The sequence below is a fragment of the Aeribacillus sp. FSL K6-1121 genome, assembly GCF_038003725.1.
Classification (GTDB): domain Bacteria; phylum Bacillota; class Bacilli; order Bacillales; family Aeribacillaceae; genus Aeribacillus; species Aeribacillus composti.
Genome location: NZ_JBBOPS010000001.1, coordinates 2820001 through 2877671, shown reverse-complemented (window position 1 = coordinate 2877671; position 57671 = coordinate 2820001). Strand labels below are relative to the sequence as shown.

General features: G+C 39.3%; 53 protein-coding genes, 10 tRNA genes, 2 rRNA genes, 4 pseudogenes and 2 other annotated features (2 of these 71 only partly in view). Of the genes and pseudogenes, 50 read left to right on the top strand and 19 right to left on the bottom strand.

Features of this window, described 5'->3' with window-relative positions:
- The 4 genes from NSQ61_RS14005 to NSQ61_RS13990 all read left to right on the top strand — a co-directional run.
- A protein-coding gene (locus NSQ61_RS14005) for a FadR/GntR family transcriptional regulator (RefSeq protein WP_063388391.1) crosses the window boundary here: on the top strand, window positions 1–533 show its 3' portion. It extends 184 nt beyond the left edge of the window; the window shows 533 of its 717 coding nt (coding positions 185–717); its start codon lies beyond the left edge, outside the window; the stop codon is at window positions 531–533.
- Window positions 534–552: 19 nt separating this feature from the next.
- Window positions 553–1761, top strand: coding sequence for a CaiB/BaiF CoA transferase family protein (locus tag NSQ61_RS14000; protein ID WP_340807363.1), 1209 nt, complete (start codon window positions 553–555; stop codon window positions 1759–1761).
- Complete coding sequence (locus NSQ61_RS13995) at window positions 1762–2712, top strand: hydroxymethylglutaryl-CoA lyase (protein ID WP_066247129.1); 951 nt, start codon at window positions 1762–1764, stop codon at window positions 2710–2712.
- Between the two features lie 160 nt (window positions 2713–2872).
- A complete protein-coding gene (locus NSQ61_RS13990) occupies window positions 2873–3247 on the top strand; it encodes a hypothetical protein (protein WP_144596870.1) in 375 nt (124 codons plus the stop codon).
- 179 nt (window positions 3248–3426) lie between these two features.
- Here the strand turns inward: NSQ61_RS13990 and NSQ61_RS13985 are convergent, their stop codons facing one another.
- From NSQ61_RS13985 to NSQ61_RS13955, 7 genes and pseudogenes are all read right to left on the bottom strand, one after another.
- Complete coding sequence (locus NSQ61_RS13985; RefSeq protein ID WP_066247125.1) at window positions 3427–4362, bottom strand: response regulator; 936 nt, start codon at window positions 4360–4362, stop codon at window positions 3427–3429.
- A 31-nt stretch (window positions 4363–4393) separates the two neighbouring features.
- Window positions 4394–5659, bottom strand: a complete 1266-nt coding sequence (locus NSQ61_RS13980; RefSeq protein ID WP_340807359.1) for an ATP-binding protein — start codon at window positions 5657–5659, stop codon at window positions 4394–4396.
- 61 nt (window positions 5660–5720) lie between these two features.
- Entirely contained in the window at window positions 5721–6371 is a 651-nt protein-coding gene (locus NSQ61_RS13975) for an amino acid ABC transporter permease (RefSeq protein WP_066247189.1), read from the bottom strand.
- A 122-nt stretch (window positions 6372–6493) separates the two neighbouring features.
- Window positions 6494–7147, bottom strand: coding sequence for an amino acid ABC transporter permease (locus NSQ61_RS13970; protein WP_066247119.1), 654 nt, complete (start codon window positions 7145–7147; stop codon window positions 6494–6496).
- Window positions 7148–7210: 63 nt separating this feature from the next.
- A complete protein-coding gene (locus NSQ61_RS13965) occupies window positions 7211–8077 on the bottom strand; it encodes a glutamate ABC transporter substrate-binding protein (RefSeq protein WP_066247116.1) in 867 nt (288 codons plus the stop codon).
- A 21-nt stretch (window positions 8078–8098) separates the two neighbouring features.
- Entirely contained in the window at window positions 8099–8827 is a 729-nt protein-coding gene (locus NSQ61_RS13960; protein ID WP_066247113.1) for an amino acid ABC transporter ATP-binding protein, read from the bottom strand.
- A 350-nt stretch (window positions 8828–9177) separates the two neighbouring features.
- A pseudogene (locus NSQ61_RS13955) lies at window positions 9178–9424 on the bottom strand (IS256 family transposase); the annotation flags it as partial.
- A 120-nt stretch (window positions 9425–9544) separates the two neighbouring features.
- Here NSQ61_RS13955 and NSQ61_RS20345 point away from each other — a divergent pair.
- Window positions 9545–9956, top strand: a pseudogene (locus NSQ61_RS20345) (transposase); the annotation flags it as partial.
- Window positions 9957–10642: 686 nt separating this feature from the next.
- On the opposite strand, the gene NSQ61_RS13945 reads toward NSQ61_RS20345, so the two are convergent.
- Complete coding sequence (locus NSQ61_RS13945; RefSeq protein WP_063388738.1) at window positions 10643–10822, bottom strand: SE1832 family protein; 180 nt, start codon at window positions 10820–10822, stop codon at window positions 10643–10645.
- A gap of 221 nt (window positions 10823–11043) precedes the next feature.
- Here NSQ61_RS13945 and NSQ61_RS13940 point away from each other — a divergent pair, with 221 nt between their 5' ends.
- The 3 genes from NSQ61_RS13940 (at window position 11044) to NSQ61_RS13930 (ending at window position 13299) form a co-directional block, all read left to right on the top strand.
- The gene (locus tag NSQ61_RS13940; protein WP_063388739.1) at window positions 11044–11247 is read left to right on the top strand and encodes a hypothetical protein; all 204 of its coding nucleotides are present in this window, start codon (window positions 11044–11046) and stop codon (window positions 11245–11247) included.
- A gap of 93 nt (window positions 11248–11340) precedes the next feature.
- Window positions 11341–12201, top strand: a complete 861-nt coding sequence (locus tag NSQ61_RS13935) for a fructosamine kinase family protein (RefSeq protein ID WP_144596863.1) — start codon at window positions 11341–11343, stop codon at window positions 12199–12201.
- Window positions 12202–12774: 573 nt separating this feature from the next.
- Window positions 12775–13299, top strand: a complete 525-nt coding sequence (locus NSQ61_RS13930) for a type 1 glutamine amidotransferase domain-containing protein (protein ID WP_066247109.1) — start codon at window positions 12775–12777, stop codon at window positions 13297–13299.
- A 119-nt stretch (window positions 13300–13418) separates the two neighbouring features.
- Here NSQ61_RS13930 and NSQ61_RS13925 read toward each other — a convergent pair whose 3' ends face one another.
- The 3 genes from NSQ61_RS13925 to NSQ61_RS13915 all read right to left on the bottom strand — a co-directional run bounded on the left by NSQ61_RS13925 (window position 13419) and on the right by NSQ61_RS13915 (window position 16854).
- A complete protein-coding gene (locus NSQ61_RS13925; RefSeq protein ID WP_327847759.1) occupies window positions 13419–14906 on the bottom strand; it encodes a peptide MFS transporter in 1488 nt (495 codons plus the stop codon).
- A 280-nt stretch (window positions 14907–15186) separates the two neighbouring features.
- The gene (locus NSQ61_RS13920; RefSeq protein ID WP_340807354.1) at window positions 15187–16185 is read right to left on the bottom strand and encodes an LLM class flavin-dependent oxidoreductase; all 999 of its coding nucleotides are present in this window, start codon (window positions 16183–16185) and stop codon (window positions 15187–15189) included.
- A gap of 24 nt (window positions 16186–16209) precedes the next feature.
- On the bottom strand, window positions 16210–16854 hold the full coding sequence (locus NSQ61_RS13915; protein ID WP_339198439.1) for an SDR family oxidoreductase: 645 nt from the start codon (window positions 16852–16854) through the stop codon (window positions 16210–16212).
- A 162-nt stretch (window positions 16855–17016) separates the two neighbouring features.
- Here NSQ61_RS13915 and NSQ61_RS13910 point away from each other — a divergent pair, with 162 nt between their 5' ends.
- Complete coding sequence (locus NSQ61_RS13910; protein WP_340807351.1) at window positions 17017–18216, top strand: CynX/NimT family MFS transporter; 1200 nt, start codon at window positions 17017–17019, stop codon at window positions 18214–18216.
- A gap of 297 nt (window positions 18217–18513) precedes the next feature.
- Here the strand turns inward: NSQ61_RS13910 and NSQ61_RS13905 are convergent, their stop codons facing one another.
- Together NSQ61_RS13905 and NSQ61_RS13900 are read right to left on the bottom strand one after the other, a co-directional pair.
- Window positions 18514–18744, bottom strand: a complete 231-nt coding sequence (locus NSQ61_RS13905) for a hypothetical protein (protein ID WP_066247105.1) — start codon at window positions 18742–18744, stop codon at window positions 18514–18516.
- A 22-nt stretch (window positions 18745–18766) separates the two neighbouring features.
- Complete coding sequence (locus NSQ61_RS13900; RefSeq protein WP_327847757.1) at window positions 18767–19405, bottom strand: hypothetical protein; 639 nt, start codon at window positions 19403–19405, stop codon at window positions 18767–18769.
- Window positions 19406–19843: 438 nt separating this feature from the next.
- On the opposite strand from NSQ61_RS13900, the pseudogene NSQ61_RS20340 reads away from it, so the two are divergent.
- A pseudogene (locus NSQ61_RS20340) lies at window positions 19844–20373 on the top strand (IS4 family transposase); the annotation flags it as partial.
- A gap of 182 nt (window positions 20374–20555) precedes the next feature.
- Here NSQ61_RS20340 and NSQ61_RS13890 read toward each other — a convergent pair.
- Together NSQ61_RS13890 and NSQ61_RS13885 are read right to left on the bottom strand one after the other, a co-directional pair.
- Window positions 20556–21227 carry an ABC transporter ATP-binding protein gene (locus tag NSQ61_RS13890; RefSeq protein ID WP_144596857.1) on the bottom strand — a complete coding sequence of 224 codons (672 nt, stop codon included), beginning with the start codon at window positions 21225–21227 and terminating at the stop codon, window positions 20556–20558.
- A 17-nt stretch (window positions 21228–21244) separates the two neighbouring features.
- Window positions 21245–22681 (bottom strand): ABC transporter permease, encoded by a 1437-nt coding sequence (locus NSQ61_RS13885; RefSeq protein ID WP_130158680.1) that lies wholly within the window; start codon window positions 22679–22681, stop codon window positions 21245–21247.
- A gap of 175 nt (window positions 22682–22856) precedes the next feature.
- Between NSQ61_RS13885 and NSQ61_RS13880 the strand changes: the two genes are divergently transcribed.
- From NSQ61_RS13880 to NSQ61_RS13855, 6 genes are all read left to right on the top strand, one after another.
- On the top strand, window positions 22857–23555 hold the full coding sequence (locus tag NSQ61_RS13880) for a response regulator transcription factor (RefSeq protein WP_063388212.1): 699 nt from the start codon (window positions 22857–22859) through the stop codon (window positions 23553–23555).
- The gene (locus NSQ61_RS13875; RefSeq protein ID WP_063388213.1) at window positions 23545–24954 is read left to right on the top strand and encodes a sensor histidine kinase; all 1410 of its coding nucleotides are present in this window, start codon (window positions 23545–23547) and stop codon (window positions 24952–24954) included. The genes NSQ61_RS13880 and NSQ61_RS13875 overlap by 11 nt, the downstream gene beginning before the upstream one ends.
- A gap of 29 nt (window positions 24955–24983) precedes the next feature.
- Window positions 24984–25847 carry a VOC family protein gene (locus NSQ61_RS13870; RefSeq protein WP_063388214.1) on the top strand — a complete coding sequence of 288 codons (864 nt, stop codon included), beginning with the start codon at window positions 24984–24986 and terminating at the stop codon, window positions 25845–25847.
- Between the two features lie 123 nt (window positions 25848–25970).
- The gene (locus tag NSQ61_RS13865; RefSeq protein WP_339198453.1) at window positions 25971–27167 is read left to right on the top strand and encodes a Ger(x)C family spore germination protein; all 1197 of its coding nucleotides are present in this window, start codon (window positions 25971–25973) and stop codon (window positions 27165–27167) included.
- 26 nt (window positions 27168–27193) lie between these two features.
- The gene (locus NSQ61_RS13860) at window positions 27194–28330 is read left to right on the top strand and encodes a GerAB/ArcD/ProY family transporter (protein WP_327873190.1); all 1137 of its coding nucleotides are present in this window, start codon (window positions 27194–27196) and stop codon (window positions 28328–28330) included.
- A complete protein-coding gene (locus NSQ61_RS13855; protein WP_144596851.1) occupies window positions 28323–29738 on the top strand; it encodes an FMN-binding glutamate synthase family protein in 1416 nt (471 codons plus the stop codon). The genes NSQ61_RS13860 and NSQ61_RS13855 overlap by 8 nt, the downstream gene beginning before the upstream one ends.
- Before the next feature lie 6 nt (window positions 29739–29744).
- On the opposite strand, the gene NSQ61_RS13850 is transcribed toward NSQ61_RS13855, so the two are convergent.
- Window positions 29745–30224, bottom strand: coding sequence for a ferritin-like domain-containing protein (locus tag NSQ61_RS13850; RefSeq protein WP_340807345.1), 480 nt, complete (start codon window positions 30222–30224; stop codon window positions 29745–29747).
- A 188-nt stretch (window positions 30225–30412) separates the two neighbouring features.
- Window positions 30413–30662 (top strand) — a binding site (T-box leader).
- Between the two features lie 54 nt (window positions 30663–30716).
- Window positions 30717–30969, top strand: a binding site (T-box leader).
- A 185-nt stretch (window positions 30970–31154) separates the two neighbouring features.
- Here NSQ61_RS13850 and NSQ61_RS13845 point away from each other — a divergent pair.
- Together NSQ61_RS13845 and NSQ61_RS13840 are read left to right on the top strand one after the other, a co-directional pair.
- Window positions 31155–32225: a branched-chain amino acid aminotransferase gene (locus tag NSQ61_RS13845; protein WP_063388219.1), complete on the top strand. Its 1071-nt coding sequence runs from the start codon at window positions 31155–31157 to the stop codon at window positions 32223–32225.
- A 141-nt stretch (window positions 32226–32366) separates the two neighbouring features.
- Window positions 32367–33161 (top strand): HAD family hydrolase, encoded by a 795-nt coding sequence (locus NSQ61_RS13840; protein WP_066247187.1) that lies wholly within the window; start codon window positions 32367–32369, stop codon window positions 33159–33161.
- 223 nt (window positions 33162–33384) lie between these two features.
- On the opposite strand, the gene NSQ61_RS13835 is transcribed toward NSQ61_RS13840, so the two are convergent.
- Window positions 33385–33705 (bottom strand): thioredoxin family protein, encoded by a 321-nt coding sequence (locus tag NSQ61_RS13835; RefSeq protein WP_063388220.1) that lies wholly within the window; start codon window positions 33703–33705, stop codon window positions 33385–33387.
- Between the two features lie 160 nt (window positions 33706–33865).
- Here NSQ61_RS13835 and NSQ61_RS13830 point away from each other — a divergent pair, with 160 nt between their 5' ends.
- The 5 genes from NSQ61_RS13830 to NSQ61_RS13810 all read left to right on the top strand — a co-directional run bounded on the left by NSQ61_RS13830 (window position 33866) and on the right by NSQ61_RS13810 (window position 40111).
- Window positions 33866–34963: a D-alanine--D-alanine ligase gene (locus tag NSQ61_RS13830; protein WP_066247084.1), complete on the top strand. Its 1098-nt coding sequence runs from the start codon at window positions 33866–33868 to the stop codon at window positions 34961–34963.
- 55 nt (window positions 34964–35018) lie between these two features.
- The gene (locus NSQ61_RS13825) at window positions 35019–36383 is read left to right on the top strand and encodes a UDP-N-acetylmuramoyl-tripeptide--D-alanyl-D-alanine ligase (protein ID WP_144596847.1); all 1365 of its coding nucleotides are present in this window, start codon (window positions 35019–35021) and stop codon (window positions 36381–36383) included.
- A gap of 315 nt (window positions 36384–36698) precedes the next feature.
- Entirely contained in the window at window positions 36699–38078 is a 1380-nt protein-coding gene (locus NSQ61_RS13820; protein ID WP_063388241.1) for a DEAD/DEAH box helicase, read from the top strand.
- 136 nt (window positions 38079–38214) lie between these two features.
- Window positions 38215–38694, top strand: a complete 480-nt coding sequence (locus NSQ61_RS13815) for a PH domain-containing protein (RefSeq protein WP_063388223.1) — start codon at window positions 38215–38217, stop codon at window positions 38692–38694.
- The gene (locus tag NSQ61_RS13810) at window positions 38684–40111 is read left to right on the top strand and encodes a PH domain-containing protein (protein ID WP_066247079.1); all 1428 of its coding nucleotides are present in this window, start codon (window positions 38684–38686) and stop codon (window positions 40109–40111) included. Before NSQ61_RS13815 ends, NSQ61_RS13810 begins: the two co-directional genes overlap by 11 nt.
- A gap of 172 nt (window positions 40112–40283) precedes the next feature.
- On the opposite strand, the pseudogene NSQ61_RS13805 reads toward NSQ61_RS13810, so the two are convergent.
- A pseudogene (locus tag NSQ61_RS13805) lies at window positions 40284–40868 on the bottom strand (rhomboid family intramembrane serine protease); the annotation flags it as partial.
- A gap of 97 nt (window positions 40869–40965) precedes the next feature.
- Between NSQ61_RS13805 and acpS the strand changes: the two are divergent.
- From acpS to NSQ61_RS13735, 14 genes are all read left to right on the top strand, one after another.
- Window positions 40966–41328 (top strand): holo-ACP synthase, encoded by a 363-nt coding sequence (acpS, locus tag NSQ61_RS13800; RefSeq protein WP_063388226.1) that lies wholly within the window; start codon window positions 40966–40968, stop codon window positions 41326–41328.
- Window positions 41329–41451: 123 nt separating this feature from the next.
- Window positions 41452–42468, top strand: coding sequence for a LolA family protein (locus NSQ61_RS13795; RefSeq protein WP_094244993.1), 1017 nt, complete (start codon window positions 41452–41454; stop codon window positions 42466–42468).
- Window positions 42469–42581: 113 nt separating this feature from the next.
- Window positions 42582–43736 (top strand): alanine racemase, encoded by a 1155-nt coding sequence (alr, locus tag NSQ61_RS13790; protein WP_063388228.1) that lies wholly within the window; start codon window positions 42582–42584, stop codon window positions 43734–43736.
- Window positions 43737–43883: 147 nt separating this feature from the next.
- Window positions 43884–44165 (top strand): CopG family ribbon-helix-helix protein, encoded by a 282-nt coding sequence (locus tag NSQ61_RS13785; RefSeq protein ID WP_063388229.1) that lies wholly within the window; start codon window positions 43884–43886, stop codon window positions 44163–44165.
- A gap of 4 nt (window positions 44166–44169) precedes the next feature.
- Window positions 44170–44520 (top strand): type II toxin-antitoxin system endoribonuclease NdoA, encoded by a 351-nt coding sequence (gene ndoA, locus NSQ61_RS13780; protein WP_063388230.1) that lies wholly within the window; start codon window positions 44170–44172, stop codon window positions 44518–44520.
- A 377-nt stretch (window positions 44521–44897) separates the two neighbouring features.
- Window positions 44898–45731 (top strand): STAS domain-containing protein, encoded by an 834-nt coding sequence (locus NSQ61_RS13775; RefSeq protein ID WP_130158217.1) that lies wholly within the window; start codon window positions 44898–44900, stop codon window positions 45729–45731.
- A complete protein-coding gene (locus NSQ61_RS13770) occupies window positions 45731–46093 on the top strand; it encodes an STAS domain-containing protein (RefSeq protein WP_063388242.1) in 363 nt (120 codons plus the stop codon). The genes NSQ61_RS13775 and NSQ61_RS13770 overlap by 1 nt, the downstream gene beginning before the upstream one ends.
- Before the next feature lies 1 nt (window position 46094).
- A complete protein-coding gene (locus NSQ61_RS13765) occupies window positions 46095–46496 on the top strand; it encodes an anti-sigma regulatory factor (RefSeq protein ID WP_063388232.1) in 402 nt (133 codons plus the stop codon).
- Window positions 46497–46505: 9 nt separating this feature from the next.
- The gene (locus NSQ61_RS13760) at window positions 46506–47513 is read left to right on the top strand and encodes a PP2C family protein-serine/threonine phosphatase (protein ID WP_340807341.1); all 1008 of its coding nucleotides are present in this window, start codon (window positions 46506–46508) and stop codon (window positions 47511–47513) included.
- Window positions 47514–47573: 60 nt separating this feature from the next.
- Entirely contained in the window at window positions 47574–47897 is a 324-nt protein-coding gene (locus NSQ61_RS13755) for an anti-sigma factor antagonist (protein ID WP_063388234.1), read from the top strand.
- Window positions 47897–48379, top strand: coding sequence for an anti-sigma B factor RsbW (gene rsbW, locus NSQ61_RS13750; RefSeq protein ID WP_063388235.1), 483 nt, complete (start codon window positions 47897–47899; stop codon window positions 48377–48379). The genes NSQ61_RS13755 and rsbW overlap by 1 nt, the downstream gene beginning before the upstream one ends.
- On the top strand, window positions 48345–49130 hold the full coding sequence (gene sigB, locus NSQ61_RS13745) for an RNA polymerase sigma factor SigB (RefSeq protein ID WP_063388236.1): 786 nt from the start codon (window positions 48345–48347) through the stop codon (window positions 49128–49130). The genes rsbW and sigB overlap by 35 nt, the downstream gene beginning before the upstream one ends.
- Entirely contained in the window at window positions 49127–49726 is a 600-nt protein-coding gene (locus NSQ61_RS13740) for a PP2C family serine/threonine-protein phosphatase (protein ID WP_063388237.1), read from the top strand. The genes sigB and NSQ61_RS13740 overlap by 4 nt, the downstream gene beginning before the upstream one ends.
- 98 nt (window positions 49727–49824) lie before the next feature.
- Window positions 49825–51981: a Tex family protein gene (locus NSQ61_RS13735; RefSeq protein WP_063388238.1), complete on the top strand. Its 2157-nt coding sequence runs from the start codon at window positions 49825–49827 to the stop codon at window positions 51979–51981.
- Between the two features lie 142 nt (window positions 51982–52123).
- Here the strand turns inward: NSQ61_RS13735 and cmpA are convergent, their stop codons facing one another.
- A complete protein-coding gene (cmpA, locus tag NSQ61_RS13730) occupies window positions 52124–52237 on the bottom strand; it encodes a cortex morphogenetic protein CmpA (RefSeq protein WP_094245000.1) in 114 nt (37 codons plus the stop codon).
- A gap of 169 nt (window positions 52238–52406) precedes the next feature.
- Between cmpA and NSQ61_RS13725 the strand changes: the two genes are divergently transcribed.
- The 13 genes from NSQ61_RS13725 to NSQ61_RS13665 form a co-directional block, all read left to right on the top strand.
- Window positions 52407–52865 (top strand): SprT family protein, encoded by a 459-nt coding sequence (locus NSQ61_RS13725; RefSeq protein WP_340807338.1) that lies wholly within the window; start codon window positions 52407–52409, stop codon window positions 52863–52865.
- A gap of 135 nt (window positions 52866–53000) precedes the next feature.
- Window positions 53001–53075 (top strand) — tRNA-Asn (locus NSQ61_RS13720).
- Window positions 53076–53079: 4 nt separating this feature from the next.
- A tRNA-Ser gene (locus NSQ61_RS13715) sits at window positions 53080–53170 on the top strand.
- 8 nt (window positions 53171–53178) lie between these two features.
- Window positions 53179–53250: transfer RNA gene (locus NSQ61_RS13710), tRNA-Glu, on the top strand.
- Window positions 53251–53369: 119 nt separating this feature from the next.
- Window positions 53370–53444 (top strand) — tRNA-Gln (locus NSQ61_RS13705).
- Between the two features lie 167 nt (window positions 53445–53611).
- Window positions 53612–53687: transfer RNA gene (locus NSQ61_RS13700), tRNA-Lys, on the top strand.
- A gap of 6 nt (window positions 53688–53693) precedes the next feature.
- Window positions 53694–53775: transfer RNA gene (locus tag NSQ61_RS13695), tRNA-Leu, on the top strand.
- A 5-nt stretch (window positions 53776–53780) separates the two neighbouring features.
- Window positions 53781–53866: transfer RNA gene (locus tag NSQ61_RS13690), tRNA-Leu, on the top strand.
- Window positions 53867–53920: 54 nt separating this feature from the next.
- Window positions 53921–53997 (top strand) — tRNA-Arg (locus tag NSQ61_RS13685).
- Window positions 53998–54001: 4 nt separating this feature from the next.
- Window positions 54002–54075: transfer RNA gene (locus NSQ61_RS13680), tRNA-Pro, on the top strand.
- A 210-nt stretch (window positions 54076–54285) separates the two neighbouring features.
- Window positions 54286–54359: transfer RNA gene (locus NSQ61_RS13675), tRNA-Gly, on the top strand.
- 74 nt (window positions 54360–54433) lie between these two features.
- Window positions 54434–55987, top strand: a 16S ribosomal RNA gene (locus tag NSQ61_RS13670).
- A 138-nt stretch (window positions 55988–56125) separates the two neighbouring features.
- Window positions 56126–57671, top strand: a 23S ribosomal RNA gene (locus NSQ61_RS13665); it runs 1386 nt beyond the window's last position.
- Together the 16S and 23S rRNA genes with 10 tRNA genes alongside form the textbook arrangement of a ribosomal RNA operon.

Below are 57671 nucleotides of genomic sequence, written 5' to 3'. Positions count from 1 at the left end.
AATCGGAAGGAATCATTATTTCAAAACCAGGCGGCGGACGGTTCGTTCAAAAAGTCGATCAAAGCTTGATTCTGAAATATCAGATCAACCCTATTGATGTACTCGAAAAAACAACAGTGATTCAATTTTTGGAGGCCCGGGAAGCATTGGAGCCAAAAATTGCTGAAATAGCATGCGAAAGGGCAACGAAAGAAGATATAGAAAAGATGGAAAAAGCATTGAAATTAATGGAAGAAAAGTTGAAAAATCCGGAAGAGGAAATAGATGCAGACAGCAACTTTCATTTATCTCTCGCCCAAGCGACACATAATTTTGTGTTCATCTCATTTATGGATACGAATTTGAATTTATACCGCCAAGTGCGAAAGCAAACGTTGCAGTCGCAAGCGCGTTATTCTGAATCTTTTTTTGAACATGAAGCGATTTTGGAAGCCGTGAAACAGAAAGATAAAGCAAAAGCATCGGAAGCGATGAAAGTCCATTTAAGCAATTTGCGAAGCAATGTATTAGGCATGCTGCCAGAGAAAAATTAATGTTTTGGAGGGGGATACGATGGAAAAAGGAAAATATGGTCCGTTAACAGGAGTAAATATTTTGGATATATCGACTATGATCGCTGCTCCTTTTGGGGCAACGCTGTTAGCTGACCTTGGTGCCGAAGTGACGAAAATTGAATTGCCCAATAAAGGTGATACTTTGCGGACTGTAGGCCCTTGGAAGGGGAATGAGCCGCTCAGATGGCCAGGGCTTGCCCGCAACAAAAAATCAGTTACTTTAGATATACGGAAAGAAGAAGGAAAAGAAATTTTAAAAAAACTTATAAAAAATACGGATATTTTAATTGAAAACTTTCGCCCCGGTACTCTTGAAAAGTGGGGGCTAGGGTATGAAGAATTGAAAAAAGCAAATCCTAAATTGATTATGGTTCGAATCTCCGGCTACGGTCAAACAGGACCGTATCGCGAAAAAGCCGGGTTCGGAACTCCGTGCACCGCTTTCAGCGGCCATACTTATATCCAAGGGTATCCGGACAGACCGCCTGTCAGCCCATCTTATTCATTGCTTGATTATATCACTGGTGTATATACTGCATTTTCAGCGGTCAGTGCATTATATTACCGTGATAAAAATGATGATCCAGAAGGGCAAGTAGTCGAAATGGGATTATATGAATCGATTTTCCGAATGCTCGAATTTTTAGTAGCTGAATATGACCAAAACGGTATAGTAAGAGAAAGAACACCCGGGTTGGCCGGACATTCAAGTCCAGCAGGAACATATGAAACGAAGGATGGAAAATATGTTGTTCTTGTTTGCAGTACTGATTCAACATTTAATCGGCTTGCAGAAGCAATGGAACGAACAGATATGCTTGAGGATGAACGTTATTATACAAATTCACAACGTTTAAAACATGACGATGAAGTACAAAAGATTGTCTCTGACTGGATACGCCAGTTTACGCTGAAGGAGCTGCAGGAAAAATTGGATTTGTACGGTGTGCCTGTCAGTCCGATTTTAAGTATTAAAGATATTTTTGAAAATGAACATTATCAAGCTAGGAAAAACATAGTAGAAGTTGAGCATCCTCGGCTTGGAAAAGTAAAAGTGCCGGGCGTCGTTCCTAATTTTTCAAAAACTCCTGGAACCATTCGTTACCGCGCTCCTGAGCTTGGAGAGCATAATGAAGAAATATTATGCGGAAAATTAGGGTTATCAAAACAGGAGCTTGCCGAGTTAAAAGAGAAAGGAGTCATTTAAATGAGTGATGCCATGTTTCCTGCAAGGGTCATCATTTGTGAAGTTGCGCCGCGCGACGGGTTTCAATCAGAGGATCAATGGATTCCGACTGAACAAAAAATAAAAATTATCCGTGCGCTTGCGAACACAGGAGTTCAATCGATAGAAGTGACATCGTTCGTTCATCCAAAAGCAATTCCGCAGTTGAAAGACGCCGAGGAAGTTGTGAAAGGGATAGAAGATTTAACGCATATTAAATTTCGTGCTTTAGTGCCAAATGTAAAAGGGGCCCAAAGAGCAATTGCGGCTGGAATAAAGAAATTGAAGCTTATGCTCTCGGCAACAGATTCGCATAGTTTATCAAATGCAAACTGCCTTGTGGAAGAAGCGCAAAGAGGATTTGAACCTATTGTCGATTTGGCGCAAAAACATAATGTTGAAGTAGGAGGATCAATTTCCGTTGCATTTGGATGTCCGTACGAAGGAAAAGTGCCTTTAGAAAAAATAGTAACAATTGTAGATCGATATAAGAAAATGGGGATAACTGAAGTTTCGCTTGCTGACACGACTGGAATGGCCAATCCAAAACAAGTCTATCAATATCTTGGCGTATTAAAAAAGGAATTTCCTCACATGACTTTCTCCATGCACTTCCATAATACGCGCGGAATGGCGTTGGCGAATGTGGTTGCCGCTTTGCAGCAAGGTGTCATCCATTTTGACAGTTCTGTCGCAGGTCTCGGCGGATGCCCATATGCACCAGGAGCAACGGGTAACATTGCAACAGAGGATTTAGTTCATTCACTAGAAGAGATGGGGATTGAGACTGGAATTCATTTAGATCGCATAATTGACGTTGCAAAAGATGTAAGAAACATGCTCGGTCATGATGGAGGAAGCTACATGCTTCAGGCAGGACCTTGTTCGAAATTGAGTCCAAAACCAACTGCTCAGGAAAAATTAGAAAAGTAAAATGATTGGTATGGAAAACATATTTTTAGATCGATCTAATAAGATCGATCAATTTTTTGCCGTCAAAAAAAAAGAGCCAGTTGAAATGCGTAAACCCAATCTGTTAGGCATTGAATAAAGAGTCATAGCAGGGCAGAAAAGTGACAGGAGCTAAAGACGGTTGTTGAAAACGAAAGAGCAAGAAACTCGAATGGTGAATTCGAAAACTCTGGCGATGACTCATTCGCTGTATCAAGGAGAACGTGGAATTCTGGGCAAGATCCCTGCCGCAACGTTCCTTGACAACATGATCATTTGTTCGGGAAGACGACCGACAGGAAGACTTGCCGGATTTACCTGCCACGTCAAGCCATCAGATCCATGTTTCTATCAAAGAGGGAAATTTACAAAAAAATTTGGACTTAACCGATTGTTATATTATATGTTATCGAAGGCTTTCCACATAAAAATCCCTTCCATGAGCTTTCTTTTTTCGGTCAACTATAAAGGGTATCATATCATTCGTGCGGTGGTTAAGTTTTTTATTGTGCAGTAGACATAGTATGATGATCATTGCTTTCTTGCAACTTTATATTCGGCGGATCATTTCCCTTATAAAAGAAAGGATTAAGATATAACATGTGTCAACAGATTGCCGGGAATAGATTCCAATTCATCGGTGGAGGTGGACAAGAGATGCTGATGAAAAATAATTTTTACTATATATGTAAGAAACTAGTGGAAATTCATTTCTTCTTTTGTCTCCAAATAAAGTGCAGTTATAAATTTTTTTATGCTCAATCGGCATTTTGTTGTCTTTTCTCCATTTTTTAGTTCCTCCATTCGTTGGCGGATTTCTTCAAAATCAAATAAACGGGGGGCGTAATGTTCGAAATTAGGGTTTGTATAATCAGTTAATCCAATTGAAGCTAAATTGGTGAATGTTTGTAAAACTATTCGGCGAATACGCTGTTCCATGGCACGCAATTCCTTTTGTAGAGATTCTTCATCAAAATGATTGCCAGATTGCAGCAAAATTTGTTTGTATAAGTCTTTTAATTGAGGAAGGTCGTGTATATTTTTTCCATTCTGTTCTCGAGCCTCTAGCCATTTTATCACTGCTAATATGTCAGAAGTTCCCGTCTCGCCAGCAATGCCTAAAGTGAGAAGGAGATGGCAAGCTTTTTCCTCAATCGAATGCTTTGCAGAATATGTAGAAGCTTTTAAAAATGTTTGCTGATCTTTATCTTTATCATCCATTACTTCTAATAAATTGCGAATAGATATAAGTGAAGAAGATAAGGCAAGATGGTTGGCAACTCGTTTTAAAACGGAAACAACTTCGTATTTGTTAATAGGTTTTTGAATGTATGTGTCGACACCCTGCAAGTATGCTTCACCGACCATTTCTTTATTTTCAACTTGAGAAATCATAATAAAGGGACCGGTGAATCCTTCGCTTCTCAATTTTTTCATTGTTTGAATGCCGTCTAGTCGAGGCATCAATAGATCAATTAGAATAACATCCACATTTTTGAGTTGATCGATTGAAACATTAATCCCATCATCTGCTTGCCCGATAACTTTTCCAAGCCCGCTGTCTGTTATTATTTTTTCCAACATTCTTCTAACAACAGGATCGTCTTCAATTAGGAAGAAGCGAAGGTACATCATGTTCCCCCCTTTCTTTATTATGGAATACCTATGTAAGCGTTTTAAACAGCTGATCTTTTGGTATCGTTACTATAAATTGAGTAGGTGGTCCTTTTTCATTTGATAATTGTATTGAACCATTTAAATTTTGTACAATTTTTTGGGCGTGTGTCAAACCGATTCCTGTTGATGGATTCCCGTTTTTGTCAAATTTTGTTGTAAATCCGGGTTCAAAAATCCAGTCTTGATCTTCCTCGGATATACCAATACCGGAGTCGGTTACGAAAAATTTTATGCTGTGATTATCTTCCACTACACGCAGTTCAACCCAACCTGAATGATGTATTGCTTCGACTGCGTTTGAAACAAGGTTGTTTAATACAGATAGAAGAGCATATACATGGTTAGTACATGAGTCAATATCACATTTTTTTTGGAATTGAATTGACTTTTCTAAAGCTTCTGCATATTTTTGATTTGTTTTAATAACTAAATCGCAAATATCTGTAATGGAAATATGAAGGTTTAGTTGCTCTTGACTCATTAGTTTAGATAATCCTGCCAAAATCTTTTGTGAATCTTTTTTCACTTCATGAACATGTTCAGCAATATAAAGGGCTGTACTTGCCTCTTTATTTTCTAATTCCATTAAACGCATATATAGTTGATAGCTTTTTCTAGTAATATCTTCTAGATGGCTCATTGATTTCCGCAAAAAAAATGTTTCTTCATAAAGGCTTGTATTGATCATAACGAGACGTTCGAGTTCATGTTGTCGCGCTTCGCTTATGGCTTTTAATTGAGAAAAATTTAAAATATTGTAAAGCCCTACTGCGCAAAAACTTCTTAAAATCCCAAATAAAAGTAGCATCCAAATAGTTTCTAACGTGAGGGTAAATTGTTCTTGTATTAGTATGCGAAAAGATAATTCCACCATATTAGATGAAAAATCAATGCATGCTCCAATGATTCCTACACGAATGGGAGTTTTTAAATATTTTTGAATTTTTGTAACATAAACGAGTAAAGTAAAATTAAAATAGTAAAAGGCAGCGGGTAAATGGATAAAGAAACTGTCGATCCAAAAGACTCGCCCTAATATAAGATCGATCATCATCCGAAACAGCAAAACAAAAATGCCAGTACTAAATCCAGTTACAAGGATAGGAGCAGATCGAAATGATAGTAATCCAAAGAAGAAAATTGCACTTCCTAATGAAAATCGAAAAAAATTATCAAAAGGATTGATTTTCATTTCTCCCAGAAGTGCAGTAGTGAAAACAAGGACAACAAGTGTCCAAAGGCGGTTATTCATCGCATTCTCCCTCATAGACAATTGTAATACCATTATGGCCAGAAACCTACGAAACGTTTATTTAGATATATTTGTTTTCCAACCGTCTTGAAACTAATGATAATAAATAATTTACAGTAAAATACATGAGAGCAACTAAAATAAAGATCGGAATGACATAGTTGATATTTTTACCATTAATGATTTGTGCATGATTCATTAATTCTGGTAAAGAGATCACGACAGCAAAAGAAGTATCCTTTAGTAGTGAAATGAATTGACTGACAATTGGCGGAACCATCCGGCGTAAAGCTTGCGGCAGTATAATATACCATAAAGTTTGCAAATAATTTAATCCAGAAGAACGAGCAGCTTCTATTTGACCTTTTTCAATGGAATTTAATCCACCTCGAACAATTTCTGACAACATAGTAGATTCAAAAACTACTAATGCTAAAATGGCAGCGGCCATTTTATCTAATTTTAATCCTATTTCTGGAAGAGCAAAAAACGTAAAGAAAATAATTAATAATAACGGTAAGTTTCGAATCGTTTCCACCCAAACGGCCAGTAGGTGACTAATGACCGGAACTTTTGTGTAACGCAATACACCGATCATGATGCCGAATATAAAACTAAGGGTAATGGATATAAAAGCAACAAGTAGGGTGACAGAAAATCCTTTCAAAAGAAATATGATATGACTGGGAGAATAAGCACCAATAAAATCCATTTTGTTTTCCCCTCCCTCTATAATTTCTCCCAATTCTTTAACACCTATAGATTCTTAACCTCATGTTAATGGATACAAATTGAATTTATTCAATATATTTACATGGTAGAGGGTTATCCTCTTTATCTATTTTTTGCTAGTCTGCGTTCAAGGAAACTGACACTTAAGCTTAAAGGAATAGTTAACAGCAAGTAAAACATAGCAACAAAAATATATACATCAAATGTTACGAATGTTTCAGAAGATATTAAATCACCGAAATACATGAGATCTAAGCCAGCAATTACACCGAGTACAGACGAGTTTTTCACAAGATTAAGAAATTGATTTCCTAATGGAGGGATAACAATTTTAATTGCTTGTGGCAAAATAATATACCACATCGTTTGTACGTATGTTAAACCGGAAGAACGGGCAGCTTCCATTTGACCTTTCGGTACTGCTTGAATACCTGCACGTATCGACTCGGCGATAAATGCGGCTGTATAAGTTGTAAGACCTAGTGTTCCTGCCAAAAAAGAATTAATGCGTAACCCCAAAGCGGAAGGAGCGAAAAAAAATACAAATACTATTAACATCAACGGGATGTTTCGGATAAATTCCACATACATCGTGCCAAGCCAATTGAGTGGTCGAAAGGGAGCTATACGGAAAATAGCGATAATTGTTCCTACAACTAAGCTTGCAATCATAGCGAATACACTAGCTTTTATTGTATTAAAAAAGCCTTCTATATACATATCCCAATGATCAATGAGTATGGAAAAATTCAACAAATATAATCACTCCTTTCAGGAAGAAACAGATGAGGGTGAAAAACCGCTCATCTGTTTATCAAATTATTTTTCATTTTTTGGTACGTCTCCGATCCATTTCTCATAAATTTTGTCATATTCGCCGTTTTCTTTAATTTCTTTTAAATATTCATTAATTGTATTTACAAATTCTGTATCACCTTTGCGGACAGCAATTCCATAAGGTTCTTCTGTAAATGTTTCATCAACGACTCGGAAATTAGGATCTTGCTTTGCCATTCCTAGTAATAAAGCATTATCTGTTGTCAAAGCATCTCCTTGACCAGCTTTTAAAGCAGTAAAGGCTTCAGCATAATTTTCAAATTCTAATACAGTTGCTTCTGGTGCTTTTTCACGAATATTTTGAGCGGAAGTAGATCCTTTTGCCGTTAAAACGGTTACACCTTTTTTGACGTCAGAAATACCGTTGATTTTGCTGTCTTTCTTCACAAGTAAAGATTGTCCGGCCATAAAATAAACATCTGAAAAATCTACTTCTTTTTTGCGCTCTTCCGATATAGTCATTGTGGCAATGATACAGTCGATATCGCCATTGTTTAAAAGAGGAATTCGGGTTTTAGAAGTTACTTCTTTCAGTTCGATTTTATTTTCATCTCCTAATATTTTTTTAGCTAAACCTTTAGCAATATCGATATCAAACCCTTCCACCTTTCCGGTTTTAGGATCTTTAAGTCCGAAAAGATTTAAATCATATTTTACGCCGACAATCAATTTGTCCCTTTCTTTTATTTTTTCTAACGTATTTTGATTGTCGGAAGAATTTTCTGTTTTTTCTTGTTCTGCAGTAGTATTAGTAGTAGTTTTTCCGCCGCAGGCTGACAAAATAGATATACATAAAATAGAAATTAAAGAAATGGAAAGTATTTTCTTACAGAATGATCGAAAGCTCATATATAACATCCCCCTTCATATTTAATGATTTAATATTCTGTTTAGGAAATTTTTTGCTCTTTCTTCTTTTGGATTGGAGAAAAATTCTTCAGGTGTTGAAACCTCCAATATTTTCCCTTGATCAATAAACACAATTCGGTCTGCAACTTCTCGGGCAAAACCCATTTCGTGTGTTACAACCACCATGGTCATCCCTTCTTTCGCCAGCTTTTTCATGACGTCTAACACTTCTCCGATTGTTTCTGGATCCAGTGCAGAAGTTGGTTCATCAAACAACATGATTTTTGGTTTCATTGCAAGACCACGGGCAATTGCAACACGCTGTTGTTGTCCTCCGGATAGAGAGGATGGATAGGAATTTGCCTTATCAGGTATTCCTACTTTTTCTAAATAGTACATTGCAGTTCTTTCAGCCTCTTCTTTTGCAATTCCTAACACTTTTATAGGAGCCAGCGTAATGTTTTGTAGGACGGTTTTGTGAGGATAAAGATGAAAATGTTGAAATACCATCCCGATGTTGCGGCGTAATTTATTTATATCTGTTTTTTTGTCATGAACTTTTACATTATCTACTATTAATTCTCCACTAGAAATTGTTTCAAGCCTGTTAATACAACGAACGAGTGTACTTTTCCCGGATCCTGAAGGACCGATAATGACGACAACTTCCCCTTGTTTAATATGCAGATTGATATTTTGCAGAACATGGAATTTTCCGTAATGTTTATTTACTTCATGGAAAATGATCATTAATCAACCCCCTCCTTTCTATATGTAAATAATTTTTAAAATATTTAACAAATTCTAAATTAATATTAAATTAAATCTACGAAAATCTACAAAAAATTACAAAAATCAAATAAAAAACCTTGTCATATTTTTTTACAAAAGTAGAGAATGGTATAAATGAGTATACTGTTAAAAAATTTTATGTAATGCGGGGCAGATACAATATTTCTGAATGAATTTGGAATTGATAGGGAACCGATTTCCTTTGCGGGAGACTGTCTAGGGGGTCAAATTCTAAAAATATTAACGTTTTTAAACCATAAAAAAGAGGCATCAATAAGCAGTAAACGCAATGAATCTGCCATATATGATTAATTGTTACGTTCTTCGAATTTTCGCTGGAGGGCTTCCTGCGCTTCTGCAAATCTTCGCAACTTTTCGTTCTGCCTATTTCTCGCTAAAAGTTTGAAAGGTCAAATATACTGCTTTTTCAGCGGATTCTTAACTGCTTAAACTGTTCATCGGCTTTAGACGTTTCCGAATCTCCTTGATCGCTCGTTGGATGGTATTTATCGTGTACATCACACTTCGATTACTGCTTAGGTTCATGAAGGCGAGACTCAAGATCGGGCTTCTCTTTTAAAATTTACTCAATTATTCCGATGCAAACTGCCGAAACGACTTCCATGCGTTTTCTTTACCCGGAGATCGATTAGACTGATGCCCTTTTGGTGCTAAGAACGAAACTCGGAATTTCAAACGCGAATTTCCCTTTTATAAACATTATACGGGCTCGCTTTAGGAAGCGATCATCAAGACACGGGAAATTAGCATGTGGATGGAAAGTCCCTATTCTCCTGACGATCAGTTGTATGACCAGAAAGAGAAGACATCAAAAATGGCGCAACTGTCCACTATCCAAGCGTTATGCTGTTTTATATTTGGACTACGATGGTTGAAAAAAGTCATTTATGTAGTGTTAGGAGTAAACGAAAAAGGATATCGCAAAATTTTGGATTTTTTCGTAGGTGGACAAAATTCTGTAAAACCTTTACAAAAGAGGTGTCAAGAAGTACTTTAAGCGTATTCGATGATTGCCAGGACTGGAGGAGCGCTTTATCCGAAAGGCGACGTACAGCGTTGTGTCGTTACGTTGTCTGTCATACTCTTAGCCGTGTAAATTAGAAATAAAAAAGGATCTGGAAATGAAAGTATATGGATTTCGTTACATATTGGGATGTGTCCACCTGTTCGATTTGATCTCATCCAGCAATCAGTTCTAATTTTTTTTGATTTATCATCATCATTGTGATTTAGAAAAAATGAAAGCATTTACGAAATCCTAAAAAATGATCGCAACAAACATAAATGCTTTATCAATAATATGAAACCGATCGGCTTTTAGGGCCACTTCTTCCCGTATAGATTTGGACGGCGCTTTTTAAGCAAATCGATTTGTGCTTTCTTCTTCTAAACTTTTAAATTGCATGTGTTTTCATACTTCCCGCCGATCGTAAAAACGCATCAAAAAGCCTCTACATTTTGACATTTCTTAAATTTTGCGTATGCCGCTTAATTCCAAAATGTTCATGAAGTTGCCGATAAGGGAGCCTCCTTTCATTTCAAACGAACGATTCACGCTTCAGATCTTCTGAATATGAGTTACATGTTTGATTTTTCACCATAAAAAATCCCCTCTCCGGCAGACTCCTAAGAACACTTTTTTTACTTTCCACCTGGAGGGGATAAAACCACACAGAACCTTCTTTTTTCCCATCCAATGGATCAATGAAAATGATTATGAAAGGAAACGGACAGCGGAATTTGATCTTGGTGTTAACGCTGCTTGTTCAGCGCCGTTCTAAGATTGGCCAACTCGTTTTCAATTTCCGTAAGCTGCTGTTCCGCTTTTTCTATATTTCCTCCGACTGATTCAAGCTTTTCGATGTCCCCTTGAATGCGGATATAGTCAGATTTTAATTCGGCGATTCTTTGTTCAATTTCTTGTTTTGTCATCAATATTCACTCCAATGTATCTGATTTCCTTTTTACCATTTTATCATGAATGTCGGAATGACACCTTACACGATATGAGTGATTCCAACTAAAAATGTATGAGAAGTAACTATTATTTATGAAAGAGTCGAAAATATAATTATTTTTTCCGAAATAAAATAAGGAGAATTTTTGCGCCGTCTCTTTTAAGGGGTTTTTGGAAAAGGAGTAGGAAAAGGAGAATGAAAAATGTTTTGGTGCTGATGGAAAAAAATTTTGACCGAATCTACAAAAACTTTAACGATTTGTGCACAATGTTTGAAGAAAATCATCATTTAGACTACCAATCTTTTGAAACATATCAACAATTACGGAGAAAATTAATAGAAGATGTAAAAGCTCTTGAATATTTTATTGTTGGAACAATGAAATCTAAAGAAAAATAACTTTTCAATTAACAAAGGCTGCTTTGTTGATTTCGTTGCAAAAGATATATGATTTATGAAAAGATAAGTAAAAAAAGAAAAAGAGGAGGCAGGATGAAAAAAATTATAGCGGAAGCATTAAGGACTGCTGGAGATTTTGGAGTAATCGAAAACATTCGGAAAGTAAGCGGAGGTGATATTAACGAAAGCTATTTTGTACAGACAGAAAACCAAACGTATTTTTTAAAGTACAATTTAGAAGCTCCCGAAGATTTTTTCCGTCTGGAAGCGGAAGGGCTTCAACTGATTAGGGATACTAACACCGTGCGCGTACCGAAGGTGTTTGCTTACTCCGAGAATTCCAACGAGGGATTCTTGATCATGGAATGGGTGAACGGTAAAAAAGATGATAATACAGAAAAGCTGTTAGGCCAAAAGCTGGCAGCTTTACACAAAAGCCATTTTGTATATCACGGATATTCGAAAAATACATATATTGGAACGCTTCCTCAAAGAAACCGTCTTATGTCATCTTGGCTTGAATACTATCGGGACTACCGTTTAAGCGGACAAATGGAAATAGGAATCAAGAAAAATTATATACGTGGTGAACGTGGAAAAAGATTGGAAACTCTCCTTAATCGCTTGCATGAATGGATTCCAGCAAACGTGGAGGCTTCTCTTTTACACGGCGATTTATGGGGAGGGAATTGGATAGTTGGACCGAATGGGGAACCATTTTTAATTGATCCGTCCGTAATGTATGGAGATCGCCATTTTGAAATTGCCTTTACCGAATTATTTGGCGGCTTTTCCCAAGATTTTTACCGCTCATATGAAGAATATTACCCTCTTTCCGAAAGATATGAGGAAATCAAGCCTTTGTACCAGCTTTATTATTTGCTTGTCCATCTGAATTTGTTTGGGGAATCATATGGTGGAGCAGTAGACCGCATATTAAAAATGTATGTTTAAAAAAGATGAGGACTGAGAACCGTTAGTTTTTTCGGTTTAGACAACTGTTTCCCTTCGTTTTAAGAGCTTGCAACTCCCTAATTGTGCAAACGATCAAATGTTTTCTTCCAGAAAGAAAAGGATAGTTGTCGTCCCTCCCCGAAATTCTTATTTAAAAGCCCGCTCTTCTCAAATAAATTTATAAACGAACGTTTTCATTTTCTAATTCAACTGTAATGTCAAAGCTTCGCTGCCCGGCGCATTCGGTTTATTAGCTGAAAGAGGTTGGAATACTGAACTCAGCATCAAAATACAAGGACTTGAAGCTGACAGCATTTCTATATTGAAGACAAATGAAACAGGCTTAATAGCTTGCTTGGTCCATTTTGTCTCGGTTGATTCGATTTATCTGAAAAATTCCGCCTCTAAACGCCGATGAAGGCAGCCGCATTGCGAGACTGCTGATTTTGGCAATCATATTTATTGTTAAACAAACGTTTGATTAGTAATATAGGTAATTGATAATAATATATGAAGCAAATAAATGTTTCCACAAAATTTTTTATGATAATCTAAAATAAAGGAGTTGATCACATGGCAAAAGTAGCTACTCTTATTACAGACTTGTTCGAAGACAGTGAGTTCACAAGTCCTGCAGAAGCATTTCAATCAGCAGGTCATGAAGTGGTCACAATTGAAAAAGAAGCTGGCAAAAAAGTTAAAGGAAAAAAAGGTGAAGCGGAAGTTAAAATTGACTATTCGATTGATGATGTAAAACCGGACGATTTTGATGCACTTCTTTTGCCGGGAGGTTTCTCGCCGGACATTTTGCGTGCGGATGACCGTTTTGTTTCTTTTGTAAAAGCTATGATGGATGCGAAAAAACCGGTATTTGCTATTTGTCATGGACCTCAGCTGCTAATTTCGGCAAAAGCATTGGAAGGTCGGGATGCAACTGGCTATAAATCAATTCGCGTAGATATGGAGTATGCAGGCGCCAACTATCATGACGAAGAAGTTGTCGTGTGCCAAAACCAATTGGTTACAAGCCGCACACCTGCTGACTTAGAAGCATTTAATAGAGAATCATTGAAGCTTTTGGATAAAGTATCAAAGTAAGCGGAGAGAAATTCAAAATTTTTTGCTGAGTGATTTTGGCAAAAACAAACTTCATATATGGCAAAAAACCTGCCTGTTTATGTTTGAACAGGCAGGTTTTTATATGCAGCAAGACTTTATTATAGAACATCTTTCATCAAACGTTTAATCATAGGTGCCATGAAGAATAAAATAAGGCCAAGAATAATTGAAATCATGCCGATAATGCCAAAATAAACAATTTCTGTTTCAACTGTGTAGTATTTTACAAGCTGGGCATTAATGGCTTGAGCGGCTGCACTAGTTAAAAACCATAGGCTCATTGTTTGCGCTGAAAAAGCCGCTGGAGCAAGCTTTGTAGTTGCTGAAAGTCCTACTGGGGACAAGCACAGCTCTCCGATTACAACAAGGAAGAAGCTAAGTACGAGCCATAAAGGGCTAACTAATGACTCAGTACCGTTTACATAAGCAGGAATGATCATAACTAGAAATGATAGACCGCCAAAAATAAGTCCGAATGCAAACTTGCTCGGTGTTGATGGCTGACGCTTTCCAAGCTTCACCCAAAACCATGCAAAAACCGGCGCCAAAAAGATGATAAATAAAGGGTTCAATGATTGAAACCATGATGAGTGCAGTTCAAGTCCTGCATAGGATAATTGGGTGCGCTTATCTGCATAAGTGGCTAAAATAATAGCCCCTTGTTCTTGAATAGCCCAAAAAACTACTGCGGCAATAAAGAGCGGAATGTAAGCAATTACACGCGAACGCTCCACTTCTGTTGTTTTAGGACTCCGGTACATAAATATAAAATAACATGCAGGTATTACAATTCCGAGGATGCTGACAATCATAGTAAAGCTATTTATAGTCAAAAGTCCTGCAGGGATGGTGACAGCTAAAAAGGCGATAATTACTAAAGCGCCGATGCCGAAAATAGTGAATACTTTTTTTCGTTCTTCCGGTTGTAACGGGTTAGGCACCTGTGTTCCGGCGAGACCAAGGTTTTTCTTTTTTGTCAGGACAAATGTCAAAAGCCCGAAAAACATACCAATAGCAGCAAGAGCAAAGCCAAGATGAAAATTATATCCTTGTCCTAAAGTTCCAACAATAATGGGAGCTAAAAATCCACCTAAATTAATACCCATGTAAAAAATACTAAACCCTGAATCGCGGCGGGCATCGTTATCTGCATAAAGATCGCCGACAACACTTGATACATTCGGCTTTAAAAGTCCAGTACCAAGAACAATCAGCGTCATGGAAATGAATAAAGCTTCAATATTTCCAGGGAAGGATAAGACGATATGGCCGAGCATGATTAAAATTCCGCCGTAAAAAACAGTTTTGCTTGTCCCTAACAGGCGGTCTGCAATCCATCCTCCAATCGTTCCCGACATATACACAAGAGAACCGTAGATCGCCATAATCGATGCAGCGGTAGCTTCATCTATTCCCAAACCACCTTTAGAAACTTCATAATACATATAATAAAGAAGTATTGCTCTCATTCCGTAATAGGAAAAACGTTCCCAAAACTCCGTAAAAAACAGCGTAAATAATCCTTTTGGATGTCCAAAAAAACCTTTTTGCGGAAGGCTTTGGACAATCTGCTCCTTTGTTATCATAAAAATAAACCTCTATTATTTTTATATAATTTTTAAGATGTTTTGAATTGTCCGAAAATAAAAAAATAACCGTCCTACCGCTCTTTAAATAATATTTTAATATAATTAAAACGTCAACTGTTAAATGCATAAAATTATATATATATAATATTTGAAACAGTGTAAGTTAGGGAATTTTTAAAAAAAGAGGAGGATACAATATGAAATGGGGGATTGGAAAAAGAAAAAATCGGTTCCCATATAGGTTAAACCGATTTTATCCATGGTCATATTGATTATATTAACGATAAGATTTCTTTCTATTTATTTCCTCTGCTATCAATTGATACGATTTTGTGCGTTCTTCATAGCTTCCAGTTATTGTTATGATCATCATTTCATCTGCTTCATACCAATTTTTTAATTCATATAAACGGTGAACGACAAATGTTGGATCGCCAATGATCATATTCTTTTGAAACTGTTGAAATTCATCTGAATTCAGCAATTGCTGCTTTGCTTCTTCTTTTAATGGAAAATCAAGTGTTTTTCCTTTATGATGCTGAAGATTCCATAAAAAGCTGCTGAAGGCAATTTGCTCCGCTTTTTCGTTAGTTTCAGCGCATATTGCCGAGACTGTGACAATTGTCTTTGGCTGCTGTTTTCTTTTTTTCTGGAACTGATTTTTATATGTTTGAATAATTTGCCGCCCGTCTTCATTGCTCATAAATTGGCCAAATGCATAGGAAATGCCGTTTTCAGCTGCTAAAAAGGCGCTCTTTATGCTTGTGCCAAGGATCCAAGGTTCAGGAGGAATATTTGGCAAAGGAGAGGCTGAGATGCTCGAAAATAATTCATTTTTTGGATAGTCATTATATAAAAAATGAAGCAGCTCTTGAACGGTTTTCGGTATGTTTTTTACATTTTCGAGATAATTGCCGGATAACGCAATGCTTGATTGAGCGTCTCCTCCGGGGGCCCGCCCGATCCCAAGATCAATGCGGTTAGGAAATAATGTTGCCAGCATATTAAACATTTCCGCAACTTTATACGGCTTATAGTGGGGGAGAAGCGTTGCGCCTGACCCGATGCGAATCGATTTTGTTTTTGCCCCTATAACTGGGAGCATAATTTCTGGAGCGGAGCAGGCAAGTCCGGAAAGATTGTGATGCTCCGCAATCCAGTAGCGGGTATAGCCTAGTTTTTCCGCCATTACGGCCAGTTGAATGGATTGCTCCAACGCCTCTTTTGCTGTTGAGTTGTTCAAAATCGGTGCTTGGTCTAAAATGCTAACCTGCATTATTCGCCAACCTTTCTTCGTATATTAAAAATTTTTTAATGCTTCGCGAATCGGGGTGTTTCCTGAGACTAGGTCAAATGAGCGGCGAAAAGTGTTTTTCTCCATTATTGATGCAAAAATAACCGAAGCCACATCTTCTCTTGGAATGGCGGCTCTTTCAAGATTTTCGGCAATTTTTATTTTTCCGGTTCCTTTCTCATCCAACAGCGCCCCCGGCCGGACAATTGTATAGTTTAAACGGCTTTGGACAAGGAAACGGTCGGCATAATGCTTGGCAACATAATAATGTTTAATCTTTTCGTTCCAATTTTGTCTATTATGGGCTTGCAGAGCGCTGACCATTATAAACCGTTGAACGCCTGTCTTTTCTGCTGCTTCAATTGTTTTTACGGCACCGTCTAGATCTACTAAAAGAGTTTTATCTGCACCTGTATGTCCGCCTGAACCTGCGGTAAAGACGATCCCTTCCGCACCTTTGATCGCCTCGGCAATCTGATCGACTGTGCCTTCCAAATCAGCTAAAACCGTCTTGACTCCGATCGAGTCAAAATATTCTTTTTGGTTTTCGTTGCGGATCATTGCTTTCACTGTGTGCTCGTTGCTTTCTTTTAATAACTGAACAAGAATTTTTCCGATTTTTCCATTGGCGCCAACTACAACAATTTCCATAACGGACTCTCCTTTCAAACATCGTTTATTAACATTATTCCAGAAGCTGGCTGTTTTCTCAAATGATCGATACATGGTATGTGGTTGATTTTCCCATCGATGGGGATTAGTATATTAATAATTGACTTTTAAGATGTTCAAGGGGGTAAAGGAGGGGTGAGTATGGAACGCTATACGGTAAAGGCAGAAAAAGAAATTTCTATTAAAAAAATGCTCTTGATAGTTGGAATCATTTTTGCTGCTTTTAATTTGCGTCCTGCTATTACTTCGGTCGGACCGCTCATCGGTTATATTCGTGAAGATCTCGGAATCTCCAACGGGGTTGCGGGTTTACTAACGACTATCCCGTTAATCGTTTTTGCGGTTCTTTCGCCATTAGCTCCGAAATTTGCAAGCCGATACGGAAATGAAACGGCGATTTTTGCCGGGTTAGTCGTGCTTCTTGCAGGAATGATTATTCGAACATTCGGAGCGATGATCGGTCTGCTTTTAGGAACTGTATTGATTGGAGTAGGCATTGCCATTGGAAATGTGCTTCTTCCGGGTATTGTAAAAGAACGGTTCCCGGATAAAATCGGACTGATGACAAGCGTTTATTCAACAGCTATGGGTATGCTTGCAGGGATCGCTTCCGGTTTAGCAATTCCGTTGTCGGAAGGATTAAAATTTGGATGGAGAAATGCCTTATTGTTTTGGGCAATTTTAGCAATTGTGGCGATATGTTTATGGTTTCCATTAATTGGTGGAAAACAGAGATCCGCGAAACCGCCAATTGAACATATTTCAAATGGTTTTTTGCTCCGGTCGCCGCTGGCATGGCAAGTCACATTTTTTATGGGTCTTCAATCGTTCTTATTTTATAGTATGGTTGCATGGCTTCCTGAAATTTTGCAGGCGGACGGATTAAGTGCTTCAACAGCTGGTTGGATGCTGTTTCTTGTGCAAATTGCTGGCTTGCCGGCAACATTTGTCGCTCCGGCACTGTCGGACAAATATGCAGATCAAAGGCGAATTGTAGCGGTTTTAGGAGCTATTTATTTAGCAGGTCTCGTTGGATTATTGTATGGCGGGCCTCTTTTACTGATTGTCTTTTGGATTATTTTAATCGGTATTGGACAAGGGGCAAGCATTGGGCTCGTATTAGCGCTATTTGGTTTAAGAACAAGAAGCTCCGAGCAAGCTTCCGCTTTATCGGGAATGGCGCAATCAATTGGTTATTTGCTTGCTGCTTTTGGGCCCATTTTAATTGGCGTTTTGTATGACAAAACTCATTCGTGGGTGGCGCCCATTTTATTGTTTATTGCTGTCTGTGTTTTGATGATCATTGCTGGTTTGAATGCCGGACGAAATAAGTATGTGTAAAAAAAACTAAATAAAAAGCCGGGCAGTTCAAAGTCGTTTTTTCGACTTATTGACTGCCCCTTTTAATGTTTTAGAAACGTCGATATATCGGTGTTTATGACTGTTTGTTTTCAATGGGGATTTGACTTTTTGGACAACCCCAAGCTTTTTATTGTATTTGGAAGGTTCCATTTGATAAATGAATGTTCACATCGGCGATGGATGCAATGTTTAAGAAGGGGCTGTCAAGAAAGTCAGTGAAAAACGATTTTCTTGACAGCCCCATTCCAGCTTGTTGATAGTGATTAATAATATTGATTATTCTTCCTCATAATTAACACCTATTGTAACCTCTGTATTTTCAATTGAAAAGTTTACATTCCATCTAGGATGTATTTTAACTTTATTTTCTTCATCAAGTTCTAGGACCCCGTGTATTTCATCATTATTTTTAGAAATGAAAATAACTTGCTTTGTTTCTTCATTTACATAAACATTAATTGATTCATGATAATTAAGTGTAAAACCGTTAAAAGTCATTTTCTTCATAAACTAAATCTACTCCTATTCTTTATTTGGATAACACTTTCCCATTTTTATCTAAAGAAGCTATTCTTTTTTCATCTTTCTTTAATTTCCATACACGTCCACCACGTCCTGCTGTATCTTTTTCTACTGACCACTTCCCATTTTTAAAAGTACCAGAATTTTTAGTTAGAGGTGTATTCCCGTGTTTATCTTTAAAAGAACCTAATTTCACTTTTCCGTTTGAATCTAACAATGATTGTGGTATTCCATAATTAGAAGCAATTACTCTTTTAGGATCATTAAAATAGTTAGAAATAGTTTTATAGAGCCAACTTCCAGCCTTAATAGTAACCCCACCAACTACTATTGCACCAGTCGCTAGTAATGCAACTTGACCAACATCAGGAACAAAATAAATAGCGGGAGCTAATGCAAAGAAAGGTTGAATAGAAGAACCAACATTACCATCACTTAAAACAACAATCTCAGCTGATTTTAAATACTCCTCAAATTCCTCTGGACTATAAAATTTGCCATCTATCAAAACACCATCTTCCAAAACTTCAAAATTAGAAATATCTTGGTTATAAATGATCTCCTCATCTTTAAATTGAGAAGCTTTTACAGTAGATATACCTGCAGTTCCTACAGATGAAAAAATTAAAGCAAAACTAAAATACATTTCATGCGGTTCATATCAAACGTTGCCTTTCAATTTTTGGTTCTTAAAAAGCATTCTTAAAATGTTTAAACAGGTAGAGAAATCACATATCCGATAAAAAACAGCATTGTTAAAAATATTTTTGATTTTCCAACCTTTTTAGCTGTTCTATAAAATCCCTCCTTTAAACTTCCAATTTTATGTAGGTTTTTAGCTATTGGGATACATTTCCATTAATGTTATTATAGTATTATGTTGTTTTCAACCCCTCTATATAACATGAGTCAGTCAAGACTTTGTGGGAACTTTTTTGATTCGCTGAAAAAAGAAGTAAGTCATAGGTTAGCGAACCATTTTTTTGAATTTCATCCGTAAGCGCTTTTGGACTCTCATCTCTTGCCATGACGGGCGAATATGTATACCTTTTTTTACCATACCCTGAATTCAGACAGGGCATGCCTTTTTGTCATTGGCATGGTCAAACAGCTAAAACAACGGTATCTCTTCAACGGAGAACGTTTAACCTTGGAACAACTGTATCGAAAAGCGAAACGAGACATTGGCAAAAAAGAAACACTCGGCTCGATTCACGTAACCTTTCATACGGGTTTACCAGTGAAAATCGTGTTTGTGCGGAATCGAAACAACCAAAGTGAATGGCTGGCCATTTTGAGTACAGATACCACGCTGTCTAATGAAGAAATCGTTCGAATCTATGGGATGCGTTGGGACATCGAAACTTTGTTAAATTCAGTAAATCGTTTTTACATTTAGCCAAAGAGTTTCAAGGTCGTTCCTATGACATGATGATTAGCCATACTACCATTGTCTTCACTCGGTATATCTTGATTGCTTGGCAACTTCGGAAAGAAGAGGATCCAAAGACCATGGGCAACTTATTCTTGTTTCTATGTGACGAAGTAAAGGAGATGGACTTTAAAACGGCTTTACTACAATTGATTTCTCTTTTCCAAACTTTGGCTGAAGCTATTGAATGCCGGACGAAATAAGTATGTGTAAAAAAGAAACTAAATAAAAAGCCGGGGCAGTTCAAAGTCGTTTTTTCGGCTTATTGACCGCCCCTTTTAATGTTTTAGAAACGTTGATATATCGGTGTTTGTGATTGTTTGTTTTCAATGGGGAATTGACTTTTTGGACAACCCCAAGCTTTTTATTGTATTTGGAAGGTTCCATTTGATAAATGAATGTTCACATCGGCGATGGATGCAATTGTTAAATCGTGCGTCACCATGATGACGCATTTTCCCTCTTGATGTGCTAAATCTTGAAAAATGCGGACGATTTCTTTAGATGTTTGCTCATCCAAGTTTCCTGTTGGTTCATCCGCGACAATTAATTGCGATTCGCAGCAAAGAGCGCGGGCAATGGAAACTCTTTGCTGTTGTCCTCCGCTTAGTGTCAGTACTTTTTGCTTTGCTTGGTCCTGCGAAATCCCCATTTGTTCTAATGTTTTTAGTGCAAATTGTTTATATGGCTTTTTAGAGGATTTCGTTATTTCCATTGCCGCAACGACGTTTTGCAATGCTGTCATATAAGGAAGCAGGTTGTATGATTGAAAGACGATTGAGACGTATTGATTGCGAAATTTGGAATAGCCGATTTTTTTTAAATCCTTGCCCTCGTATAAAATAGCCCCTTCTTTTGGAGAATCAAGAGCACCGGCAAGAGCTAAAAATGTGGATTTTCCCGCACCGCTTGGACCAGTAATTGTGTAAAATGTACCTTTTTCAAAATCAATATTGATCTTTTTTAAGATTTCTACTTTTTTTTGATCTCTGCTATACCAATAGCTAACATCTTGAAATTTCAACAATGCACTCATTTGATCCCCTTCTTTTCTTAGTCTTGTTTAGTTAAAATCACCTTCGGATGCAGCCGCAAAACGGACAGCGATGGAATAAATGATGATAAAACGGCAATTAACATTCCGATAGACGACAGCATGCCTAAATCTTTCGGTGTTATTGCGATTTCTAAGTCATCAATTGTTTCCACGTTAGCTGCTTGCCCTCTCATTCCTACACTGCCTCCCATACCTGGTCGAAAGGATGGAGGTGTATTCATCTGCTCTTGCTGGGCCAGCTCTTGCGCTAATAATTGATCGCTGATCTTGCCGGCCACCACATTTCCGCATGCGCTTGAAATTCCGATGGCGAGAACGGCTACAATCAATATTTCTGCGACAAATTGACCGATGAGCTTCCATCTTTTCTCCCCAAGAGAAAGAAGAACACCCATCTCGTATTTCCGTTCGCGGATTGACAGCATGACAATCAGTCCAAGAATGACAGCCCCTGAAATCGTCACTAAGTAAACGACATTTTTTGAAAATGACGCGACATTGTTGATTGGTCCGACCATTTGATTGTATAGCTGATCATTTGCATCAAGCTTGAATGTATCGAAGTCTATGCTCGAATTTTTCTTCGCTTTTTGAATAAACGAGTCTATTTCCGCGGGATCTTTCATGTAAAAAACAGCGCGGTCAATGGTATTTTCATAGTCTTCACCTTTCAGTGTGTTCGCGACAGTATATGGAACGTACAATTTGTTGTAAGGGTTCATAAAAGAAAAATTCATTCCTTGATCTTGTTCGTTTGTGGTTGTCTCATAAATGCCAATGATTTTTAATTCAATCGTTTTTTCCTCTTCATTGGCACCTTTTACCGTAATCGTATCACCGACAGTTAAGTCGTTTTCATCCGCCAATGTTTTTTCGATGACCACAACATTTTTTCCTAATGATTGATCGGTAATATGTTCACCTTCTACCAATGTAGAATCTCCGTTCATAAATTCTTCGACAGCATCAGTAAAAACGACGCCTTGCAGACTGACATCAGATTGAAACATTGGATTTCCATTTTCCCCAAAGGGACCTCTGTTTTCTGTTTCCTCATCCGAATCACTTGTGTCTTCATTTTCAATTGGATCAAAGTCTTCAGCAATTCCGTTTGTCGACGAATATAAGTTATAACCTTTTACTTCTGAGTATGTAGATAATTCTTCTGCCGATTTTACCGGAATGGGTTCAAGCTGAAACCTCGTCCGTTCACCTTCCGATTGCTGCTGATTCCGCATTTTTTCCATATCCATCTGCAAGGTCACTTCTCCTCCCAGCTTTTCCTTCGCTAAATCACTGGCTTTCTTTGCTGCACTTTCGATCGCCAGACCGGAAAGGACAAGTAAGCAAATGATGGTGAAAATAAACAGTTGTAAAAGGCTCTTTCCTTTTCTAGCCCATACGCTTAACAACGACCTTTTAAAAAAATTCATCTAATCTTACCTCCTTCGTGATTGTCAACGATAAGCATATTGGAAACATATGAACAATTTATGAAAAATCTATGTTCGAAAGTTTAATTTTTTAAAAGAGAAGTTGAAGTAGTTGCTTCCCTTTCTTTACTCGTTTATCTTGAAAATAAGAGTTGTTTTAGCGGGAGGAAGAGAAATGAAAATTTTAGTGATCGAAGATAATGAAAGCGTCTGTTCGATGCTAAATATGTTTTTTATAAAGGAAGGGATTGAAGGGGAATTTGTCCATGATGGACTTGAAGGCTACCAATCCGCTAAGAGTGGCAATTGGGACTTGCTCATCATCGATTGGATGCTTCCCGGAATGGATGGAGTCACGCTTTGCAGAAAATTAAGAGAAGAAGAACACTCCGTTCCGATCATCATGCTGACCGCTAAAGACAGTGAATCCGATCAAGTGATCGGACTTGAAATGGGAGCCGATGATTATGTCACGAAACCGTTTAGCCCGATTGCACTAATGGCGAGAATAAAGGCAGTGGCGAGAAGATATAACAAGCAAGAACCTCGTCAAAAAAACATTGTGACAACCAAACACTTTAAAGTGGACAAAGATGCAAGAGAAGCGTATTTTAAAGGACAATCGATTAATAACCTAACTCCAAAAGAGTTTGACCTCCTTTATCATTTTCTCACACATCCGCGCCAAGTATTTACGAGAGAGCAGTTGCTGGAAAGTATATGGGGGTATCAATTTTACGGAGATGAAAGAACGGTTGATGTCCACATGAAAAGGCTGAGAAAGAAGCTCGGGCCTGAAGCGCAAAACTTCCTTCACACGGTTTGGGGGGTGGGATATAAATTCGACGAATCGGTGAAGCACGATGAAACTTAAATATATGTATCAGCTGCTTATTAGCCATATAGGAGTTTTAGTCATTGCATTCTTGATTTTGAGCTTTTCCTTTGCAAAATATGTTGAAAACTATGTTTATCAAAATAAAGTAGAAGAATTGATTGCCTACGGCCAAAACATTTTACATGATTATAGCCGCGATAATTGGGGCGGAAACCGGATTTTGGATCAATACCGGCAGGTGCTGAGGACACGAAATATTATGTTCAGTGTGTTTAATCAACAAGGCGAAATTTTTTATCCGGAAGCTGGCTTTTTCCCGCGGTTCACAATGTCAGAAAAAGAATGGGAGAGTTTGGAGGATGGCAAAATTGTCGTGGTCAAGCAAGATTTAAAACGGTTTGATCAGGCGGTATCCTTCGTTTCTTTGCCATTCATCGTGAACGGGGAGCTGATGGGAGGAGTTCTCCTAGTTTCGCCGATAAGCGGTTCAAGAGAGACCATCAGCGACATTAATCAGTTTTTATTTTATACAATTTTAATTTCGTTGACTGTTTCATTTTTGCTAAGCGGTCTTTTATCGAAGCTGCATGTTCGGAGAATTCAGAGGATTCGTGAAGCAACGTCAATGGTGTCATCTGGAAACTATGACGTCCAGGTGAATGCCTCCAAAATCGATGAAATTGGTGAGCTGGCAAGCGACTTTAATGAAATGGTAAAAAAGCTTAAAGCTTCTCAGGAGGAAATAAGCAGGCTTGAAAAAAGAAGGAGACAGTTTATTGCAGATGTTTCTCATGAGTTGAAAACTCCGCTTACAACGATCAGCGGTGTCATTGAAGGATTAAAAAGCGATATGATTCCTGAAGAAGAAAAAGAAAGAGGCATTCAATTAGTAAGCCAAGAGGCAAAAAGGCTGATTCGGCTAGTTAATGAAAATTTGGACTATGAAAAAATTCGGTCGAATCAAGTAAAGCTAAATATAGAACCTATACAGTTAATTGATGTGTTTGAAATTGTGAAGGAACAGCTTCTTTCACAAGCTGAGGAGAAAAATAACATTATGATCATTGAAGCGGATGAAAATGAAATCATTTATGCTGATTATGATCGCCTCATTCAAATTTTGATCAATATTGTTAAAAATAGCATTCAGTTTACACAAAACGGAAAAATATTTTTGCGGGGGAAACCTGGATATAAGGAAACAATCATTGAAATCGAAGATACCGGGATCGGAATGGACGAAAAAGAAATTGAAAACATTTGGCAGAGATTTTACAAAGCAGATCTGTCAAGAACAAACAATAAATACGGGGAATTCGGGTTAGGACTCTCAATTGTGAAGCAGTTAGTGCTCCTGCATCAAGGAGAAATCAACGTGACAAGTAAAAAAGGCAAAGGAACGAAATTTGAGATTAAACTGCCTGTCAAAAGCTAAAGAATCTTGTAGAAGGGATTGGATAATACATGGAGCTTGCATTTCATCGTTCGCCCAATAAATATATCGGGGGAGTATCGATCAAAGTGGAGGATCTTAAGAGATCTATTGCGTTTTACCACAATTTATTGGGGTTTAAAATATTAGAGCAAAAGGAAAATAAAGTCGTTTTTTCTGCTGATGGAAAGAAGCCGCTATTGATTGTCGAACAACCGGATAATGTAATAAGAAAACAAGTCCGGACGACAGGGTTATATCATTTTGCGATTTTATTGCCGGAAAGGAAAGATTTAGCTAATGCCCTTTATCATCTCATTCAAATGAACTATCCGCTGCAGGGTGCTTCCGATCATTTGGTCAGTGAAGCGGTCTATTTGGCAGACCCGGATGGAAACGGCATTGAAATTTATGCTGATCGAAAGTCGGCGAATTGGGAATGGAATCAAAATCAAGTTGTGATGGACACGATTCCGTTAGATATAAACGATTTATTTTCTGAAAGAGATCCAGAGGGCTGGCAAGGGATGCCTGAAGCAACCATTATTGGTCATGTTCATTTGCATGTTGCCTATTTAGATGAAGCAGAACAATTTTATTGTAAAGGCCTCGGTTTTCAAATGACATCAAAATATGGATCTCATGCATTATTTATTTCTAGCGGCAAATACCATCACCATATTGCGTTAAATACTTGGAACGGTATAGGGGCTCCAAAGCCTCCTGAGAATAGTGTCGGGCTTAAATGGTTCACAATCATTTTGCCGAATAAGGAAGAAAAAGATCAGGTGATCAAGAGATTAAAAGAAATAAATGCACGTATAACTGAAAAAGATGGAAAAATATACACAATTGATCCTTCCGGAAATCAAATTGAAATAACGACAGCTCATTAAAAATCGATCATGAACATGGACGCATTGGCGTCTTTTTTTTGTGCAAATTTTTCTTGCATTAAGAATAAAAAAACGAAAAATGCAAATATTAACAAGAAATAAAAATGCTGGAGTTAAGCAAAAATGAAATTCAAAAAGATGCTTTTATTTGCTGTTGTTTTGTTGTTGTTATCCGGCTGCTGGAACCGAAGAGAATTAAACACGATTGCCATTCAAGTGGGTTTAGGGATCGATAAAGAAGGAGACCAGTATGTGGTGACCTCGCAAATAGTAAACCCTAGTCAAATTGCCATGCTGATGAGTAAAGGGGATAAAACTCCTGTTATGACTTATCAAGAGAAAGGTCACACCATCATTGAAGCTATACGGCGAATGACCACTGCTGTTCCAAGGAGAATTTACTCTTCTCATTTGCGGATTTTAGTAATCGGTGAGGAATTAGCAAAAGAGGGAATTGGGGAGGTGCTTGATCTTTTGTCACGCGATCATGAAATGAGAACAGATTTTTATATAACTGTTGCAAAGGATGCCAAGGCAGGGGATATTTTAAAAGTTTTAACAGCGTTAGAAGATATCCCGGCGAACCAGCTTTTTAATTCTCTTGAATTATCAGATAAGCAATGGGCGCCGACAATATCTGTAACTCTTGATCAATTGTTATCGGATTTAAGCAGCGAAGGGATCGAAGTGAAACTGACAGGAATATCAGTAGAAGGCAATCAGCAAGTCGGTGAAACGAAAGCCAATTATGAACAAATTGACCCTGAAGCAAAATTAAAATTTAAAGGAATCGCTTTGTTTCACCAAGACCGATTAATAGGCTGGCTGGATGAACAACAGAGCAGAGGACTTCATTATATTATCGGCAAAGTACATCGGACGATCGAAGAAATTTCATGCAAGAATGACGGAAAGATAAGCATTGACATTTTTTCTGCAAAAAGCCAGCTAAAAACAAAAATGCATAAAGGCAATCCCGTTGGTGAAGTTCATATAGAGGCTCAAGGAAATGTAGCGGATGTACAATGCAAGCATCTCACAATAACAAATACAAAAACGATAAGAAAGATAGAAAAAAAGACGGAAGAAGAAATAAAACAAGAAGTTGAAAAAGTTCTTTCGAATGTTCAGCAAGATTACCGAGTCGATGCTTTCGGTTTTGGAAAAGCGTTGTATCGGGACGATTATAAAAATTGGAAAAAAATAAAAAAACATTGGAAGGAAACGTTCACTGAACTTCCAATAAAAACTACTGTTGATGTCAAAATACGAAGAACAGGCACGATCAACAATCCTCCGCTTCACAAGCTGGAGGATTGAGAGCAGGGAAATGGAAGGAATTTCATATGGAAAAAGCAAAAATCGATGGGTTACAGATGTTTTCATTTATGTTTTTGTTTCAATTTGGAAGTCTGATTGTCACAGGGCTAGGATTGGAAGTAAAGCAAAATAATTGGATCGCCGTGTTAGTTGTTTCCGGAATTAACATTCTCCTTATTTTAATGATTTACGGTCCAATTTATAATCGTTTTCCAAACCTAACCTTGACAGGAATATTTTTGGAAAACACAGGGAAAATTGTTGGTACAGTGCTTTCAATCATATATAATTTTTATTTTATCTTAATCGCCGGCTTTATATTGCGGGATACTGGGGATAACATCATTAAATATCTTTTGCCTGAAACGCCTCTTGAAGTTGTTTTATTGATTGGAGTTTTACTTATTTCTTATTCATGCTTTTTAGGAATTGAAGTGTTCGCAAGAGTTGCCCAGCTGCTTTTCTTTATCATGATCACTCTAGGGATAATGGGAAATTTTTTAGTGTTTGCCTCCGGAATTGTTGATCCGATACATCTTTTGCCAATTTTAGAAGATGGCTTATTTCCTTTAATCAAAGCGGTGTTTCCGTCTATCATTTCTTATAGCGAAATGGTTGTCTTTTTCATGATACTTCCATACTTAAACAAACCTCAGAACGGTGTGCGAATTGAAACGTTATCGGTTTTATTCAGCGGTTTGGCCGTCTCATGGACTTTTGCATTAACTATTGCAGTGCTTGGGGTGTACGGAACGGAATTAGCCGATCTTCCTTTGCTTGATACAGCCCAAAAAATCAATGTCGGCGACTTTTTTCAGAGAATGGATCCGATTGTCATTTTAACTTTATTTATCGGCCTTTTCATAAAATTAAATATTTTTTTTTATGCAGGAGTTGTAGGAATGGCGGAGCTGTTTAAAAAACAAAAGCACCAGCCTTTTATACTACCTGCAGCGATTATGATTTTTGTCATTGCAATTGTAAGTGCGGAAAATGAGATCGAGAAAAAAGAACTTTTAAAGGAAAAGCTTCCATTGTTCATTGAGCTGCCGATTTTAATTATTATTCCTTGTATATTGCTGGTGATCATAGCCATTCGCGGCAAACGGCAAAAAAGAAAGCATCTACAACCTTATTCAAAAGGATCGATGAAGGATGAATGAATTTTTGGTAATAGGTGCATTATTATTAAGTCCCCTTCTGACATATGTGATCGTGTTATTAACTATTCGCCCTCTTATTAAAAAGGCTGTTTCATCATTTACAAAAATTCTCATGGGTGATCCTTATGCGGAAAATGTCTGGGAAATGGTCAGTGCCTTTATGCGGATAAGCCCAAGGATTGTCGTTGAGAACAGCTTGAGGGCTGCAGAAGGGAAAATTATTGACCGCCCGTTTGGTAGCCCGCGAAAATTTCTAAACTTTGACGGACTTGTTTTTTCACCCGCTCAGCTCGCTGTTTTTCCAGCAAAAGAGGACGCAAAAGTGGAAATGAAAACGGTTATTGGTCCCTTGGCCAAAAAACCTCTCACAATTGATATACCTGTTTTGCTTGGCGGGATGGCATATGGTCTTGGCGTAAGCGAACAAGTTCGAATTGCCCAAGCCTGGGGAACAGCCGTTGTCGGAACAGCCTGTAACATCGGTGAAGGGGGATTTTTACAAGAGGAACGTGAACGGGCAAAGCATTTGATCGTTCAATACCACACTGCGAATTGGGGGAAAAATGCAGATGTATTAAAACAGGCAGATGCTGTGGAAATCCATATTGGGCAAGGAGCTTCAGCTGCTGTCCCGGCAAGAATTTCACCTGAATTTTTGCAAGGAAAAGCCCGTGATATATTAGGTTTAAAACCGGATGAGACCGCAGTTATTCCAAGAAGATTCAATGAATGGAACAGTCCGAACGATTTAAGAAAGGTTGTAAAAGAATTAAAACAACTCACTGGAGGAGTCCCGATCGGAATCAAAATTTGTGCAAGCAACAGGCTTGAAGAAGATATTGAATACGGACTTTTGGCAGGTGTGGATTTTATTTCGATTGATGGCGGTCAGGCAGGTACAAAAGGATCGGCGCCGATCATACAAGATGATTTCGGATTGCCGACGATTTATGCATTGACTAGGGCTGTCCACTATATAACAAAAAGAGAAATGAAAGGAAAAGTGAGCTTATTGATTGGCGGCGGAATCAATACTCCCGGGGATGCATTGAAGGCTTTGGCGCTTGGAGCAGACGCTGTTTATATAGGAACTGCTGCTTTATGGGCAATGACGCATACACAGGTCGTAAAAACAATACCATTTGAGCCACCGACGGTATTGGCCTTTTATAGCGGAAGAATGGCGGATCAATTTAATAAAGAGGAGGCAGCATATTATTTATCTAATTTTTTAACGTCATTTTCGGAAGAAATACAGGTCGCTGTCAAAGGTTTAGGGAAAACAAATGTTCATGATGTGAACAAAAGTGATCTTGTCGCACTTGATGAAACAACAAGTAAAATTACAAAAGTCCCTTTAGCATTTGACCCAAATGAGACCGCTCATATGACTGGAAGCAAAAATTGATTTCGACTACTTCTTGTTTAGTACGTGGCTAAATCTTAACGCATGTTCAATTTCATCAGTCATGGCTCTAAAGAAAGCATCTCGAATCATTGGATCTTGTGTAGATAAATAATTATCGCGGTATGTCTCATATGCTTCCAATTCTTGTTCATAAGCGATCCGCAGACCTTCTTGGAAATTTCGGAATCGAGTTATTTTTGTTTGATAAACCGGTTTTTTTCCTGTTAATGTTTGATAAAGCTGCGTGAATGTTCGTAAATGTATTTTTTCGTCTTCTAGCGCATGTTCAATTGCCTGTCTCTGTTCAGAAGTTTCCGCCGCCTTTGCCAATCTTGTGTAAAAATCAATAGCACTTGCTTCAGAAGAAATTCCGTTTAAGATAGCCTTCAGTATATTGTCAATGGAGCTGTTGTTTCTATTTTGTCTAATGAAGCTGTGGTCGTAAACTGGATAAAAGTAGTTTACATAATGTGTATTAGCATACATGCAAATATCCCACCTTTCATTTTTCTTATGTCAGTTTATTCAGATATAGAGAAAAAGTGATGAATTGGGTGAAATCGAGACGTGTCGGAAACAAATTTTTGTTAAAAACTAAATTCTTATTGACTTAAAACGAAAGAGGTTATATAATCATTTTCAAAATTATTTACTAAATAAATTATTTTCAGATAAGAAAAGCAAAGAAAAGGAGCAGTAAAAGAGGCCGGTGGCGCATAGAGAGCTGACCCGCAGGCTGAAAGGTCAGTCGTTCACCACTCTTTGAAGGTCACCTTGGAGCTTTGTTTTAGAAATAGCGCAAGCTAAAGTATAAAGCAACGGTTCTTCCGTTATCAAGAAAAGTCATGTACGTGACTTGCTGAGTCTGTATTTCGCGAGGAATACAGAAAAGTTGAGTGGTACCGCGAATAACTCGCCTCAACAATCCAATATTTCTTTTTGGATTGGGGCGAGTTTTTATTTTGATAATTTCATATGAAAAAGGTGAGGAAAAGGAGCAGTAGAAGAGAGCGATGACGTATTAGAGAGCTGACCCATAGGCTGAAAGGCCAGCCGTTATCTCTCTTTGAAGATCGCCTTGGAGCCTTGTTTTAGAAATGGCTTTTTGCCAAAGTATAAAACAACGGATCTTCCGTTACGAAGAAAGTCATCTATGTGTGACTTGCTGAGTCTGTATTCTGTGAGGAATACAGAGAAGCTGGGTGGTACCGCGAAGCATCTCGCCCCAGCAATCAACCGATGTTTTATGCGTTGGTGATTGCTGGGGCATGTTTTTTTAATTGGCTATTTCGCCATGCTGCCCGCTAAAAGAAAAGCCCGATTTAGCCAATCAAGCATTCAATAAAAATTGGCAACCCAATAGGTCTAGTTAGCAGCGCACAATAAAATTAAAATAATGAGAAAGGATGGATGAACATGAATCAAGTTATTGAATTTATTAAATCGGACCGGTTAAAAGAAAAGCCTGATCTTGAATCGTTAGGATTTGGAAAACATTTTACAGACCATATGTTTATATTGGATTATAATAAGGTGCAAGGGTGGCATTCCCCTCGTATAGTGCCGTTTGAACCGTTGGTGCTCTCGCCGTCAGCAATGGTATTTCATTACGGGCAAGCAATTTTTGAAGGGCTGAAAGCTTATAAAACGAATGACGGCCGCACATTGTTATTCAGACCGGATAAAAATATAGAGCGATTGAACCGCTCTTGCGAACGAATGTGTATTCCGCCCATTGACCCTGATCTAGTATTGGAAGCCATTGTGCGGCTTGTTGAAGTGGAAAGAGATTGGATTCCAAATAAAGAAGGCACTTCTTTATATATCAGACCGTTCATCATTGCAACGGAACCATATTTAGGAGTTAGACCAGCAAGCGAATACAAGTTTATGATTATCCTGTCGCCAGTTGGAGCTTACTATTCAGGCCGTCAGCTCGTTCCTGTAAAAATTTATGTTGAAGATGAATATGTTCGCGCTGTACCGGGAGGAGTTGGTCATGTTAAAACTTCCGGAAACTATGCCGCTAGCTTATACGCCCAAAAAAAAGCGGAGGAATTAGGATACGATCAGGTGCTCTGGCTCGATGGAAAAGAAAATAAATATGTAGAAGAAGTTGGAAGCATGAACATTTTCTTCAAAATCAACGGTGAAGTGTATACGCCAAAATTAAACGGAAGCATTTTGAGCGGTATAACAAGAGACTCCGTTATCCAGCTAGTGAAAGATTGGGGAGTACCGGTGCATGAAGAACGCATTTCAATAGAAGATATCTTCAATGCCTACAAAAACGGGGAATTGGAAGAAGTTTTCGGAACAGGAACAGCAGCGGTAATTTCGCCGGTCGGAGAGCTGAAATGGAATGAGCATAAAATGCTATTGAATAATTCAGAAACAGGCGAGTTTTCTAAAAAGCTTTATGAAACGATCACGAACATTCAATACGGAAAAGCGGAAGACAAGTTCGGCTGGACGAAAGAGGTATAATTCAATTTTATATTGATTTCAAATAAAATTTATTAAGGTGTCATCCATCTTTATTTGCTTTCGAATCAGAAATATTGGCAGTGTCAAAAAATTGTTTTTAGGTAAGAATGGAACAGAATATGGAGAGGAGATAGATGATTGATTAAAGCTGTTTTTTTTGACTTAGATGATACACTTCTTTGGGATGAAAAAAGCGTCAGCGACACATTCCAATATGTTTGTACCACAGCCGAAGAACAATACGGGGTTGATTCAAAACAGCTTGAGGAAGCGGTTCGTCAAGAAGCGAGAAAATTGTATGAATCTTATGAAACATATCCATTTACAAAAATGATTGGCATCAATCCGTTTGAAGGCCTTTGGGCGAATTTTAGCGAAATCGTGCACGAACAGTTTGGGAAGCTTAATCAATTGGCGCCTGTTTACAGAAAAGATGCTTGGACGAACGGTTTGAAGGCGGTCGGTATAGATGATGCTGAATTCGGGGAAAAGCTGGCTGAGCTTTTTCATGCAGAACGGCGCAAAAGACCGCTCGTATATGAAGATACATTTGAAGTATTAGAACAGCTGAAACAAAACTATCGTTTGCTTCTTTTAACAAACGGGGATCCAAGCCTGCAAAAAGAAAAGATTGCTAGTGTTTCTGCTCTCTCATCGTATTTTGAGCATATTGTCATTTCAGGTGAGTTCGGCAAAGGTAAGCCTGATCCGTCAATTTTTGAACACGCACTAAACTTAATGGGTGTTCAAAGCAATGAAGTGGTAATGGTTGGAGACAAACTGAGTACTGACATACTTGGGGCATCACGGACAAATATCCGGTCTGTTTGGATTAATCGAAAGCAGTTGGAGCTTAGCGGAGAAGTCACTCCAGACTATGAAATCAGCCAATTAAGAGATTTATTGACGGTTTTAGAGGATTTAAAAAAGGAATAGAAATATTTTGATAGGAAAAGAATGAGGCTGGACTGGATGAAAAAACATCCGAAGTCCAGTTTTTTTAGATTCGTGCTTTTTATGAAAGGGCTGTCTTAGAAAATCAAATCGCCATTGAAAACAAAAAATCATAAACACCGATATATCAACGTTTCTAAAACATTCATGGGGGCGTCTATAAGCCGTAAAAACGACTTATTAGACACCCCCAGCGGCTTTTTCTTTATTTAAGATGCGAGCCTAAAAATTCTTTCACTTCCTCAGGTGTTTTTGCGTATGCGCTGTGCAGATGAGCGATTTTTTCGTTGTTTTTAAAAATTAAAATGCTTGGAATTCCCATTACTTGATATTTTTCAGCTAGGTCGGGGAATTGATCTTTATTGATCTCATACCATTCATATTGACCGTATTCTTCTAAAATGTCGCCGATAAACATGTCCATTCTTTTGCAATCAGGGCACCAATCGGCAAAAAACTTGATGATGGTTTCTTGATTGCTCTGAATCACTTGTTCAAACTGTTCTGCTGTCTCTATTGGCTTCATTGGATAACCCCTCCTTCCTTCGTATTTATTTTAATTCATGGTAAAGAAGAAGTGAATTTTTTTCTCCCGCAAATAAATTGTTCGGCAATGATAACAAAAACAACCTATATAATGATAAAATAAAACAGATGATTTTTTTCAAAACGGGAGGAAAAAATAAATGGCAATCAAACTGGCGCTTGTATATGGGGGCAAATCTGCCGAGCATCAAGTATCATTACAAACAGCTCGGGCAGTAATAAACGCTCTCGATAAAAATAAATTTGACATATATCCAATTTACATTACGGAGCAAGGGCAATGGGTAAAAGGAAAGCAATTGAACGGTCCAGTTGAAAGAGTAGAAGACTTGAAGTTTCTAGCGGGAAATTCCGAAGCTGGAGAAAAAGGTGAACATTTGCCGGTACCTTTCAGTCAAGAGCTATTTAACGCTCCAGGAAGCGCTGATCCAGTCCATGTCGTATTTCCGCTATTGCATGGACCGAATGGTGAAGATGGAACGATACAAGGAATGCTGGAATTGCTGAATATACCTTATGTTGGGAATGGAGTTTTGGCTTCAGCAGCAGGAATGGATAAAATCATTATGAAAAATTTATTTGCCCAAGCAGGACTTGCTCAGGCAAAGTACGTTTGGTTTACGAACAAAGACTGGGAAAAAGATAAAGAGAAGGTTTTTCAAAAAGTCGAGGAGCAGCTCGGGTATCCTTGCTTTGTAAAGCCAGCCAACCTCGGCTCAAGCGTAGGTATCAGCAAGGCAAAAGATCGGCAATCGCTCATTCAATCTATTGAAGAAGCGTTTCTGTATGATCGGAAGCTGATTATTGAAGAAAGTATTGATGGAAGGGAAGTTGAAATCGGAGTAATTGGAAATGACGAACCGATCTGTTCTGTTGTTGGGGAAATTGCTCCGAAAAAAGAGTTTTACGATTATAAAGCGAAATATGAAGACGGAGATACGGAGCTCATTATTCCAGCTGACATAACGGAAGAGCAATATGAACAAATCAAGAAAATGGCGCTGAAAGCATTTAAAGCTATCGATGGTTCTGGACTTGTTCGGGCAGACTTTTTCTTGAGAAAAGACGGAACACCGTTGATCAATGAAGTGAACACAATGCCTGGATTTACGCCGTTTAGCATGTTCCCTCTTTTATGGAAGCACAGCGGCATCGATTATCCGGCGTTGATTGAAAAATTGGTTCAGCTTGGAATCGAGCGATATGAACTAAAACAGAGAATCAAGTATACTATTTAAAGATCGTTCTTAGGGCGGCTGTGTAAGCCGCCTTTTGAAAGGAGAACAAAAAAGCATGATAAAACGGCAATTATCAGCAATTAAGCAGATGGCAAACAACGCAGAATTAAAAGAGGAATTTGAGAAGATTACAATCGAAGGAGTAACGACTGATTCGCGGAATGTCCGTAAAGGAAACTTATTTGTACCCATTATTGGCGAAAAGTTTAATGGACATGACTTTGTCGAGAAAGCGTTCGAAAATGGTGCTCATGCCTCCTTATGGTCTAGATCAGTCCCGAATCCGCCGCAAGACAAACCATTGATCATTGTCGACGACACCTTGTCAGCATTGCAGCAGATTGCTTCTCACTATTTGTTGGCAGTAAACCCAAAAGTAGTAGGGATTACAGGCTCTAATGGCAAAACAACGACAAAAGATATGATCGCATCGGTTGTGGGCACTCGGTATCGCGTGCATAAAACGAAAGGGAATTTCAACAACCATATCGGTCTGCCTTTAACAATATTAGATATGCCTGAAGATACAGAGGTGGCCGTTTTAGAAATGGGCATGAACGCTAAGGGAGAAATTGAATTATTATCATCAATTGCACGTCCTGATATAGCCGTCATTACCAATATCGGCGATGCTCATTTACAAGATTTAGGCTCTCGTGAAGGGATTGCGGAAGCAAAGCTTGAAATTATAAAGGGTTTAAAAGAGAATGGAACGCTCATTTATCATGGTGATGAGCCTTTGTTAAAAAAAGACTATTCATGTCAAACCGTAACGTTTGGAGAAAATAAAAACAATAATCTTTTTCCGACATCAATGGAGCTGTTGGGTGAAGGAACACGGTTTCGCGCCAATATAGCTGAACAGCCTTTTTTTATCCCTGTTTTAGGCCGTCACAATGTTTTAAACGCATTGGCAGCGATCGCTGTTGGAGAACTCCTAAAGATCGGACTGAATCGTATTGAAAAAGGGCTTCGCGATTTGAAAATAACAAACATGAGACTTGAATTGATTCAAACGAAGAACGGTATGTCCATCATAAATGATGCATATAACGCGAATCCTACAGCGATGAAAGCAGCCATTGATTTAGTCCATGGTCTAAAAGGATATTCGCAAAAAATTCTTGTCTTAGGGGATATGCTGGAGCTTGGCGAAAGAGAAGTTGAACTTCATCAAGAAGTAGGAATGATGCTGTCTGATCAAGAAATTGATCACCTCTTTACATTTGGAAAACTCGGAAAAGAAATTGCCGTTGGTGCAAAGAAAGTTATAGATGAAAGAAAAATTCATGTGTTTTTTGACAAAGATGAACTAATTCATGAATTAAAGAAAGCTGCAGGCTCAAAAGATCTTGTGTTAGTGAAAGCGTCCAGAGGAATGAAGCTGGAAGATGTTGTTCATGCATTAATGGAAGAATAAAATAAAACATCATTTTGCTTGTGCTTTTGTTTTTATGCTTTTTTAGCTATAGTGCGGTAAGTTGAAATAGATTGATGGAAATGGTATGATAACACCTGCGGTGAATGGATAAAAATCCCTATGCGTACTTTCCAGCAAAAATCGGAGTTTACACTATTCTCACGACTATGATAAGCTTACAGTTTCTAGAAAATACGCACAAGAGCCTTTTTATCCAGCAGCGCTTAATAAAAGTCTTAAAGGAGTTTGGAAAAATTGACAAATTTGTTTCACCAGTTCGGGTTGAGTCCGGAGCTGTTAAAATCAATAAAAAGAATGGGCTTTGAAGAAGCGACTCCCATTCAAATGCAGGCGATCCCTTTAGGCTTGAACAATAAAGACATCATTGGACAAGCGCAAACAGGGACAGGAAAAACAGCAGCTTTTGGCATCCCTTTAGTAGAAAAAATTAATGTTCATGATTCAGCTGTTCAAGCGATCGTGATAGCCCCAACACGGGAACTTGCTATACAAGTATCAGAAGAGTTATATAAAATCGGCTATGATAAACGGACAAGAGTATTGCCGATTTACGGAGGCCAGGACATTTCCAGGCAGATTCGGGCTTTGAAGAAGCCTCCCCACATCATTGTTGGAACACCTGGAAGGTTATTGGATCACATACGGCGCAATACGCTGCGGCTTGATTCTGTGCACACTGTCGTTTTAGATGAAGCGGATGAAATGCTCAACATGGGGTTTATTGATGATATTGAGCACATTCTTTCAAATATTCCTAGGGAGCGTCAAACCCTTCTATTTTCTGCGACAATGCCTGGTCCAATTAAATCAATTGCAGAACGCTTTATGAAAAATCCGACTCATGTCCGTGTAAAAGCGAAAGAAGTAACGGTTCCAAATGTGCAGCAATATTATTTAGAAGTGCCTGAAAAACAAAAATTTGACGTTTTGACAAGACTTCTTGATCTGCAATCACCGGAGCTTGCGATTGTGTTTGGCAGGACAAAGCGCCGAGTGGACGAACTTTCTGAAGCATTAAATGTCCGCGGCTATTCAGCAGAAGGAATTCATGGCGATTTAAGCCAAGCGAAACGCTTATCTGTTTTGAACAAATTTAAAAATGGAGCCATTGATGTACTTGTTGCAACAGACGTAGCAGCCAGAGGGCTTGATATATCTGGTATCACCCATATATATAATTTTGATGTACCTCAAGACCCTGAAAGCTATGTGCATAGAATTGGAAGAACAGGACGGGCTGGGAAGTCAGGAAAAGCGATGACGTTTATAACCGCAAGGGAACGCGGTATTTTGGAAACCATTGAGCATACAACAAAAAGAAAAATGGATCGAATGCGTCCTCCTACTTTAGATGAAGCACTAGTAGGAAAACAAAAAATGACGGTCGAAAAAATTTGCTCTGTAGTGGAAACTGAAAATTTAGATCAGTATAAAAATTTTGCTGCGGAGCTATTGGAAAAATATGATTCCGTCCCATTGCTTGCAGCAGCTATTAAAATGTTAACGAAGGAGCCGGATACGACACCTGTAAAATTGACGGAGGAACCTCCTCTCCCTATGAAGAAAGAAAAAAGCAGAAATAAACGAAAGCTTGATTTAAAAAACAAACGGGTTGGACGGAAACGCTCCTTTCATTCAGCAAGATCGACAAAAGGATCGGCTAGCCCAAAATAATTGGAATGAAAAAGAATAATCAGACATGGAAAAAGAGGCATTCCAAAACTTGGAGCTGCCTCCTTTTTATATATTTGAAACTTTTTGCCTAAATGAAACGTAATTTTTTACAGAAGGAGACAAGGGAGGGAAAAACTTGCGGCGCGAACCACAAAATCGCATTAGTCCTAAAGCTGTTACTGTATGGAAGATCACTGCGGCTATTTGGAGCATCGTTGAGTTGCTGGTGATCATAGGCATATCCTTATTGATATTTTTTTTCAACTGGCCGAAATGGATTATTCCTATATTGGCAATTATTTGGTTGGTGTCTTCTATTTGTTCCATTTTCATTTTTCCAAATATTCGGTTGAAAATATGGCGATATGAAGTTCATGAGAATGAACTGGATTTGCAGCATGGATTGTTTACAGTTACCCGTGTGCTTGTTCCAATGGTGAGAGTTCAGCATGTAGATACCTCACAAGGACCGATTTTAAGAAAATATAACTTGGCGACTGTAACTATTTCCACTGCAGCAACGGTTCACGAGATTCCTGCCCTGGAAATGGAAGAAGCGGATCAGCTTCGCGATTATATCTCGAAATTGGCACGGGAGGCGAAGGATGATGTATGATCAGAAAAGATTGCATCCCGTAGCTGTTTTAGTGAAAATTGCGAAGGCGATTAAAGAAATTATAGTAACGAATATTTTCTTGTTTGTCACAAACATAGGAAACATCCGGTCGTTTTTATTGATCGGAACGATTCTAGCACTTATACTCACGATCATTTCCAGTGTGTTAAATTGGTTGAAATTTACTTATCGCATTGAAGAAAATGAATTTCGTGTTGAGCAGGGCGTTTTTTTAAAAAAAAATCGATATATACCGATTGAAAGAATTCAATCCATAAATGTAACCGCCGGTTTCATCCAGCGCCTCTTCGGTGTAGTGAAGCTTGAAATCGAAACAGCGGGCGGCATGGGCGAAGCAGAGGTTGAACTTAGCGCCATACGGAAAGAAGAGGCAGAACAGATTCGGACAATCATCAAGGAGCAAAAAAGACAAATAGCACAAGGAGAAGCAGAGCAAGACAAACTGGAAGAAGGAAGGGTTCTTTACAAAATAAGCTTTAACGAACTGCTTATTACTGCAGCAACTTCAAGCGGCTTAGGGGTTGCTCTGTCAATCGTAGCCTTTTTAAGCCAATTTGATGAAATTATTCCGTACGAAAAAATATTTGACAAGCTGGAATGGATTGTCCATGCAAGTGTGACGATGATTGTCATCTTATGTTTGATTGGTTTGATCATTGCGTGGATTATAAGCTTTATCGGGGTTTTACTCCAGTACGGAGATTTTACAGTTCGAGAAGAAGCCGGACAGATTATTATTTCAAGTGGCATTTTTGAAAAAAAACAGATTTCTATACCAATAGATCGTATTCAAGCAATTAAAGTAACAGAAAATTGGCTGCGCCAGCCTTTTGGATATGCAACTGTACATATTGAATCGGCGGGAGGCGGAAGTGACAAGGATGTCGAGACCATTTTGTTTCCGTTAATTCGGAAGAAACAAGTTAAAGAAAAGGTTGAAAGCTTTTTTCATTTGACGATAAACGAGACACTGCACCCGGTTCCGCGGCGTGCGCTGTCCAGATTTTTGCTCCGTATGCTGATTTTATCACTTCTCATAGCCGTCCCTTTATGCTTGTTTTTTAAACCATGGGGCTACTTATCACTTATTCTCATTCCTTTTGCACTGGTGCTCGGATATTTTCAATATAAAGATACAGGTTGGTATTTAAATGGAAAAGAATTGACGCTGTCTTTCCGCGTGTTGAATAAGACAACCGTCTTTTTCGAAAAAAAGCGGATTCAATCATTGGAATTGAAACAATCCTATTTTCAGAGACAAAAAGATCTGACTTCTGTTCAGTGCAGTATTATTTCCAAGTCTACTGGAAGCTTTTTTGCTGTTAAAAACCTCGAGGAAAAGGACGGAATGGGAATTTATAAATGGTTTTCAAGAAGAAGTGAAGGACAAGTTTAGAAGCTCCCATCTCTCATGTGGATGGGAGTGATTTAAATTTTTACAACACATATAAAATAGCCGCAAGTATAAAAACGAAAACAAAAATCCATATCGACCATTTTTTGAAAAATAATTTCATTCCTTCCTGCCGAACCGGTTGATGATAATACGTATAATGAATGAAGCTTGGTTTTTTGCGGACAAACACTTTACCTAGCAAAAATCCAGCCAGAAGTCCTGTTACATGTGCAACTACATTGATATGGGCATCAATAAAGGACAGTACGAGAGCTATGGCTGTAACCGTTAAGATCATTTGAGAGTTTTTTTGATCCATATATTCCTTTCGGAAAAAACAGATGAACATGTACGTGCCCAAAATGCCAAAAATCGCCCCTGAAGCTCCTGCATGAGAATAATCCATTGGCATGATCAAATAGGTTGCAATGTTGGCTATAATGCCTGATGCACTGTAAATGACCAGAAAATAAATTGACTTTACCATTCGTTCCAGCGGCGGGGCAAAAATAATAAGTGTGATTGTATTAAACAAAAGATGGGAAAAGCTAGTATGCAAAAAAATTGGTGTAATGAGCCGCCACCATTCCCCTGAATGAACCCCTGCATTGTATCCGGTTAAAAAAGAAAATAGAAGCGTAAAAATTGGGAAAGAAAGTTTCATCATAATCCATAACACAACATGTATGCAGCTTATGATCGTGACAGCAGGATAAAGGCGAATAAAAGTGTGAAGGCTTTCTGTTCTGCGAAACATGTGAATTCTCCTTTTCAACAGGACAAGTATTCTATAATCATTTGTATGATTTTCAATTTATAAATAGTACAGTAGAAAATTAAAGGGATGTGATGGTGTGATCGTTGGGATTGGACTTGATATCGTTGAAATGGACAGGATGAAAGATATTATGGAGCGGAGATCCAACATTATTGACAGAATCTTATCGTTTCGCGAAAAGGAAATCTTTAATAAATTGCGGGATTCAAGACAATTGGAGTTTTTGGCAGGCAGATTTGCCGCTAAAGAAGCATTTAGCAAAGCATTAGGGACAGGAATCGGAAAGACAGTGGGCTTTTTAGATATTGAAATTTTACATGATGAAAAAGGGAAACCGATCATTGTGCAAAATATTACATCAGACCGGGTGTTTGTGACAATCACTCATTCAAAAAATTTTGCTGCTGCACAAGTAATCATTGAAAGCCTGTCAAGCTAGTCTGCATATTTGCTGACCTTGCCTCATATAGTTGTAATGCGGTAGGGGAGACAAGTCAGAAATTGTTCACTGACTCTTCAAAACTTCCTAGTGACGCTAATTGAGGCAAAGGGGTTGAAAAATTTGACGAGAGGCGTAAAGCTCGTGATTGTCTGTCTGCTTTTTGTGGGATTAATATCTGCATGTGGCGTAAAATCAAAAGAAGACGTTTCAAGTGCATTGAACAAAAAAATTGAAGAATTAAAAGGCTATAAGGTGAACGCCAAAATGACGATCAAAACAGCGGAAGAGCCGCATGTGTATGAAGTGGAAATTTGGCACAAAAAGCCCCATTATTATCGAGTGCTATTAAAAAATGATGACAGGGATCAAAGCCAGATTATTTTAAGAAATGATGATGGGGTATTTGTTCTGACTCCTGCTTTGAACAAAAGCTTCCGTTTCCAAAGCAATTGGCCGCAAAATTCGAGTCAAGCTTACCTGTTTGAATCGCTTGTCCAAGATATATTGAAGGATAAAGAAGCGAAATTCGAAGTCGGGGAAAAGAACTATGTATTTGAAACAAAAACCAATTATCAAAACAATCAAATGCTCCCATACCAAAAAATTGCATTTCATAAGAAAAATTTGACACCTTCATATGTGAAAGTGATGGATGTTGATCGGAATGCGCTCGTTTCTGTTGAATTTTCCAATTTTGAATCGAATCCAAAATTTGATAAAAATGCCTTTGAAATAGAAAAAACGATGTCCAATGCCCAAGTGGATATTCCTGTTTTGGCTCAATCAGCGAACAAACAATTTGCTGTTCTTTATCCGCTTAAGGAAGACTTGCCGGAAGGTGTCGATCTCGTCCAAGAAAAAGAGCTGAATACAGATAGCGGAAAACGAGTAGTATTAACTTACGGAGGCGAAAAATCATTTACTCTTATTGAGGAGCTTGCGGAAGTTTCACCAGTTACCTCTTCAGAATTTGTCAGCGGAGAGCTGGTCGACTTAGGGTTTGCAGTTGGAGCGCTGACCGACAATTCTTTAACATGGACATATAATGGTGTGGATTATATGCTCGCTTCAAACGAACTGACACAAGAAGAAATGATTGCAGTTGCTCGTTCTGTACAAAGCCAATCAGGGAAGTAGTAAAATTGAGCGGCAAAAGAAACGATCTTCTGCCGCCTTTTTTATGTACTATTGTTTAAAAAGAAACAGTGATATAAAATAAACAAAACGATATCGTTGGAGATGAAATTAAGATGCAGAACTATTTCCGAGATACATGGGCAGAAATTAATTTAGATCATATTGAAGCGAACATTCATGGATTAAAGGAACATTTGCCGAATGAAACTGAAATTATTGCTGTTGTGAAAGCTAATGCTTATGGTCATGGAGATGTGGAAGTTGCCCAAGCAGCATTGTCAGCAGGTGCTGCTAAATTAGCAGTCGCTTTTCTAGATGAAGCATTGAAATTGAGACAAGCAGGAATAAAGGCCCCTATCCTCGTTTTAGGAGCGGTAAGACCAGAAGATGTTACAGTTGCAGGAGAAAATGGGATAAGTGTGACTGCCTATTCAGCTGAATGGCTGGAAAGTTCTGGAAAATATTTAGGGAAAACATCAGTCAACATCCACTTGAAATTAGACACAGGTATGGGACGGATCGGAATAAGAGATAAAAAAGAACTCGAACAAGCCATTTCGCTCATAAAGGGACAGCAGTTATTTCGATTAGAAGGTATATTCACTCATTTTGCCACAGCAGACGAACACGATACAGCATATTTTGAACAGCAATATGAACGTTTCCTGGAATTATTGCAAATCGTGGATACAGACGGTTTGATTATTCATTGTGCAAACAGTGCTGCGACTCTTCGCTTTCCAACAAAAACTTTTAATGCGGTTCGCTTTGGCATTTCCATGTATGGTTTGGCGCCATCGGAATTTATCAAGAGCACGCTGCCTTTTCCGTTATATGAAGCCTTTTCTTTACACTCAAAGATTGTTCATATTAAAAAAATAAAAAAAGGGGAAAAAGTAAGTTACGGAGCAACATACGCAGCGAAAGAGGAGGAATGGATTGGTACGGTTCCAATCGGTTATGCTGATGGATGGATTCGAAAATTGACTGGTTCGGAAGTTCTTGTCGATGGAAGGCGCGTTCCTATTATCGGGCGCATTTGCATGGATCAACTGATGATTAAGCTTCCGGAAAAAAAACCTGTCGGGACAAAAGTGACACTTATCGGTTCACAAGGCAATGACATGATTTCAGTTGATGAAGTGGCCAAACGGCTGGAAACGATTAATTATGAAATTCCATGCATGATCAATTGGCGGGTTCCTCGGATCTATATAAGAAATGGAGGCAAAACAAACGTAAGAAATCCTCTGCTTACTGAAAAATGAAGAAACTTGAATAAAATATTCATCTCAATGCCGATAATATTGAAGAAATTATTTAAAAAATGGCTTTGCTTCAACGAATATAAATGTTAATATTAATATTGGAATAAAATGATTTCGGCTTTGTAGGAACGGTGGAGGTGTATTTTGGTGTCTGAATCCAGCTCAACAACGGAAATTATTGTTCGATTGCCACAAGCACTTGTTTCTGAATTAGATGGAATCGTGAAACAGGAAAACGGAAACAGAAGTGAATTTATTTATCAAGCAATGAAAATGTATTTGAGAGAGCGTAAAAAACGCCAAATTCGCGAGTCAATGAGACGCGGTTATATGGAAATGGCGAAGATCAATCTAAATATTGCATCGGAGGCTTTTCTGGCAGAGTATGAGGCTGAACACACCGTTGAACGCTTAGTTAGCGGGGGGTAATCTTTTGATTGTTAAACGCGGCGACGTTTATTTTGCTGATTTATCCCCTGTAGTTGGTTCAGAGCAAGGCGGCGTTCGTCCAGTTTTAATTATCCAAAATGATATAGGGAATCGTTTTAGTCCAACGGTGATCGTAGCCGCTATTACAGCACAAATTCAAAAAGCAAAATTGCCGACTCATGTTGAAATTGATGCGAAAAAATATGGATTTGAACGGGATTCGGTCATTTTGCTTGAGCAGATTAGAACGATTGATAAACAACGGTTAACGGATAAAATTACCCATCTTGATGATGAAATGATGGATAAAGTGGACGATGCCTTACAAATCAGTTTAGGCCTGATCGATTTCTAATATTTTTTACGTATATTTCAACGATCTTTTCAAAAGGACTGCCTGCAGGTAGAATGTTTAAGATAAATAAGATTGAAAAAATGTCCACAGTTGCGAAACTGTGGTATTTTTGATTTTTGCGCAAAAATGAACAGACGTGCTGACAAGCTGCATTCGCTTTTTTAAACGACGAAGCATTTAAAAACAGCATCTTCCATAGTCGAGAAGCGAAAGGAAGATTTGCCGCATTCCCTTTATAAAATAGCTGTAAGCAATGCATGCGACAGCATTAGCAGATATTGTGGAAGAAAAATGATAAAAATGGGAACATATCTATAATTTTTTTTATTTTTCTATAAAAGTTGAAAAGGCAAAGTTTTTGAAAGGAGACATGCAACATGTCACTGAAAATTTCTGAAATAGTTGAATTTATCCGAATGCATCGAGACGAGATTATGAAGGATTGGATTGATCGCTTCAACAAGGCTGATGCCCAATCAATTTCCGCTGAGTCTGATCAAATTGATCAAGCAATTGCTGCAGAATATGTGAATATTCTCATCGAATGGAGCAAAAACAAAGAAGATGAATTTTCCAGAAAAATTCATGAATTTTCAAAACGGATTGTCCAGCTTGACTGGCCAATGGACAAAATTGCTCAATGCTTACATACTTTTGAAAAAATATTATTTGCTAAATTGCTTGAGAAACAAATACCGGGTGATCCGCTTGAATTATTATCGGAGATAGAGAAAGTTACCTCACCGGTTAATCGGGAAGTATTTCTGCAATATACCTCTTCATATGAAAGAACCATTAATCTCCAAAAAATGGCTCTGCAAGAATTGTCTGCGCCGTTGATTCCGGTTTTTGATAGCATCACTGTTATGCCATTGATTGGAACGATTGATACGGACCGTGCCAAAAGAATTATGGAAAATTTATTAAAAGGGGTCGTTAAATATCGTTCTGAAGTGGTGCTGATTGATATAACCGGTGTGCCTGTTGTGGATACGATGGTAGCCCATCACATTATACAAGCTGCAGAAGCAGTTCGTCTTGTAGGAGCAAAAAGCTTGCTTGTCGGCATTCGCCCTGAAATTGCGCAAACGATAGTGAATCTAGGCATTGATTTAAGTCAAATTACGACGAAAAATACCCTTCAAAAAGGCATCGAAGCTGCGCTTGAAATGACCAATCGAAAAATTGTTTCAATGGGTGAACGCAGATGATGAAAACGTCAAAAATACCTATTTTAAAACTGTATAATAATCTATTAATTTCAATACAGTGGGAGCTGGACGACAAAACAGCGATGCAATTTCAGGAAGATTTATTAAAGAAAATTCATGAAACAGGAGCAACAGGTGTTGTCATTGATTTAACTTCGGTTGATGTCATTGATTCATTTATCGCCAAGATTTTAGGGGACTGTGTCAACATGTCTAAGTTAATGGGGGCGACGGTCGTATTGACAGGTATTCAGCCTGCAGTGGCTATTACGCTGATCGAATTAGGCATTGAACTGGAAGATATTCATACTGCGCTTGACTTGGAAAAAGGGCTGGAATTGCTTAAGGAGCTGGAGGATTAGAATGGATGGCCAATCCTGTGTAATGATTATGAACGAATGGGATATTGTGGCTGCCCGCCAATTGGGTCGTCATGCTGCGAAAGAACTTGGATTTGGCGCAGTGGACCAAGCCCGGATTACCACCGCAATATCAGAATTAGCAAGGAACATTTATCATTATGCAAATGGTGGGAAAATTTACATCGACAAAATTGAAGAAAAAGAAAAAAAAGGAATTAAAATTACCGCCTCTGATCATGGACCGGGAATTCCTGATATTCGCAAGGCAATGGAGGATGGATTTACGACGTCAGGAGGACTTGGGGCTGGATTGCCTGGTGTTAAGCGCTTAATGGACGAATTTTATATCGACTCAAAGACAGGCGAAGGGACCGTTGTACAAGTGGTGAAATGGCTTCGTTAGGAGGATTTTATGGCGTTTGATGATGATATTCAAATGAAATATAAAGAGATGTTAGCAAATTACATTCAAGAACTGACCGAACAAGCTTTATATGAAGGGCAGCGCTTCAGTTGGAAAGCAATTGAACATAAAATACCGCCTGAGGAAATCATCAACATCCATTTAAAAGTTTTAAAAGAATTATTTCCAGACATACCAAAAAAGATTTTAGATTCCTTTGACTTTTTATTGGAGGTAATGGTTGGTTATGGTCTGGCTTATCAAGAACATCAATTTTTGAGGGGCCGGCAGCTTGAGCTGAAATCCGAAATTGAAATTGCAGCAAACGTACAGCAGGCACTGCTGCAAACGAATATTCCAAAAGTCGAAGAATTGGACATAGGGGTCATCAGCGTTCCTGCCAAAATTATGAACGGAGATTATTACCAGTTTGCAGAACATGAAAACACAATGAGCGTTGCGATTGCGGATGTCATAGGCAAAGGCATACCTGCAGCATTGTGTATATCAATGATTAAATATGCGATGGACAGCCTCCTGGAATCAAGGCAAAATCCGAGCTACATATTAGAAAATTTAAATAGAGTTGTTGAACAAAACATCGATGTCAATATGTTTATTACCATGTTTTTTGGTAAGTACGATTTTCGGACGAATAAGATTACATATGCATCTGCAGGACATGAACCGGGCTTTTATTATTGCGCCAGTGAGGATCGCTTTTATGACCTTCAATCAAAAGGGCTTGTTTTAGGTGTTGACCGGCAAGTGAAATATGAGCAATATGAATTAAATCTTTTCCAAAACGATATGATTATTCTTTTGTCAGATGGAGTAACTGAAACAAGAACGAAGGAAGGATTTATTGATAGAGCTGCAGTGACGAGCGCCATCCGAGCTCATTTACATTTGCCTGCTCAGCAAATAGTAGAAAATATTTATAAAGATTTTGAGAAAATGCAAGGTTTTCAATTGCGGGATGATTTCACCTTAATCATTATGAAAAAAAATGTTTAAACGGCTTCGAAAAAGGGTATAAGTGAATGGATGATTTTGTCTTTTATGAGGGGGATCAGAATGAATCTTGAAATTGATATTAAAAGGGAAAAAAAGGTTTCGTATGTGCATCTAAAAGGAGAGATTGATGCCTATACTGCGCCAGCGCTAAAAAATAAACTTGCGCCCATTTCTGAGGAAAGCGAACCTTTTATTGAAGTCAACCTAAAAGATGTTGAATATATGGACTCAACCGGATTAGGAGTTTTTGTCGGATTGTTGAAAACGGTCAGAAAACAAGGCGGAAAGCTGAAATTGACAAATTTGTCGCCGCGGCTGGAGCGCTTATTTCATATTACCGGTTTGGACAGCATCATCGAGATTTCAAGAAAAGGTGAGGATTAATGGATAAATGTATTGATTACATTGAAATGAAAATACCTGCGAAAACTGAGTATATAGGGATTGTCAGATTGACTCTATCCGGTATCGCCAATAGAATGGGGTACACATATGATGACATTGAAGATTTAAAGATTGCCGTCAGTGAAGCGTGTACAAATGCGGTGCAGCATGCCTACGGTCATAATGAAAACGGTGAAGTGAGAATCGGCTTCAGCTTGTTTGAAAATCGATTAGAGATCACTGTTTCAGACGATGGAAAAAATTTCGATTTATCAAAAATGAAAGAAAACACCGGGCCTTATTCTCCTTCCATGCCGATTGAAAAATTGAGCGAGGGCGGTTTAGGTTTGTTTCTAATTAAAACGCTCATGGATGAAGTGACAATCGATATGAACTCAGGAGTAACTGTCAAGATGTCCAAGCTTTTAAATGAGGAGCGAATGAGAAATGAACAAACCTCATGGTCAAAAACGAAGCAATAACGAAATCCATGAACTCATTCGTCAAGTTCAGGAAAATAAAGATGAAAAAGCACAAGAACAAATTATTGAACTTTATCAGCCAATTGTTGTTGCACTGGCAAAAAAGTACTCAAGTTCGAAAATGTATCAGGAGGATTTGGTACAGGTCGGGATGATCGGTTTATTGGGAGCGATTGATCGCTTCGACCCAACAGTTGGGAAATCATTTGATGCGTTTGTTGTTCCAACGATTATTGGAGAAATCAAACGCTATCTTCGGGATAAAACGTGGAGCGTCCATGTGCCCCGCAGAATGAAAGAACTTGGACCAAAAATAAATGCAGCGGTGGAGCAGTTGACGAGTCAGCTGGAGCGCTCTCCGAAGGTCAAGGAAATAGCAGAATATTTAGGAGCAGCTGAGGAAGAAGTTTTGGAAGCTATGGAAATGGTCAAAAACTATCATACGCTTTCTGTTGATCACTCAATAGAAGCTGGACCGGATGGAACCGCGGTCACCATTTTAGATCTTGTCGGACAAAAAGACGAGGGCTTTGAACGCATTCTTCAAAAACTGACTATTGAAAACATTATGCACGTTTTAACTGAGAGAGAAAAAGAAATTATTCTACATTCTTTTTATCATAACCGCAGTCAAAAAGAAATAGGTGAAATTTTAGGTATCTCCCAAATGCATGTTTCCAGACTATTGCGCCAAGCATTAAAAAAATTAAAAAAAGCTGTTCACGCTGATCCAATGGAGATAGGGCAATGATTCAATATCAAGAAACTGAACATATTCAATTTTTGACATGTCAGGTTGGAAAAGTAGGCAGTGCTTATTGTGGAGACAGTTTTTTCACCTGTACGGACGAGCATAGATTTGTTTGTGTTGTCGCAGATGGGTTGGGAAGTGGACAAGCTGCGCGTGAATCATCTGAAATCATATGCCAAACGGTGAAGCAATACCAGCAGGAAACTGTACATGAGATTTTTAAACAGTGCCATAAGAAATTAAAAGGTAAAAGAGGCGCGACAGTCGGAATATTAAAAGTGGATTTCGTAGACAAAACTATTACATACGGCTCGGTAGGAAACGTTCGTTTCATCTTATATTTGCCTTCTGGGGAATACATTTATCCAATTCCAACCGCTGGATATTTACCTGGTAAAATGAAGAAATATCGCATCCGCACTTTTTCATATGAAAAAGGGTCAAAATTTATTATTCACACTGATGGCCTTTATGCTTCAAACATTAAAACGGCGTTAAAAGATCATTCTTCTATTCACGAGATTGCGAAAGGCTTCAATAAATTTCTTTCCGATCGGACAGATGATTTAACTTATATAATCGGACAGCTTTTTTAATTGTTGGGACAATCGGATGGATAACGGTTGTCTTTTTATGTTGAAAAAATTTTTGATAAAATGTTTATGTAGATGGAAATAGTAGTGGAGGCTAAAGAATGTTAAATAATGAGAAAATTTTTCAAATGTTAAGCAGCGAATTATCAATATCCACCAAACAAATTCAAAATGTCATTGCATTGCTTGAAGACGGCAACACCGTTCCTTTTATTGCGCGGTACAGAAAAGAACAAACAGGCGCTTTAAATGAAGTGGAAATACGAAACATTAGTGAGCGCTGGCAATACATACAAAACCTTGAAAAAAGAAAAGAAGAAGTTATTCGGTTAATTGAGGAACAAGGAAAACTAACAGAATCTTTGCGAAATGAAATACTGGCGGCTGAAAAATTGCAGCAAGTTGAAGACTTGTATCGGCCATACCGGCAAAAAAGAAGAACGAAAGCAACGATTGCAAAAGAAAGAGGGCTTGAGCCTTTAGCCAAATGGATATATTCCTTGCCGCTAGCGGGATCGATTGAAGAAGAAGCCGAAAAATACATCAATGAAGAGAAAGAAATCCATACGGTTGAAGATGCTCTCTCTGGTGCAAAAGATATTATTGCAGAATGGATTTCAGACGATCCGAATTATCGGCAATGGATAAGGGAGCAAACGTTGAAAGAAGGTATGGTCGTCTCAACGTGTAAAGACGAAGAAAAAGATGAGAAAAAAGTATTCGAAATGTATTACCAATATGAAGAACCGATCAAAAAAATCGTTCCCCATCGTGTTTTGGCGTTAAACAGAGGGGAGAAGGAAGGGATTTTAAGGGTGGCAATCGAGCCGCCGACAGAACAAATAGTAGCCTATTTGAAGAAAAAAATTGTTTCGGATCAAAGGACAATTGCTGCTGATATTTTAATTGAAACGTTGGAGGATGCGTATAGACGGCTCATACAGCCTTCGATTGAGCGGGAGATTAGAAAAGAATTGACTGAAAAAGCTGAGGATCAGGCCATTCGTGTTTTTTCCGAAAATTTAAGAAAACTGCTCCTTCAACCTCCATTAAAAGGAACGATCGTTTTAGGAATCGACCCGGCTTACCGTACAGGATGCAAGCTTGCGGCAGTCGATGAAACTGGAAAAGTTCTTTATATTGATGTGATTTATCCTCATCCGCCAAAAAATGAAATAGAAAAATCAAAACAAAAGCTGATCGATATTATTCAACGCTTCCAAATTGAAGTAATCGCTATCGGCAATGGAACAGCTTCAAGAGAAACAGAACAATTTGTTGCAGATGTAATAAAAGAATTAAAAGAAGATATTTATTATTTAATTGTTAACGAGGCGGGAGCAAGTGTTTATTCAGCTTCTGATTTAGCCCGGGAAGAGTTCCCAGATCTTGAAGTCGAAGAACGCAGCGCAGTATCCATTGCTAGAAGGCTTCAAGATCCGCTTGCTGAATTGGTGAAAATTGATCCTAAATCAATCGGTGTTGGTCAATACCAGCATGATGTATCCCAAAAGAAATTGCATGACTCTTTAACGTTTGTTGTGGAAACAGTTGTCAACCAAGTCGGTGTCAACGTAAATACTGCTTCGCCGTCTCTGTTGCAATACGTATCTGGATTATCAAAAACAGTGGCTCATAATATTGTGAAACGAAGAGAAGAAATTGGAAAATTTGTGAATCGCAACGATTTAAAATCCATCCCACGGCTTGGGGAGAAAACGTATGAGCAATGTATCGGCTTTTTAAGAATATTGGACGGCGACGATCCGCTTGACAGGACGAGCATTCATCCTGAAAGCTATGAAGACGCTAGAAAACTGCTGTCAAGCCTTTCATTGACAGTCGATGATATCGGTACAGAACTGTTGAAAGATAAAATCAGATCGCTGAATATTCAAGAAACTTCAAAAGCCTTGCATATTGGCGAATATACATTGAAGGATATATGCGATGCTTTAATGAGACCGGAGCGCGATCCTCGTGATGAAGTTCCAAAACCTCTTTTGAAAAAAGATGTGCTGCAGCTTGAAGACTTGAAAGAAGGAATGGAGCTGCAAGGAACGGTTCGAAACGTAGTAGACTTTGGTGTATTTGTTGATATCGGCGTTAAACAGGATGGACTTGTGCACATTTCAAAATTAAGCAAACAATATGTAAAGCATCCTTTGGACGTTGTTTCGGTTGGGGACATCGTGACAGTCTGGGTGGAAAAAGTTGATGTTGATAAAGGAAGAGTCGCTTTAACAATGGTTAAATAAATAACAACAGAAATCACGGCTGTCGGCAAAGTCGACAGCTGATTTTTTATCAACCTTATATTGCATGCTGATGGAAGCAAACAACGATCTATCAACCAAAAAATTTTGAAAAAAGTTAGTCTGTTCTTTGAGAGCTGTTGAATTATGAGCAATGCTTTTTTCTATAGAAATACCAGCATTGATTTAATAACTTGATTTGATAAACGTTTTTTTCATAATATGCTTTCTTCATTTGATTTATAAGCCAATTCGGCATTGGTTAATACCTCCTTGGATGTATTGTTCTTTTTGGCTTGCCATTTTATGGTCAAGAAAAAAAGCATATGCTAAAATAAAATATGTGAGTCCGATTAGATGTAGTAATATTTATTGTATGCGTTAAGTTGTTGTCCTGTTCAACATGTTTTTAAAGTAGGTGCAGTACATTGAATGATGACCAGCTTCAAAAACTTGTGGAGCAAATTTCACTATCCTTTTTTGGGAAAAAATTTGTTCACAAAGCGTATTTTAATCACCGTCTTCGAACAACAGGCGGAAGATATTTATTAAACAACCATGATATTGAAGTGAATAAAAAATATTATGAACAATACGGAATGGACGAATTAATAGGGATTATTAAGCATGAACTTTGCCACTACCATCTTCATATCGAAGGAAAAGGTTTTCGGCATCGGGACTCTGACTTTAAAATGCTTTTAAAAAAAGTAGGTGCACCTAGATTTTGCACACCATTAAGAGAAAAAAATAAAAATAATATTATTTATATTTATAAATGCCTATCATGTATGAGCACTTTTATTCGCCGTAGAAAAATGAACCCAGAACGATATTTATGCGGAAAGTGCGGAGGAAAAATTCAATTTTATAAAAATAATGGTTGACGAAAAGGAGAAAGATATGATAAAGTATAAAAGCCGTCGCTAATTGGATGGCAGCGAAAAACAATATATAACGAACTGTTGACAAAATTATAAATGCTCATTACAATGGTTACAGTCGTCAATTTTTTTCTTCATTCCGCAGTAGCTCAGTGGTAGAGCATTCGGCTGTTAACCGAACGGTCGCAGGTTCGAATCCTGCCTGCGGAGCCAATTTGGAGAAGTACCCAAGTGGCTGAAGGGGCTCCCCTGCTAAGGGAGTAGGTCGTGTAAGCGGCGCGAGGGTTCAAATCCCTCCTTCTCCGCCATGAAAAATGGCCCGTTGGTCAAGTGGTTAAGACACCGCCCTTTCACGGCGGTAACACGGGTTCGAATCCCGTACGGGTCATTCATATTCGCTGAAATAGGAAGTTGAAAAACTTCCTATTTCTAACTTTAAAAAATCCAAACCAAAAAGTCTTTACATAGCGTTCAAAAAATGTTACAATAAATTTTGTGACTTTTTGATGGGCTATAGCCAAGCGGTAAGGCAACGGACTTTGACTCCGTGATGCGCTGGTTCGAATCCAGCTAGCCCAGCCACTTATTATAAAAATAATAAGAGCCATTAGCTCAGTCGGTAGAGCAACGAGCAAGGCTTCGTTGAATAAGCAGCGAGTTGTCCCGACGCATCCAGCACCTTGAGAAAGCTGGAAGAGGAAGGGACATCTGACCGACTTTAAAACAGATTAGAAGAAATTACTTTTTATGAGCCATTAGCTCAGTCGGTAGAGCATCTGACTTTTAATCAGAGGGTCGGAGGTTCGAATCCTCCATGGCTCACCATTTAATGCGGGTGTGGCGGAATTGGCAGACGCACTAGACTTAGGATCTAGCGCCTTACGGCGTGGGGGTTCAAGTCCCTCCACCCGCATATTCGCGGTAGTGGCGGAATGGCAGACGCGCTAGGTTGAGGGCCTAGTGGGGGCGACCCCGTGGAGGTTCGAGTCCTCTCTACCGCACCAAAAAAAGTATTGACATCATATTTTAAGTGAGTTACAATAAAAAACCTGTGGAATGCGCCCGTAGCTCAATTGGATAGAGCGTTTGACTACGGATCAAAAGGTTAGGGGTTCGACTCCTCTCGGGCGCGCCATATACGGGAAGTAGCTCAGCTTGGTAGAGCACATGGTTTGGGACCATGGGGTCGCAGGTTCGAATCCTGTCTTCCCGATTTTGATCAATATAGGCTTAAAAGCAAAATTGCATGAATAAATTAAGATATGCGGGTGTAGTTTAGTGGTAAAACCTCAGCCACGAGCGACACTTCAATGAATAATCTGCGAGTTGCCTCGACGCATTTACATCCTCGAACAATGCTGGAAGAGGAAGAGGCATGGAAAATGCGTGTTTATCATCTAAATAGAAAAACAAATATTTTCGCGCGGGTGTAGTTTAGTGGTAAAACCTCAGCCTTCCAAGCTGATGTCGTGGGTTCGATTCCCATCACCCGCTCCAAAATGATCCTTGAAAACTGAACAAAACGAAAAGCGTGCCTGTTGATTCTGACAAGAGCATTTGGTGACAAACTTTTTTTGGAGAGTTTGATCCTGGCTCAGGACGAACGCTGGCGGCGTGCCTAATACATGCAAGTCGAGCGGACCGAAGGGAGCTTGCTCCTTTAGGTTAGCGGCGGACGGGTGAGTAACACGTGGGCAACCTGCCCTGCAGACTGGGATAACTTCGGGAAACCGGAGCTAATACCGGATAACACCGAAAACCGCATGGTTTTCGGTTGAAAGGCGGCTTTTAGCTGTCACTGCAGGATGGGCCCGCGGCGCATTAGCTAGTTGGTGAGGTAACGGCTCACCAAGGCGACGATGCGTAGCCGACCTGAGAGGGTGACCGGCCACACTGGGACTGAGACACGGCCCAGACTCCTACGGGAGGCAGCAGTAGGGAATCTTCCGCAATGGACGAAAGTCTGACGGAGCAACGCCGCGTGAGCGAAGAAGGTCTTCGGATCGTAAAGCTCTGTTGTCAGGGAAGAACAAGTACCGTTCGAACAGGGCGGTACCTTGACGGTACCTGACGAGGAAGCCACGGCTAACTACGTGCCAGCAGCCGCGGTAATACGTAGGTGGCAAGCGTTGTCCGGAATTATTGGGCGTAAAGCGCGCGCAGGCGGTTCCTTAAGTCTGATGTGAAATCTCGCGGCTCAACCGCGAGCGGCCATTGGAAACTGGGGAACTTGAGTGCAGGAGAGGGGAGCGGAATTCCACGTGTAGCGGTGAAATGCGTAGAGATGTGGAGGAACACCAGTGGCGAAGGCGGCTCTCTGGCCTGTAACTGACGCTGAGGCGCGAAAGCGTGGGGAGCGAACAGGATTAGATACCCTGGTAGTCCACGCCGTAAACGATGAGTGCTAAGTGTTAGAGGGTATCCACCCTTTAGTGCTGCAGCAAACGCATTAAGCACTCCGCCTGGGGAGTACGGCCGCAAGGCTGAAACTCAAAGGAATTGACGGGGACCCGCACAAGCGGTGGAGCATGTGGTTTAATTCGAAGCAACGCGAAGAACCTTACCAGGTCTTGACATCCCCTGACAACCCTAGAGATAGGGCGTTCCCCTTTCGGGGACAGGGTGACAGGTGGTGCATGGTTGTCGTCAGCTCGTGTCGTGAGATGTTGGGTTAAGTCCCGCAACGAGCGCAACCCTTGACCTTAGTTGCCAGCATTCAGTTGGGCACTCTAAGGTGACTGCCGGCTAAAAGTCGGAGGAAGGTGGGGATGACGTCAAATCATCATGCCCCTTATGACCTGGGCTACACACGTGCTACAATGGGTGGTACAAAGGGCAGCGAAACCGCGAGGTGGAGCGAATCCCAAAAAACCACTCTCAGTTCGGATTGCAGGCTGCAACTCGCCTGCATGAAGCCGGAATCGCTAGTAATCGCGGATCAGCATGCCGCGGTGAATACGTTCCCGGGTCTTGTACACACCGCCCGTCACACCACGAGAGTTTGTAACACCCGAAGTCGGTGGGGTAACCCTTACGGGAGCCAGCCGCCGAAGGTGGGACAAATGATTGGGGTGAAGTCGTAACAAGGTAGCCGTATCGGAAGGTGCGGCTGGATCACCTCCTTTCTAAGGATATATACATTGAAATAGGGTGCGCTTTTCCGTTTTGTTTAGTTTTGAAGGATCATATCCTTCTTGATTGTTCTTTGAAAACTGGATAACGGAAAGACATTCACGAATAGATCGCTCATGTTAGGAAGAAACGGTTAAGTTAGAAAGGGCGCACGGTGGATGCCTTGGCACTAGGAGCCGATGAAGGACGGGACAAACACCGAAATGCTTCGGGGAGCTGTAAGTAAGCGTCGATCCGGAGATGTCCGAATGGGGGAACCCACTGCCCGTAATGGGGCAGTATCCATACCTGAATCCATAGGGTATGGAGGGCAACCCGGGGAACTGAAACATCTAAGTACCCGGAGGAAGAGAAAGCAACAGCGATTCCCTGAGTAGCGGCGAGCGAAACGGGAACAGCCCAAACCAAGAGGCGTGCCTCTTGGGGTTGTAGGACACTCGATTAAGGAGTGACAAAGGAACGGGGTAGACGAAGAGGTCTGGAAAGGCCCGTCAGAGAAGGTAACAACCCTGTAGTCGAAACTCCGTTCCCTCCCGAGTGGATCCTGAGTACGGCGGGACACGTGAAATCCCGTCGGAAGCAGGGAGGACCATCTCCCAAGGCTAAATACTCCCTAGTGACCGATAGTGAACCAGTACCGTGAGGGAAAGGTGAAAAGCACCCCGGGAGGGGAGTGAAAGAGAACCTGAAACCGTGTGCCTACAAGTAGTCAGAGCCCATTAACGGGTGATGGCGTGCCTTTTGTAGAATGAACCGGCGAGTTGCGATTTCGTGCAAGGTTAAGCCGAAAGGCGGAGCCGCAGCGAAAGCGAGTCTGAAGAGGGCGAAATAGTACGAGGTCGCAGACCCGAAACCAGGTGATCTACCCATGTCCAGGGTGAAGGCAAGGTAACACTTGCTGGAGGCCCGAACCCACGCACGTTGAAAAGTGCGGGGATGAGGTGTGGGTAGGGGTGAAATGCCAATCGAACTTGGAGATAGCTGGTTCTCTCCGAAATAGCTTTAGGGCTAGCCTCAAGGGAAGAGTCTTGGAGGTAGAGCACTGATTGGACGAGGGGCCCCCATCGGGTTACCGAATTCAGTCAAACTCCGAATGCCAATGACTTATCCTTGGGAGTCAGACTGCGAGTGATAAGATCCGTGGTCAAAAGGGAAACAGCCCAGACCGCCAGCTAAGGTCCCAAAGTATACGTTAAGTGGAAAAGGATGTGGAGCTGCTTAGACAACCAGGATGTTGGCTTAGAAGCAGCCACCATTTAAAGAGTGCGTAATAGCTCACTGGTCGAGTGGCTCTGCGCCGAAAATGTACCGGGGCTAAACGTATCACCGAAGCTGCGGGTTGACACCGTTGGTGTCAGCGGTAGGAGAGCGTTCTAAGGGCATCGAAGCCGGACCGGAAGGACCGGTGGAGCGCTTAGAAGTGAGAATGCCGGTATGAGTAGCGAAAGAGGGGTGAGAATCCCCTCCGCCGAAAGCCTAAGGTTTCCTGAGGAAGGCTCGTCCGCTCAGGGTTAGTCGGGACCTAAGCCGAGGCCGAAAGGCGTAGGTGATGGACAACAGGTTGATATTCCTGTACCACCTCCTCACCGTTTGAGCAATGGGGGGACGCAGGAGGATAGGGCAAGCGCGCGGCTGGATGTGCGCGTCCAAGCAGTTAGGCTGGCAAGCAGGCAAATC

Bases quoted from the DNA above. Each gene is read 5' to 3' on its own strand.
- NSQ61_RS14000 (WP_340807363.1), top strand. From the start codon at position 553: ATGGAAAAAGGAAAATATGGTCCGTTAACAGGAGTAAATATTTTGGAT.
- NSQ61_RS13995 (WP_066247129.1), top strand. From the start codon at position 1,762: ATGAGTGATGCCATGTTTCCTGCAAGGGTCATCATTTGTGAAGTTGCG.
- NSQ61_RS13985 (WP_066247125.1), bottom strand. From the start codon at position 4,362: ATGTACCTTCGCTTCTTCCTAATTGAAGACGATCCTGTTGTTAGAAGA.
- NSQ61_RS13980 (WP_340807359.1), bottom strand. From the start codon at position 5,659: ATGAATAACCGCCTTTGGACACTTGTTGTCCTTGTTTTCACTACTGCA.
- NSQ61_RS13975 (WP_066247189.1), bottom strand. From the start codon at position 6,371: ATGGATTTTATTGGTGCTTATTCTCCCAGTCATATCATATTTCTTTTG.
- NSQ61_RS13965 (WP_066247116.1), bottom strand. From the start codon at position 8,077: ATGAGCTTTCGATCATTCTGTAAGAAAATACTTTCCATTTCTTTAATT.
- NSQ61_RS13960 (WP_066247113.1), bottom strand. From the start codon at position 8,827: ATGATCATTTTCCATGAAGTAAATAAACATTACGGAAAATTCCATGTT.
- NSQ61_RS13945 (WP_063388738.1), bottom strand. From the start codon at position 10,822: ATGACAAAACAAGAAATTGAACAAAGAATCGCCGAATTAAAATCTGAC.
- NSQ61_RS13940 (WP_063388739.1), top strand. From the start codon at position 11,044: ATGAAAAATGTTTTGGTGCTGATGGAAAAAAATTTTGACCGAATCTAC.
- NSQ61_RS13935 (WP_144596863.1), top strand. From the start codon at position 11,341: ATGAAAAAAATTATAGCGGAAGCATTAAGGACTGCTGGAGATTTTGGA.
- NSQ61_RS13930 (WP_066247109.1), top strand. From the start codon at position 12,775: ATGGCAAAAGTAGCTACTCTTATTACAGACTTGTTCGAAGACAGTGAG.
- NSQ61_RS13925 (WP_327847759.1), bottom strand. From the start codon at position 14,906: ATGATAACAAAGGAGCAGATTGTCCAAAGCCTTCCGCAAAAAGGTTTT.
- NSQ61_RS13920 (WP_340807354.1), bottom strand. From the start codon at position 16,185: ATGCAGGTTAGCATTTTAGACCAAGCACCGATTTTGAACAACTCAACA.
- NSQ61_RS13915 (WP_339198439.1), bottom strand. From the start codon at position 16,854: ATGGAAATTGTTGTAGTTGGCGCCAATGGAAAAATCGGAAAAATTCTT.
- NSQ61_RS13910 (WP_340807351.1), top strand. From the start codon at position 17,017: ATGGAACGCTATACGGTAAAGGCAGAAAAAGAAATTTCTATTAAAAAA.
- NSQ61_RS13905 (WP_066247105.1), bottom strand. From the start codon at position 18,744: ATGAAGAAAATGACTTTTAACGGTTTTACACTTAATTATCATGAATCA.
- NSQ61_RS13900 (WP_327847757.1), bottom strand. From the start codon at position 19,405: ATGTATTTTAGTTTTGCTTTAATTTTTTCATCTGTAGGAACTGCAGGT.
- NSQ61_RS13890 (WP_144596857.1), bottom strand. From the start codon at position 21,227: ATGAGTGCATTGTTGAAATTTCAAGATGTTAGCTATTGGTATAGCAGA.
- NSQ61_RS13885 (WP_130158680.1), bottom strand. From the start codon at position 22,681: ATGAATTTTTTTAAAAGGTCGTTGTTAAGCGTATGGGCTAGAAAAGGA.
- NSQ61_RS13880 (WP_063388212.1), top strand. From the start codon at position 22,857: ATGAAAATTTTAGTGATCGAAGATAATGAAAGCGTCTGTTCGATGCTA.
- NSQ61_RS13875 (WP_063388213.1), top strand. From the start codon at position 23,545: ATGAAACTTAAATATATGTATCAGCTGCTTATTAGCCATATAGGAGTT.
- NSQ61_RS13870 (WP_063388214.1), top strand. From the start codon at position 24,984: ATGGAGCTTGCATTTCATCGTTCGCCCAATAAATATATCGGGGGAGTA.
- NSQ61_RS13865 (WP_339198453.1), top strand. From the start codon at position 25,971: ATGAAATTCAAAAAGATGCTTTTATTTGCTGTTGTTTTGTTGTTGTTA.
- NSQ61_RS13860 (WP_327873190.1), top strand. From the start codon at position 27,194: ATGGAAAAAGCAAAAATCGATGGGTTACAGATGTTTTCATTTATGTTT.
- NSQ61_RS13855 (WP_144596851.1), top strand. From the start codon at position 28,323: ATGAATGAATTTTTGGTAATAGGTGCATTATTATTAAGTCCCCTTCTG.
- NSQ61_RS13850 (WP_340807345.1), bottom strand. From the start codon at position 30,224: ATGTATGCTAATACACATTATGTAAACTACTTTTATCCAGTTTACGAC.
- NSQ61_RS13845 (WP_063388219.1), top strand. From the start codon at position 31,155: ATGAATCAAGTTATTGAATTTATTAAATCGGACCGGTTAAAAGAAAAG.
- NSQ61_RS13835 (WP_063388220.1), bottom strand. From the start codon at position 33,705: ATGAAGCCAATAGAGACAGCAGAACAGTTTGAACAAGTGATTCAGAGC.
- NSQ61_RS13830 (WP_066247084.1), top strand. From the start codon at position 33,866: ATGGCAATCAAACTGGCGCTTGTATATGGGGGCAAATCTGCCGAGCAT.
- NSQ61_RS13825 (WP_144596847.1), top strand. From the start codon at position 35,019: ATGATAAAACGGCAATTATCAGCAATTAAGCAGATGGCAAACAACGCA.
- NSQ61_RS13820 (WP_063388241.1), top strand. From the start codon at position 36,699: ATGGGCTTTGAAGAAGCGACTCCCATTCAAATGCAGGCGATCCCTTTA.
- NSQ61_RS13810 (WP_066247079.1), top strand. From the start codon at position 38,684: ATGATGTATGATCAGAAAAGATTGCATCCCGTAGCTGTTTTAGTGAAA.
- alr (WP_063388228.1), top strand. From the start codon at position 42,582: ATGCAGAACTATTTCCGAGATACATGGGCAGAAATTAATTTAGATCAT.
- NSQ61_RS13775 (WP_130158217.1), top strand. From the start codon at position 44,898: ATGTCACTGAAAATTTCTGAAATAGTTGAATTTATCCGAATGCATCGA.
- NSQ61_RS13770 (WP_063388242.1), top strand. From the start codon at position 45,731: ATGAAAACGTCAAAAATACCTATTTTAAAACTGTATAATAATCTATTA.
- NSQ61_RS13765 (WP_063388232.1), top strand. From the start codon at position 46,095: ATGGATGGCCAATCCTGTGTAATGATTATGAACGAATGGGATATTGTG.
- NSQ61_RS13760 (WP_340807341.1), top strand. From the start codon at position 46,506: ATGGCGTTTGATGATGATATTCAAATGAAATATAAAGAGATGTTAGCA.
- NSQ61_RS13755 (WP_063388234.1), top strand. From the start codon at position 47,574: ATGAATCTTGAAATTGATATTAAAAGGGAAAAAAAGGTTTCGTATGTG.
- rsbW (WP_063388235.1), top strand. From the start codon at position 47,897: ATGGATAAATGTATTGATTACATTGAAATGAAAATACCTGCGAAAACT.
- sigB (WP_063388236.1), top strand. From the start codon at position 48,345: ATGAACAAACCTCATGGTCAAAAACGAAGCAATAACGAAATCCATGAA.
- NSQ61_RS13740 (WP_063388237.1), top strand. From the start codon at position 49,127: ATGATTCAATATCAAGAAACTGAACATATTCAATTTTTGACATGTCAG.
- NSQ61_RS13735 (WP_063388238.1), top strand. From the start codon at position 49,825: ATGTTAAATAATGAGAAAATTTTTCAAATGTTAAGCAGCGAATTATCA.
- cmpA (WP_094245000.1), bottom strand. From the start codon at position 52,237: ATGCCGAATTGGCTTATAAATCAAATGAAGAAAGCATATTATGAAAAA.